The organism is Atlantibacter sp. MEI4A-1023, from assembly GCF_056155425.1.
The window spans coordinates 1843019-1898738 of record NZ_CM149568.1 but is presented as its reverse complement, the minus strand read 5'-3'; the positions used below and the strand labels follow the sequence as shown (position 1 = coordinate 1898738).

The 55720-nt window shown below is 53.2% G+C and carries 59 protein-coding genes, 1 tRNA gene and 1 pseudogene (2 of these 61 cut by a window edge); 33 read left to right on the top strand and 28 right to left on the bottom strand.

What is annotated here, in order from left to right; genetic code table 11:
* Nucleotides 1-16, top strand: partial view of a flagella biosynthesis chaperone FlgN gene (flgN, locus tag ACVV26_RS09220; protein WP_474801126.1) — the 3' portion only. 407 nt of this gene lie to the left of the window's left edge; 16 of the gene's 423 nt are visible here — the last part of the coding sequence; its start codon lies beyond the left edge, outside the window; the stop codon is at nt 14-16.
* A 43-nt stretch (nt 17-59) separates the two neighbouring features.
* On the opposite strand, the gene murJ is transcribed toward flgN, so the two are convergent.
* From murJ to rimJ, 4 genes are all read right to left on the bottom strand, one after another.
* Nucleotides 60-1595 (bottom strand): murein biosynthesis integral membrane protein MurJ, encoded by a 1536-nt coding sequence (murJ, locus tag ACVV26_RS09215; RefSeq protein ID WP_474801124.1) that lies wholly within the window; start codon nt 1593-1595, stop codon nt 60-62.
* Between the two features lie 108 nt (nt 1596-1703).
* Nucleotides 1704-2627: a Gfo/Idh/MocA family protein gene (locus ACVV26_RS09210; protein WP_474801122.1), complete on the bottom strand. Its 924-nt coding sequence runs from the start codon at nt 2625-2627 to the stop codon at nt 1704-1706.
* 1 nt (nt 2628) lies between these two features.
* Entirely contained in the window at nt 2629-3276 is a 648-nt protein-coding gene (locus ACVV26_RS09205; protein ID WP_474801121.1) for a YceH family protein, read from the bottom strand.
* A 9-nt stretch (nt 3277-3285) separates the two neighbouring features.
* Nucleotides 3286-3870 carry a ribosomal protein S5-alanine N-acetyltransferase gene (gene rimJ, locus ACVV26_RS09200; RefSeq protein ID WP_312982681.1) on the bottom strand — a complete coding sequence of 195 codons (585 nt, stop codon included), beginning with the start codon at nt 3868-3870 and terminating at the stop codon, nt 3286-3288.
* Between the two features lie 244 nt (nt 3871-4114).
* Here rimJ and mdtH point away from each other — a divergent pair, with 244 nt between their 5' ends.
* From mdtH to ACVV26_RS09150, 10 genes are all read left to right on the top strand, one after another.
* A complete protein-coding gene (gene mdtH / locus ACVV26_RS09195) occupies nt 4115-5323 on the top strand; it encodes a multidrug efflux MFS transporter MdtH (RefSeq protein WP_474801120.1) in 1209 nt (402 codons plus the stop codon).
* Nucleotides 5324-5384: 61 nt separating this feature from the next.
* The gene (gene grxB / locus ACVV26_RS09190; RefSeq protein ID WP_474801118.1) at nt 5385-6032 is read left to right on the top strand and encodes a glutaredoxin 2; all 648 of its coding nucleotides are present in this window, start codon (nt 5385-5387) and stop codon (nt 6030-6032) included.
* Nucleotides 6033-6140: 108 nt separating this feature from the next.
* Nucleotides 6141-6701, top strand: a complete 561-nt coding sequence (locus ACVV26_RS09185) for a lipoprotein (protein ID WP_474801117.1) — start codon at nt 6141-6143, stop codon at nt 6699-6701.
* A 126-nt stretch (nt 6702-6827) separates the two neighbouring features.
* Nucleotides 6828-7874: a dihydroorotase gene (pyrC, locus tag ACVV26_RS09180; RefSeq protein WP_474801116.1), complete on the top strand. Its 1047-nt coding sequence runs from the start codon at nt 6828-6830 to the stop codon at nt 7872-7874.
* A gap of 81 nt (nt 7875-7955) precedes the next feature.
* Entirely contained in the window at nt 7956-8201 is a 246-nt protein-coding gene (gene dinI, locus ACVV26_RS09175; RefSeq protein ID WP_312982690.1) for a DNA damage-inducible protein I, read from the top strand.
* A 367-nt stretch (nt 8202-8568) separates the two neighbouring features.
* A complete protein-coding gene (gene bssS / locus ACVV26_RS09170; RefSeq protein ID WP_183171914.1) occupies nt 8569-8823 on the top strand; it encodes a biofilm formation regulator BssS in 255 nt (84 codons plus the stop codon).
* Between the two features lie 228 nt (nt 8824-9051).
* On the top strand, nt 9052-10173 hold the full coding sequence (solA, locus tag ACVV26_RS09165; protein WP_474801115.1) for an N-methyl-L-tryptophan oxidase: 1122 nt from the start codon (nt 9052-9054) through the stop codon (nt 10171-10173).
* Nucleotides 10174-10262: 89 nt separating this feature from the next.
* Entirely contained in the window at nt 10263-10376 is a 114-nt protein-coding gene (locus ACVV26_RS09160) for a YceO family protein (RefSeq protein ID WP_474801113.1), read from the top strand.
* A gap of 233 nt (nt 10377-10609) precedes the next feature.
* Nucleotides 10610-11161, top strand: coding sequence for a cytochrome b (locus tag ACVV26_RS09155; protein WP_474801112.1), 552 nt, complete (start codon nt 10610-10612; stop codon nt 11159-11161).
* A 21-nt stretch (nt 11162-11182) separates the two neighbouring features.
* On the top strand, nt 11183-11758 hold the full coding sequence (locus tag ACVV26_RS09150; RefSeq protein ID WP_474801110.1) for a YceI family protein: 576 nt from the start codon (nt 11183-11185) through the stop codon (nt 11756-11758).
* A gap of 36 nt (nt 11759-11794) precedes the next feature.
* Here ACVV26_RS09150 and trhO read toward each other — a convergent pair whose 3' ends face one another.
* The gene (gene trhO / locus ACVV26_RS09145; protein WP_474801109.1) at nt 11795-12844 is read right to left on the bottom strand and encodes an oxygen-dependent tRNA uridine(34) hydroxylase TrhO; all 1050 of its coding nucleotides are present in this window, start codon (nt 12842-12844) and stop codon (nt 11795-11797) included.
* 214 nt (nt 12845-13058) lie between these two features.
* Between trhO and ACVV26_RS09140 the strand changes: the two genes are divergently transcribed.
* Nucleotides 13059-13979 carry a Kdo(2)-lipid IV(A) acyltransferase gene (locus tag ACVV26_RS09140; RefSeq protein ID WP_474801107.1) on the top strand — a complete coding sequence of 307 codons (921 nt, stop codon included), beginning with the start codon at nt 13059-13061 and terminating at the stop codon, nt 13977-13979.
* A gap of 139 nt (nt 13980-14118) precedes the next feature.
* Entirely contained in the window at nt 14119-14493 is a 375-nt protein-coding gene (locus tag ACVV26_RS09135; RefSeq protein ID WP_474801105.1) for a MysB family protein, read from the top strand.
* A gap of 1 nt (nt 14494) precedes the next feature.
* Here the strand turns inward: ACVV26_RS09135 and ACVV26_RS09130 are convergent, their stop codons facing one another.
* From ACVV26_RS09130 to mdoG, 3 genes are all read right to left on the bottom strand, one after another.
* Entirely contained in the window at nt 14495-14722 is a 228-nt protein-coding gene (locus ACVV26_RS09130) for a YceK/YidQ family lipoprotein (protein WP_474801103.1), read from the bottom strand.
* 72 nt (nt 14723-14794) lie between these two features.
* Complete coding sequence (gene mdoH / locus ACVV26_RS09125) at nt 14795-17329, bottom strand: glucans biosynthesis glucosyltransferase MdoH (protein WP_474801102.1); 2535 nt, start codon at nt 17327-17329, stop codon at nt 14795-14797.
* Nucleotides 17322-18857 carry a glucans biosynthesis protein MdoG gene (mdoG, locus tag ACVV26_RS09120; protein ID WP_312982793.1) on the bottom strand — a complete coding sequence of 512 codons (1536 nt, stop codon included), beginning with the start codon at nt 18855-18857 and terminating at the stop codon, nt 17322-17324. Before mdoG ends, mdoH begins: the two co-directional genes overlap by 8 nt.
* Nucleotides 18858-19128: 271 nt before the next feature.
* Between mdoG and mdoC the strand changes: the two genes are divergently transcribed.
* On the top strand, nt 19129-20289 hold the full coding sequence (gene mdoC, locus ACVV26_RS09115; RefSeq protein ID WP_474801100.1) for a glucans biosynthesis protein MdoC: 1161 nt from the start codon (nt 19129-19131) through the stop codon (nt 20287-20289).
* Here mdoC and ACVV26_RS09110 read toward each other — a convergent pair whose 3' ends face one another.
* The 6 genes from ACVV26_RS09110 to csgB form a co-directional block, all read right to left on the bottom strand.
* The gene (locus ACVV26_RS09110; protein ID WP_474801098.1) at nt 20290-21777 is read right to left on the bottom strand and encodes a phospholipase D family protein; all 1488 of its coding nucleotides are present in this window, start codon (nt 21775-21777) and stop codon (nt 20290-20292) included.
* The gene (gene ymdB, locus ACVV26_RS09105) at nt 21710-22252 is read right to left on the bottom strand and encodes an O-acetyl-ADP-ribose deacetylase (protein ID WP_474801096.1); all 543 of its coding nucleotides are present in this window, start codon (nt 22250-22252) and stop codon (nt 21710-21712) included. Before ymdB ends, ACVV26_RS09110 begins: the two co-directional genes overlap by 68 nt.
* 56 nt (nt 22253-22308) lie before the next feature.
* Nucleotides 22309-22620, bottom strand: coding sequence for a YmdA family protein (locus ACVV26_RS09100; RefSeq protein WP_474801095.1), 312 nt, complete (start codon nt 22618-22620; stop codon nt 22309-22311).
* Between the two features lie 180 nt (nt 22621-22800).
* Nucleotides 22801-23130, bottom strand: coding sequence for a curli assembly chaperone CsgC (gene csgC / locus ACVV26_RS09095; RefSeq protein WP_474801094.1), 330 nt, complete (start codon nt 23128-23130; stop codon nt 22801-22803).
* 54 nt (nt 23131-23184) lie between these two features.
* Entirely contained in the window at nt 23185-23619 is a 435-nt protein-coding gene (locus ACVV26_RS09090; protein ID WP_312982713.1) for a hypothetical protein, read from the bottom strand.
* Nucleotides 23620-23716: 97 nt separating this feature from the next.
* The gene (gene csgB, locus ACVV26_RS09085) at nt 23717-24172 is read right to left on the bottom strand and encodes a curli minor subunit CsgB (RefSeq protein ID WP_312982714.1); all 456 of its coding nucleotides are present in this window, start codon (nt 24170-24172) and stop codon (nt 23717-23719) included.
* Nucleotides 24173-24943: 771 nt separating this feature from the next.
* Between csgB and csgD the strand changes: the two genes are divergently transcribed.
* Genes csgD through csgG form a run of 4 tightly spaced genes read left to right on the top strand, consistent with a single transcriptional unit; the run spans nt 24944 to nt 27291 of the window.
* Nucleotides 24944-25594, top strand: coding sequence for a biofilm master transcriptional regulator CsgD (csgD, locus tag ACVV26_RS09080; RefSeq protein WP_312982716.1), 651 nt, complete (start codon nt 24944-24946; stop codon nt 25592-25594).
* Between the two features lie 3 nt (nt 25595-25597).
* A complete protein-coding gene (gene csgE, locus ACVV26_RS09075; RefSeq protein ID WP_312982718.1) occupies nt 25598-25987 on the top strand; it encodes a curli production assembly/transport protein CsgE in 390 nt (129 codons plus the stop codon).
* A 30-nt stretch (nt 25988-26017) separates the two neighbouring features.
* Nucleotides 26018-26434: a curli production assembly/transport protein CsgF gene (gene csgF / locus ACVV26_RS09070; RefSeq protein ID WP_474801092.1), complete on the top strand. Its 417-nt coding sequence runs from the start codon at nt 26018-26020 to the stop codon at nt 26432-26434.
* A 23-nt stretch (nt 26435-26457) separates the two neighbouring features.
* The gene (csgG, locus tag ACVV26_RS09065) at nt 26458-27291 is read left to right on the top strand and encodes a curli production assembly/transport protein CsgG (RefSeq protein WP_125292158.1); all 834 of its coding nucleotides are present in this window, start codon (nt 26458-26460) and stop codon (nt 27289-27291) included.
* Nucleotides 27292-27320: 29 nt separating this feature from the next.
* On the opposite strand, the gene ACVV26_RS09060 is transcribed toward csgG, so the two are convergent.
* From ACVV26_RS09060 to ghrA, 4 genes are all read right to left on the bottom strand, one after another.
* Entirely contained in the window at nt 27321-27809 is a 489-nt protein-coding gene (locus ACVV26_RS09060; RefSeq protein ID WP_474801090.1) for a DUF1097 domain-containing protein, read from the bottom strand.
* 97 nt (nt 27810-27906) lie between these two features.
* The gene (locus tag ACVV26_RS09055; protein ID WP_474801088.1) at nt 27907-28464 is read right to left on the bottom strand and encodes a TorD/DmsD family molecular chaperone; all 558 of its coding nucleotides are present in this window, start codon (nt 28462-28464) and stop codon (nt 27907-27909) included.
* 20 nt (nt 28465-28484) lie between these two features.
* A complete protein-coding gene (locus ACVV26_RS09050; protein ID WP_474801087.1) occupies nt 28485-29222 on the bottom strand; it encodes a phosphatase in 738 nt (245 codons plus the stop codon).
* A gap of 87 nt (nt 29223-29309) precedes the next feature.
* Nucleotides 29310-30251, bottom strand: coding sequence for a glyoxylate/hydroxypyruvate reductase GhrA (gene ghrA / locus ACVV26_RS09045; RefSeq protein WP_474801085.1), 942 nt, complete (start codon nt 30249-30251; stop codon nt 29310-29312).
* A 204-nt stretch (nt 30252-30455) separates the two neighbouring features.
* Here ghrA and ACVV26_RS09040 point away from each other — a divergent pair.
* Nucleotides 30456-30543 (top strand) — tRNA-Ser (locus ACVV26_RS09040).
* A gap of 361 nt (nt 30544-30904) precedes the next feature.
* Here the strand turns inward: ACVV26_RS09040 and ACVV26_RS09035 are convergent.
* Nucleotides 30905-31660, bottom strand: coding sequence for a DeoR/GlpR family DNA-binding transcription regulator (locus ACVV26_RS09035; RefSeq protein WP_474801083.1), 756 nt, complete (start codon nt 31658-31660; stop codon nt 30905-30907).
* Between the two features lie 87 nt (nt 31661-31747).
* Between ACVV26_RS09035 and ACVV26_RS09030 the strand changes: the two genes are divergently transcribed.
* A complete protein-coding gene (locus tag ACVV26_RS09030; protein ID WP_474801081.1) occupies nt 31748-32332 on the top strand; it encodes an NUDIX domain-containing protein in 585 nt (194 codons plus the stop codon).
* Nucleotides 32333-32377: 45 nt separating this feature from the next.
* Here ACVV26_RS09030 and ACVV26_RS09025 read toward each other — a convergent pair whose 3' ends face one another.
* Nucleotides 32378-33250, bottom strand: a complete 873-nt coding sequence (locus ACVV26_RS09025) for a helix-turn-helix domain-containing protein (RefSeq protein WP_474801079.1) — start codon at nt 33248-33250, stop codon at nt 32378-32380.
* A 177-nt stretch (nt 33251-33427) separates the two neighbouring features.
* On the opposite strand from ACVV26_RS09025, the gene celB reads away from it, so the two are divergent.
* From celB to ACVV26_RS09000, 5 genes are read left to right on the top strand one after another with little or no spacing between them, the layout of a single operon-like run.
* Nucleotides 33428-34711 (top strand): PTS cellobiose transporter subunit IIC, encoded by a 1284-nt coding sequence (celB, locus tag ACVV26_RS09020; RefSeq protein WP_312982729.1) that lies wholly within the window; start codon nt 33428-33430, stop codon nt 34709-34711.
* A gap of 14 nt (nt 34712-34725) precedes the next feature.
* On the top strand, nt 34726-35691 hold the full coding sequence (locus ACVV26_RS09015; RefSeq protein ID WP_474801077.1) for a glycosylasparaginase: 966 nt from the start codon (nt 34726-34728) through the stop codon (nt 35689-35691).
* The gene (locus tag ACVV26_RS09010; protein WP_474801075.1) at nt 35684-37159 is read left to right on the top strand and encodes a leucyl aminopeptidase family protein; all 1476 of its coding nucleotides are present in this window, start codon (nt 35684-35686) and stop codon (nt 37157-37159) included. The genes ACVV26_RS09015 and ACVV26_RS09010 overlap by 8 nt, the downstream gene beginning before the upstream one ends.
* Nucleotides 37156-37467 (top strand): PTS sugar transporter subunit IIB, encoded by a 312-nt coding sequence (locus tag ACVV26_RS09005; RefSeq protein ID WP_474801073.1) that lies wholly within the window; start codon nt 37156-37158, stop codon nt 37465-37467. The genes ACVV26_RS09010 and ACVV26_RS09005 overlap by 4 nt, the downstream gene beginning before the upstream one ends.
* 1 nt (nt 37468) lies before the next feature.
* A complete protein-coding gene (locus ACVV26_RS09000) occupies nt 37469-37780 on the top strand; it encodes a PTS lactose/cellobiose transporter subunit IIA (RefSeq protein WP_474801071.1) in 312 nt (103 codons plus the stop codon).
* A gap of 48 nt (nt 37781-37828) precedes the next feature.
* Here ACVV26_RS09000 and bglB read toward each other — a convergent pair whose 3' ends face one another.
* From bglB to ACVV26_RS08960, 8 genes and pseudogenes are all read right to left on the bottom strand, one after another.
* The gene (gene bglB, locus ACVV26_RS08995; RefSeq protein ID WP_474801069.1) at nt 37829-38968 is read right to left on the bottom strand and encodes a beta-galactosidase BglB; all 1140 of its coding nucleotides are present in this window, start codon (nt 38966-38968) and stop codon (nt 37829-37831) included.
* A 4-nt stretch (nt 38969-38972) separates the two neighbouring features.
* Nucleotides 38973-40535, bottom strand: a complete 1563-nt coding sequence (locus ACVV26_RS08990) for an MFS transporter (protein ID WP_474801067.1) — start codon at nt 40533-40535, stop codon at nt 38973-38975.
* 279 nt (nt 40536-40814) lie between these two features.
* Complete coding sequence (gene flhE / locus ACVV26_RS08985) at nt 40815-41207, bottom strand: flagellar protein FlhE (protein ID WP_474801065.1); 393 nt, start codon at nt 41205-41207, stop codon at nt 40815-40817.
* Nucleotides 41207-43285: a flagellar biosynthesis protein FlhA gene (gene flhA, locus ACVV26_RS08980; RefSeq protein WP_474801063.1), complete on the bottom strand. Its 2079-nt coding sequence runs from the start codon at nt 43283-43285 to the stop codon at nt 41207-41209. The genes flhE and flhA overlap by 1 nt, the downstream gene beginning before the upstream one ends.
* Nucleotides 43278-44429, bottom strand: coding sequence for a flagellar biosynthesis protein FlhB (gene flhB / locus ACVV26_RS08975; protein ID WP_474801061.1), 1152 nt, complete (start codon nt 44427-44429; stop codon nt 43278-43280). The genes flhA and flhB overlap by 8 nt, the downstream gene beginning before the upstream one ends.
* 245 nt (nt 44430-44674) lie before the next feature.
* Nucleotides 44675-45109, bottom strand: a complete 435-nt coding sequence (locus tag ACVV26_RS08970; RefSeq protein ID WP_312982744.1) for a hypothetical protein — start codon at nt 45107-45109, stop codon at nt 44675-44677.
* The gene (locus ACVV26_RS08965; RefSeq protein WP_474801059.1) at nt 45106-45459 is read right to left on the bottom strand and encodes a tlde1 domain-containing protein; all 354 of its coding nucleotides are present in this window, start codon (nt 45457-45459) and stop codon (nt 45106-45108) included. The genes ACVV26_RS08970 and ACVV26_RS08965 overlap by 4 nt, the downstream gene beginning before the upstream one ends.
* Nucleotides 45460-45469: 10 nt before the next feature.
* Nucleotides 45470-45960, bottom strand: a pseudogene (locus ACVV26_RS08960) (Hcp family type VI secretion system effector).
* An 808-nt stretch (nt 45961-46768) separates the two neighbouring features.
* Here ACVV26_RS08960 and ACVV26_RS08955 point away from each other — a divergent pair.
* From ACVV26_RS08955 to ACVV26_RS08920, 8 genes are all read left to right on the top strand, one after another.
* Nucleotides 46769-47701, top strand: a complete 933-nt coding sequence (locus ACVV26_RS08955; RefSeq protein WP_376739496.1) for an autoinducer 2 ABC transporter substrate-binding protein — start codon at nt 46769-46771, stop codon at nt 47699-47701.
* Nucleotides 47702-47807: 106 nt separating this feature from the next.
* Nucleotides 47808-49289, top strand: coding sequence for a sugar ABC transporter ATP-binding protein (locus tag ACVV26_RS08950; protein WP_474801057.1), 1482 nt, complete (start codon nt 47808-47810; stop codon nt 49287-49289).
* Entirely contained in the window at nt 49282-50262 is a 981-nt protein-coding gene (locus ACVV26_RS08945; protein ID WP_312982746.1) for an ABC transporter permease, read from the top strand. The genes ACVV26_RS08950 and ACVV26_RS08945 overlap by 8 nt, the downstream gene beginning before the upstream one ends.
* Nucleotides 50259-51224 (top strand): ABC transporter permease, encoded by a 966-nt coding sequence (locus ACVV26_RS08940; protein ID WP_474801055.1) that lies wholly within the window; start codon nt 50259-50261, stop codon nt 51222-51224. The genes ACVV26_RS08945 and ACVV26_RS08940 overlap by 4 nt, the downstream gene beginning before the upstream one ends.
* 474 nt (nt 51225-51698) lie before the next feature.
* Nucleotides 51699-52280 (top strand): fimbrial protein, encoded by a 582-nt coding sequence (locus ACVV26_RS08935; RefSeq protein ID WP_474801053.1) that lies wholly within the window; start codon nt 51699-51701, stop codon nt 52278-52280.
* Nucleotides 52281-52389: 109 nt separating this feature from the next.
* A complete protein-coding gene (locus ACVV26_RS08930) occupies nt 52390-53082 on the top strand; it encodes a fimbrial biogenesis chaperone (RefSeq protein WP_474801051.1) in 693 nt (230 codons plus the stop codon).
* Complete coding sequence (locus ACVV26_RS08925; protein WP_474801049.1) at nt 53079-55619, top strand: fimbria/pilus outer membrane usher protein; 2541 nt, start codon at nt 53079-53081, stop codon at nt 55617-55619. The genes ACVV26_RS08930 and ACVV26_RS08925 overlap by 4 nt, the downstream gene beginning before the upstream one ends.
* On the top strand, nt 55616-55720 hold the start of the coding sequence (locus tag ACVV26_RS08920) for a fimbrial protein (RefSeq protein ID WP_474801047.1). 1083 nt of this gene lie beyond the right edge of the window; the window shows 105 of its 1188 coding nt (coding positions 1-105); the start codon lies at nt 55616-55618; its stop codon lies off the right edge, out of view. Before ACVV26_RS08925 ends, ACVV26_RS08920 begins: the two co-directional genes overlap by 4 nt.

Sequence of the window (55720 nt, the reverse complement as noted above, 5' to 3'; positions counted from 1 at the left end):
GAAGATTTCGATTTAATCTGTTTGCTGGGCCTGACGTTCTGTCAGGCCCGTTGATTCACTCACGCTGTCCTGCGAGCAAAATCCCGCACTCTGAATCCCAGCACCGCCAGGGTCGCGAAGTACGCCACCACCCCGACGATCACCACCGCCAGCAGGCGCAGAATACGGTACGGCATGGTACCGGTATCCCAGGCAGGCATCACCATCATCATGCCGATCAGCGCGCCCGCCATCACCAGCACCGCGATAATCAACCGGGTCAAAAAGCCCGCCCAGCCGGGTTCAGGCTGGAAGATTTTTTGTTTACGCAGTTGCCAGTACAGCAGGCTGGCGTTGAGGCAGGCGGCAAGGCCGATAGACAGCGACAGCCCGGCGTGCTTCAGCGGGCCAATAAACGCCAGGTTCATCACCTGGGTCATGATCAGCGTCACGATAGCGATTTTGACCGGGGTTTTAATGTCCTGGCGCGAGTAAAAACCCGGTGCCAGCACTTTCACCACGATCAGCCCCATCAGGCCCACCGAATAGGCAATCAGTGCCCGTTGGGTCATGTCGGCGTCAAAGGCGGTAAATTTACCATACTGGAACAGCGCGGCGATCAGCGGTTCGGCCAGGATACCCAGCGCCACGGCGCTCGGCAGCGCCAGTAAAAAGCACAGCCGTAATCCCCAGTCCATCAGGCGGTTATATTCATCATGGTTGCCGCTGGCGAAGCTGCGTGACAGCGACGGCAGCAGGATAGTGCCCAGCGCCACGCCCAGCACGCCGGACGGGAATTCCATCAGGCGGTCGGCGTAGTACATCCAGGAAACCGAACCGGACACCAGGAATGAAGCGAAAATGGTGTTAATAATCAGGGAAATCTGGCTCACCGACACACCGAGGATCGCCGGGCCCATCTGCTTCACCACCCGCATCGCGCCCGCATCGCGCAGATTAATGCGCGGCAACACCAGCATGCCGATCTTCTTCAGGTGCGGCAGTTGATACAGCAGTTGCAGCACGCCGCCTACCGTCACCGCCCAGGCTAACGCAAGAACCGGCGGATGAAAGTACGGCGCGGCAAACAGCGCAAAGCCAATCATGCTGATGTTGAGCAGCGTCGGGGCAAATGCCGGAACGGAAAAGCGGTTCCAGGTATTGAGGATCGCCCCGGCCAGCGAGGCCAGCGATATCAGCAGGATATACGGGAAGGTAATGCGCAGCAGTTGTTCAGTCAGTGCGAATTTATCAGCGGTATCCACAAAGCCCGGCGCAGTAACCAGGATCACCCAGTGCGCGCCGATAATCCCCAGCACCGTAACAATCGCCAGCGCCAGAGTCAGCAGGCCCGAGACATACGAGATAAACAGCCGCGTGGCCTCTTCGCCCTGCTTGCTTTTATATTCCGCGAGGATCGGTACAAAGGCCTGGGAAAACGCCCCTTCGGCGAAGATACGGCGCAGCAGATTGGGTAATTTGAAAGCCACAAAAAAGGCGTCGGTCGCCATCCCTGCGCCAAACACCCGTGCCACAATGGCGTCGCGCGCAAAACCCAGCACGCGGGAAAACATGGTCATTGAGCTGACCGCAGCCAGCGATTTTAATAAATTCATTATTCCGTTCCACAAACACTGACGCCTGCAAAGCAGGCGTCAGGTATTCAGCGAGCGCCTAGTCTACCCGAGCGCCGGTGAAATTCTAGCGGCAGATGTAACGGGCGGTTATTCTTCCATCGCCTCGCGCCACAGTTTTTCCACCACCCGCTGGGCCAGCAGCGCCTGTTCCCCTGCGGTTTCGGGAAGGGTCTGATTTGCCACGCAGTCGATAAAATGTTCGGCGCAACCGACGAATCCGCGCTGTTCAAGCGTGCTTTGCCAGCCGGGGATGGGATGCGTCACGACGCCTGCCCCGCGCTCTTCCTGCCAGTCGCGCATATCGGTGACCTGATACAGCCCGCCGTCAGTAACCGCCTGCACCCACTCGCGCTGGCTGCCCGCGCGGCGGTGCATGCTGGTGGTGATCTGCAACTGCTGATGGGCGAAATGGTGCTCGGCATAAAGCATCTCTCCCTGATCGTTAGTTTGCAGCACCCCGCTTTGCAGTTCCGCCGCACTGCCCGCCAGCCACAGTGCGGTATCCACCACGTGGAGGTAGTCATCCAGCAGAGTGAACCGTAAATCATGCGGGCCGACGCTGTCTGCGCGGTGTTTATCCATCCGTAGCGACGCGCACTGGGTAAGGCGAGATTTCAGTTCCCGGTAGCGCGGTGCAAAACGGCGGTTAAAGCCCACCATCAGGGTGCGTTTTTTACGCGCTGCCAGCTCCACCAGCCGTTCGGCATCCGACAGGTTTTCCGCCAGCGGTTTATCCACGCAGACGTGAACGCCCGCGTTCAGCAGTTCATTCACCACCGCGTAGTGGCTGGCGGTGCTGCTGTGAACAAAAACCGCATCGCAACGTGTCGCCAGTTCGGCAATCGACCCAACGTAAGGAATACGGTAAGCGTCGCAAATCGGCTGCGCTTTGGCCTGCGTTGGGGAAAACGCCCCCGCCAGTTGCCAGCGCGCTGCCGCAGAGAGTACCGGCAGCCAGGCTTTTTGCGCGATGCCGCCCAGGCCCACCATGCCAACCCGCAATAACGTCATATTATTCTCCGAGGTGTGCTAACAGGGAATCGAGCCGGGTTTGTAACTCTTGAACCTGTGCTTCAAGCGCCTCGACACGCAGCACAAGATCGTCAGAGGGTGCACTGATGGGTTCTTCATCCTGAGCGGGAATGACCGCATCGCCGCTAAACAGGTGCATATAGCGGCTTTCGCGCTTGCCCGGCTCGCGCGGCAGGCGCGCCACAAACGGGCCGTCCTCACGGGCCGCCAGCCGTTCCAGGGTGTTTTCTACTTCCGCCATATCCGCGAATTCGTGCATCCGCGAGGTGCGCCCGCGCAGTTCCCCCGGCGTTTGCGCGCCGCGCAGCAGCAGCGTGGTAATGAGTGCCACTTCTGCGCTGTTCAGCTTGAGATCGCCGAACTCGGAATTACAGAAGCGCTGTTCGTATTTCATCACCCGATTGCCGAACCCGCTGACGGTGCGCAGGTAGTGGCGCTTCACCAGCAAATCCAGGGTGTTTTGCACCTCAGACTCGCTGAGATTCAGCACCGGCTCGCGGTTAGTTTTCTGATTGCAGGCCGTAACGACACCGTTAACCGACAGCGGATATTGCTCGGGCGTGGTGACCTGTTTTTCCAGCATACAGCCAATCACGCGGGCTTCGGTGGCGCTGAGTGAGTATTTCATTGGGGCTCCTTAACGACCTGCGGTCCATTCTTTGGTAGTCAGTGCGGTTAAAACGTGATCGCGCCAGACGCCGTCGATCAGCAAATACTCTTTGGCATAGCCCTCTTTTTCGAAACCAAGCCGGGCGAGGAGATCCCCGCTGCGCTGGTTATGGGGCATATAGTTCGCCATGATGCGGTGAATATGCTGGGTGCGCTGCATATAGCGGATCGCGGAGGTTAGCGCTTCGAACATCAACCCTTGTCCCTGCCACTTTTCCCCCAGCGAATAGCCCAGATAGCAGGCGTGAAACGACCCGCGCACCACGTTCGAAAAGTTGGCGACGCCGTAAATCTCTTTTTCATCAGGATCGAATAGCGCGAAATAGAAGGCGCTGCCCTGCTTGTGCAGTTCGTTGATCATGCTGAGCCGTGCCTGCCAGCCGGACGGATAGCAATGGCTCTCGTCGCGGATCGGCTCCCAGGGCTTCAGAAATTGCCGGTTCTCGGCATAGTAATCCGCCAGCCGCCAGGCATCCCGCTCGTAAATCAGGCGGACCACCAGGCGGTCGGTTACTAAGCGTATTTTCGGCACATTATTGCGATAGCCAAACATCTGTCGTTACTCCTTGCAGGCATTCTGTCGTCGCCCGTTAGCCACGCCATGTTTTTACTATACCTGTTGCCAGGAGAACAGTGAAAACAGCAACATGCCTTTTTTCAGGCCGTTATGGCGTTTCGATTAACGCCATCAATCAATCTCATAGATTGATAAAAAAATATTGTCGCAACGATGATGGGAAAATGTGACCGGGCACAGCAGAATGGTTTTCTGTGGTTTCGTTTCCCGGGAGGGGGAAATGGCTGGGGTCTCGCAGGCAAGGAGCCTGGGTAAATATTTCCTGCTGCTCGACAATATGCTGGTGGTGTTGGGCTTCTTCGTTGTCTTTCCGCTGATTTCGATTCGCTTTGTTGACCAAATGGGTTGGGCCGCGCTGATGGTCGGGATTGCGCTCGGCTTGCGTCAGCTCACGCAACAGGGTTTGGGGATTTTTGGCGGCGCGATTGCCGACCGTTTTGGCGCCAAACCGATGATCGTCACCGGTATGCTGCTGCGCGCCGCGGGCTTCGCCACCATGGGGATCGCCCATGAACCCTGGCTACTGTGGTTTTCCTGCTTCCTGTCCGGCATCGGCGGCACGCTGTTCGATCCGCCACGCTCGGCATTGGTGGTCAAACTGGTTCGCCCGGACCAGCGCGGGCGTTTTTTCTCATTGCTGATGATGCAGGACAGCGCCGGGGCGGTGATCGGCGCGCTGCTCGGCAGTTGGCTGCTGCAATATGACTTCCGGCTGGTGTGCGCCGTGGGCGCGGTGCTATTTGTGATATGCGCGGGCGTGAATGCCTGGCTGCTGCCCGCCTATAAGCTTTCTACCATTCGCACCCCGATGCGCGAAGGCATGGGCCGGGTGTTGAAGGACAAGCGATTTATCACATACGTGTTGACGCTGGCAGGTTATTACATGCTGGCGGTACAGGTGATGCTAATGCTGCCGATTATGGTTAACAACATTGCCGGGACGCCTGCGGCGGTGAAATGGATGTACGCCATTGAAGCGGCGCTATCGCTGACGCTGCTCTACCCTATCGCCCGCTGGAGCGAAAAGCGCTTCCGCCTTGAACAGCGCTTAATGGCGGGGCTGTTGCTGATGACGTTCAGCCTGGTGCCGATGGGCCTCACCGCCTCCCTGCAACAGCTTTTTACCCTGATCTGCGTGTTTTATATCGGCTCTATTATTGCCGAACCGGCGCGGGAAACGCTCAGCGCCTCACTGGCGGATGCCCGGGCGCGTGGCAGCTATATGGGCTTTAGCCGTCTCGGCCTTGCGATTGGCGGCGCGTTCGGTTACGCAGGCGGCGGTTGGCTGTTCGACATGGGGCATACGCTTGGCCAGCCGGAGTTGCCCTGGGCGATGCTGGGCGCGGTGGGGCTCATCACCTTCTTCGCGCTATGGTGGCAGTTCAGCCTGCGCCGCGTTGACCCATCGATGCTTGAGCCGGGTAGCTGATTTGCCCCCTGCTTTTTTCTCCTCCATACTGAAAGTTACGCTCATCATATGGAGGAGAAACGTGAAGCTATATATTTACGATCACTGCCCATTCTGCGTGAAAGCGCGCATGATTTTCGGGCTTAAGAATATCCCCGTCGAGCTCAACATTCTGATGAATGACGATGTTGATACCCCAACCCGAATGATTGGCCAGAAAATGGCCCCCATCCTGCAAAAAGACGACAGCCGCTATATGGCTGAAAGCATGGATATTGTGCATTACGTCGACCAACTGGACGGCAAGCCGTTGCTGACGGGCGCGCGTAATCCGGCTATCGCCACCTGGTTGCGTAAGATCAACGAGTACGCCAACCGTCTGCTGCTGCCGCGGATGGCGAAAGCGCCGTTTGACGAGTTCTCCACGCCGGAAGCCCGGGCCTATTTTACTGAGAAAAAACAGGCGTCCATTGGGGCGTTTGACGAGCATATGGCCCACTCACCGGGATTGATTAAAAACATCAGCGACGATCTGCGCGCCCTTGATAAGCACATCAAAGCGCCGAACGCGGTTAACGGTGAGCTTTCTGACGACGATATCGATCTGTTCCCGCTGTTGCGTAACCTGACGCTGGTACAGGGTATTACCTGGCCGACCCGCGTGGCGGACTATCGCGACAATATGGCGAAGCAGACCCAGGTCAATCTTCTTACCTCAATGGCGATCTAAGCCTGAGCCGGCGCGCTGCGCCGGCGTTTCAGTTTTTTCCCCTGTTGTTTTCCGCCTCATTGCGCGATGCTGCCGGTGATTAAGGATGGCGTAACGCTGAGGAATCTGATGAAAAAAATCGTTGTCGCACTCGTCGGGCTACTGACGATACTGCTGGTGGGCTGCAACCAGCTAACCCAATACACCGTGACCGAGCAGGAAATTAACCAGGCGCTGGCAAAGCGCAATAACTTCACCAAAGACATTGGCCTGCCCGGTGTCGCCGACGCGCATATTGTGTTGTCGAATCTGTCCAGCCAGATTGGCCGCCAGGAGCCGAATAAAGTCACTCTGACCGGTGACGCGAACCTGGATTTGACCTCGCTGTTTGGCGACCAGAAAGCCACCATGAAACTGACCCTGAAGGCGCTGCCAACCTTTAATAAAGAGCAGGGCGCAATCTATTTACAGGATATGGAAGTGGTGAGCGCTGAGGTGTTACCCCAGAAAATGGAAGGCGTATTAAAAACGCTAACGCCGTATCTTAATCAGTCGTTAAAAAGTTATTTTAACCAGCAGCCCGCTTACGTATTGAGTGAAGACCGCACCAAAGGCGAGGCGATGGCGAAGCAGTATGCCAAAGGCATCGAAGTCAAACCGGGCGAAATAGTTATCCCGTTTATTGACTGATCGACACGGGGGCAACCGCTGCCCCCATAATAAAAAGGATGCAAAGGAAAACGTTTCCGCATATCCTTTGTGCCCGGCATAAATCCAGCCATTGTTGACTGATTTCTCACCAGCCGGAGCACGCTCATGACCGTATCATCCCAGGAATTAATCATCCGCCGCCCAGACGACTGGCACGTCCATTTACGCGATGGCGACATGCTTAACATCGTGGTGCCTTACACCAGCGAAACCTATGGCCGCGCGATTGTGATGCCTAACCTGGCACCGCCTGTGACGACCGTCGATGCCGCCCGTGCCTACCGGCAGCGAATTCTGGATGCCGTACCGGCTGGCCATACGTTCGAACCGTTAATGACCTGCTATCTGACCGACACCCTTGACGCCGACGAGCTGGAACACGGATTTAACGAAGGCGTGTTTACTGCCGCCAAGCTCTATCCGGCCAATGCCACCACCAACTCCAGCCACGGCGTGACCAGTATCGACGCGATTATGCCAGTGCTGGAGCGGATGGAAAAAATCGGTATGCCGCTGCTGGTGCACGGCGAAGTGACCCATGCCGATATCGATATTTTCGACCGGGAAGCGCGTTTTATTGAAACCGTGATGGAACCGCTGCGCCAGCGCCTGACCCACCTGAAAGTGGTATTTGAGCACATCACCACCAAAGACGCGGCCCAGTATGTGCAGGACGGTAACGAGCGGCTGGCCGCCACCATTACCCCGCAGCATTTGATGTTTAACCGCAACCATATGCTGGTAGGCGGTGTGCGCCCTCACCTCTATTGTCTACCGATTTTAAAACGCAGTATTCATCAACAGGCACTGCGCGAACTGGTCGCCAGCGGCTGCGACCGGGTGTTTCTCGGCACCGACTCCGCGCCCCATGCGCGCCATAAAAAAGAAACCAGCTGCGGCTGCGCAGGCTGCTTCAACGCTCCGTCTGCGCTCGGTGCTTATGCCACCGTGTTTGAAGAAATGAACGCGCTGCAACACGTTGAAGCATTCTGCTCACTGAACGGCCCGCGCTTCTACGGCCTGCCGGTCAATGAAACGCAGATCACGCTGGTAAAACAAGACGAAACCATCGCCCAGAGCATCGCCCTGAGCGACGACACCCTGATTCCTTTTCTTGCGGGCGAAACGGTGCGCTGGTCGGTAAAACGCTGACAGAGAAATATTTTCTGCCCCCTGTTGCAACCTGGACAGCTTAACTGTATAAATATCCAGTATAAACAACAGGGGGCGATCATGCGTATTGAAGTCACCATAGCCAAAACAACTGTATTACCACCCGGCGCGATTGATGCGCTGACAAATGAATTGACGCGTCGTATTGAGCACTCTTTTCCAGACACCGGGAACCAGGTTAGCGTGCGTTATGCCGCCGCGAATCATCTTTCGGTACTGGGCGGCGCAAAAGAGGACAAAGACAGGATCAGCGAGATCCTCCAGGAAACTTGGGAAAGCGCTGACGACTGGTTCTCTTCACCCTAGATTCGTGTTGTATCAACATGCTGCTTTGATATCGTTTCTGTCGTGGCATGTTGATGCATTTCGGATAGCGAAAATAAAAAATTATTCTCTCATTGTGCATTTCCGGGCTCGCCGCCCGGTTTTTTTATATCCCCCAAAGCGCAATTATTTTTTCAGTTTTATCTGTAATAATGGCCGCTAAGCGCTTATTTATACGAATAAGTTGCCGTTTTATTGTTCAAACTTTTCCACCGATTTAAAAAATGTGTTGCAGGAAATATATTTTTTAGACGTCGATGCTAATCCACTGATATACTCAAATTGCTTCAATAAAAGACGCATTGAACCTCGAATGACGTTGTCTATAAACACGATTAAGGGGGTTATAATGGTAAAGAATAATGAAGTTATTCAAACGCATCCCCTTGTAGGATGGGATATCAGCACCGTCGATAGCTACGATGCGCTGATGCTACGTCTGCACTATCAATCGCCAAATCGCCCTAATCAAGAAGACACCGAAGTTGGGCAAACCCTTTGGCTCACTACCGACGTAGCACGCCAGTTTATTTCGATTCTCGAAGCTGGCATTGCAAAAATAGAATCCAGTGATTACCAGGAAAACGATTATCGCAAGCATTAACGTGCTTATCTTTTAATCGACAGGCACCTTCGGGTGCCTTAATTTTTTGAATATTCTGATTGCAGCCGCTTATATTAATTTCACTTAAGCATCGTTGCGCAAACAAATCTGCCCTGTGATGTAGTTATATTTCCTGCGATAGGGGTTGTTAACCATTAGGGTAAATCTTGTTTCTTTTCCTTAGGTTCTTTACTCTGCACTCCCTTCACTCAAATGGAGAAAATGTCCATGGAGTACGATCTCATTATTGTTGGCAGTGGTTCCGTGGGTGCCGCTGCCGGGTATTACGCCACCCGTGCGGGCCTGAAGGTGTTAATGACCGATTCAGCCCATCCGCCGCACCAGGAAGGCAGCCATCACGGTGAATCACGTCTGATTCGCCATGCCTATGGCGAAGGCGAAAAATACGTTCCGCTGGTGCTGCGGGCGCAAAAACTGTGGGATGAACTCCAGCAGTTGAGCGGCGAGAAAATTTTCACCCGTAGCGGCGTACTGAACCTCGGCCCTGCACATTCCGACTTCCTGGCAAACGTGGAGCAAAGTGCGCACCAGTTCAGCCTGCCGCTGGAAAAACTTGATGCTGCCGCACTGATGGCTCGCTGGCCGGAAATCACCGTTCCGGCGGATTTTATCGGTCTGTTCGAACCCAACTCCGGCGTGCTGCACAGCGAAACCGCCATTGCTGCCTGGATACGCCTGGCAGAAGAAGCCGGTTGCGCACAGCTCTTTAACTGCCCGGTGCAGGCGATTCACACCGACGCGGACGGGGTCAGTATCGACACGTCTGAAGGCTCGTTCCGCGGGCGTAAAATGCTGTTAAGCGCCGGAACCTGGGTTACGCGTCTGATCCCTGAATTACCCATTACCCCGGTACGCAAAATTTTTGCCTGGTATCAGGCCGATGGCCGCTACAGCACGAATAACCGTTTTCCGGCCTTTACCGGTGAGTTACCTAACGGCGATCAGTTCTATGGTTTTCCGGCAGATAACAACGAGTTGAAAATCGGCAAGCACAACGGCGGGCAAATCATTAGCGCGCCTGAAGAACGAAAACCGTTCGGCGCTGTGCATACCGATGGCGCGGAAGCCTTCCCGTTCTTACGCCACATCCTGCCGGGTATCGGCGGCTGTCTGTATGGCGCAGCTTGTACCTACGATAATTCCCCGGATGAGGATTTTATTATCGATACGCTGCCCGGCGCGCCAAACACCCTGGTCATCACCGGTCTTAGCGGGCACGGATTTAAGTTCGCCTCCGTACTCGGTGAAATCGCCTGCGATTTTGCGCAAAACGTCGCGCCTCAGTTCGATCTTTCCCCTTTCGCTCTGAGCCGTTTTCAAAACGCCTGATAACAAGGGTGGGCTTCCACCCTTGTTAATCCCCTCACGGCGCGGTAAACGGGTATAATGCCAACGACTTTCCTGAAACGGGTTTATTCATGCGTCGGCTTTTTCATTTTCTGGTCAACAACGTGCGTGAGCATCTGGTGCTCTACCTGGTGCTGTGGTCACTGTTGGCGATTTTCGATCTTATCTGGATCTGGTTTTATTGATGCGTTTGCCATCAATAAAACTGACATAGATTGACACAACGCTGACGCAGATTTAATCATCCCCTCCTCTTTTCAACCGTTACCCCACGCCCAGACAGCGCTAAATTACGCCTTAGTTAAGCATTTTTTTATCGTTCAATTTCTTTGATGAACTGCTTCCATTTTTTTGGATTGCTTTTGATTCCCGCTCACGCCATTGTTGCACCAACTTTAAAATTTAACAGGCGCACAACATGCAGTGGCGTAATTCTCCCACCCGATACGGACATCTTTCAGTGCTTTTACACTGGGTCATCGCCCTTACCGTTTACGGTATGTTTGGCCTGGGCCTGTGGATGGTGACGCTGAGCTATTACGATGGCTGGTATCACAACGCGCCAGAACTGCACAAAAGCATTGGCATCCTTTTGATGATGGCGATGGTGATCCGCCTGGCCTGGCGCGTTATCTCGAAGCCGCCGCGCGCCCTGCCCACCTATAGCCGCGTTACCCGTGTCGCCGCTGCGGCAGGCCACGCCCTGCTGTATCTGCTGCTGTTCGCCATTCTGATCAGCGGTTATTTGATTTCCACCGCCGACGGCAAGCCAATCAGCGTGTTTGGCTGGTTCGAGGTGCCTGCGACCCTGAGCGACGCGGGCGTCCAGGCCGATCTCGCCGGTCAGGTCCACCTGTGGCTGGCCTGGGGTGTGGTGATTTTTTCTGTTTTACACGCGCTTGCCGCGCTTAAACATCACTTTATCGATAAAGATGCCACCCTGAAGCGGATGCTCGGGAAAGCGTCATAAACTAAGGACTGAGGAGCGAAAATGAAAAAAAGCCTGCTGGGGTTAACGATGGGTGCCCTGTTATTTACTACCGGTTCCGCTGTGGCTGCGGATTACGTTATCGACAAACAAGGCCAGCACGCCTTTGTTAATTTCCGTATTCAGCATCTGGGTTACAGCTGGCTGTACGGTACGTTCCGTGATTTCGACGGCGCATTCACCTTTGATGAAAAAAACCCGGCGGCGGATAAAGTGAATGTCACCATCAACACCAATAGCCTGGATACTAACCATGCTGAGCGTGACAAACACCTGCGCAGCGCGGATTTTCTTAACGTAGCCAAGTTCCCGCAGGCCACGTTCACCTCGACTGAAGTGAAAAAAGAGGGCGATGGTCTGGATATTACCGGCAACCTGACTCTGAACGGCGTCACCAAACCGGTAACCCTGGACGCGAAATTAATCGGTCAGGGCAGCGATCCGTGGGGCGGCCAGCGCGCAGGTTTTGAAGCCAGCGGCAAAATTCATCTGAAAGATTTTAATATCACCACCGATTTAGGCCCGGCGTCTCAGGATGTTGAGCTGATCATTTCTGTGGAAGGCGTTCAGAAGAAATAACCGGTTCCCTCGCGGCGGTTACCGCGAGGGGAAAGGTCACTCGGGGTCGGGAATGCCCAGTTTGGTGTTTAACCGTCCCCGGGATTTATTAAAGATTTTCGCGCCGTTCTCCCGCCCGGCACGCAGTTGACGCTGCTGTTCTTCCGGCAACGCCAGCTCTTGCTGGCACTTCTCGCTACAGCATCCGTTGAATTTCTCGGCGCAGGCCGGGCACTGAATAAACAGCAAGTGGCAACCGTCGTTTTTGCAGTTGGTGTGGGTGTCGCACGGCGATCCACACTGGTGGCAATGCGCGATTACGTCATTACTGATGCGCTCGCCCATCCGCTCGTCAAACACGAAGTTTTTACCGACAAAACGCACCGGCAGCCCCTGTTCACGGGCGCGGCGGGCGTATTCAATGATCCCGCCTTCAATGTGCCATACCTGCTTAAAGCCGTTATGGCGCATCCAGGCGCTGGCTTTTTCACAGCGAATACCCCCGGTGCAGTACATGACGATTTTTTTGTCTTTGTGCGCTTCCATCAACTCAATGGCTTTCGGCAACTGTTCGCGGAAAGTGTCCGCCGGGATTTCCAGCGCATTTTCGAAATGGCCGACTTCGTATTCGTAGTGGTTGCGCATATCGATAAACACCGCGTCAGGATCGTCGAGCATGGCGTTCACTTCGGCGGCCTTGAGGTATTCGCCAACGTCGCTGGCGTCAAACTGCGGATCGTCGATCCCGTCCGCCACGATGCGATCGCGCACTTTCATCCGCAGCACCCAGAACGATTTCCCGTCATCATCCAGCGCGATATTCAACCGCAGGCCATTCAGCGCCGGATCAAACCCGTACAGCAACTCGCGCAGCGCGTCGAGCTTGCTGGCCGGAACGCTAATCTGGGCGTTAATCCCCTCGTTAGCAAGATACACGCGGCCAAACACGTTCAGTTCGACAAAAGCCTGGTACAGCGCGTCGCGGGTGGCCTGGGGATTAACGATGGTGAAATATTTATAGAATGAGACTGTGGTGCGCGGCTCGGTTTCCGCCAGCATACGCGCCCTGAGTTCCTCATTCGAAATGCGGTTATGCAACACTGGCATGGTGTTCGTTCCTGCAATCGGTAAGGGAAATTTATCGCGCGGCATGATATAGCATTTAACACCAATTTACATCCACACATTCTGCGCTACATTTGCCCTCTTATTCCAACAAACCCAGCGGCATCCCTGGCTAACTCGCTGAGATTTTTGGCCCAGAGAAAAATTAATGCCACAATAGGCCCTATAGTTTCTCGATTTATCATTCAGGAAATTCATGACTCAACTACCCACATTTTCGCGTCGCCTGCTCCATCCCCGTTACTGGCTCAACTGGCTGGGTATCGCTGCGCTCTGGCTGGTCGTGCTGCTGCCCTACCCGGTGATTTATCGTCTCGGCTGCGGTACAGGCCGCCTGGCGATGCGTTTTATGAAGCGCCGGGCGCGTATTGCCTACCGTAACCTTGAGCTGTGCTTCCCGGAAAAATCGGATGCGGAACGTCATCAGATGGTGGTGAAAAACTTTGAATCGGTCGGCATGGGCCTGATGGAAACCGGTATGGCCTGGTTCTGGCCCACCTGGCGTGTTGAACGCTGGTTTGATGTTTCCGGCACCGAACATATCACAGCGGTTCAGTCTCAGGGCAAGGGCGTGCTGCTGATTGGCGTGCACTTCCTGACGCTGGAACTGGGCGCACGCATTTTCGGCATCCATAACCCCGGTATTGGCGTATATCGCCCCAACGACAACCCCCTGCTCGACTGGCTGCAAACCTGGGGACGGATGCGCTCCAATAAGGCGATGATCGACCGCAAAGATCTTAAAGGCATGGTGCGGGCGCTGAAAAACGGCGACATCATCTGGTATGCGCCGGACCACGACTACGGCCCGCGCAGCAGCGTATTTGTCCCGTTCTTCGCCGTGGAACAGGCTGCTACGACCACCGGCACCTGGATGCTGGCGAGAATGTCCCAGGCCTGCGTGGTGCCTTTTGTGCCGCGCCGCAAACCCGATGGCAAGGGTTATGAAATGGTGATCCTTGCACCAGAATGCAACCCGCCCCTTGAGAGCGCTGAAGACACCGCCCGCTGGATGAACGGCGTGGTGGAGCGCTGTATTCTGATGGCCCCGGAGCAGTACATGTGGTTGCACCGACGTTTCAAAACCCGCCCTGAAGGTGTCCCTTCGCGCTACTAAACCCTTGCGGCGGCAGAAAACTGCCGCCGCGTTGTGGCGACCCTCTGATATTTCAGTATTAAAATTTCACATTCATACTGGCAAATTGTCAGATTCGTCTATTCTTTCCTGAAAAGCCCATGCACACAGGGAGATTGCCATGTCTATGTACGCCACACTTGAAGAAGCCATTGACGCCGCTCGCGAAGAGTTCCTGGCGGATAACCCCGGGATCGCTGAAGACGAGGCAAACATACAGCAGCTTAATATCCAGAAATACATCCTGCAGGATGGCGATATTATGTGGCAGGCTGAATTTTTTGCCGATGACACCGAAGATGGCGAGTGTCTGCCGATGCTAACCGGTGAAGCCGCCCAAAGCGTGTTTGACGGTGAGTTTGATGAAATCGAGTTGCGCCAGGAGTGGCTGGAGGAAAATACTCTTCATGAATGGGATGAGGGCGAATTCCAGCTGGAGCCGCCACTGGATACCGAAGAAGGCCAGGCAGCGGCGGATGAATGGGACGAGCGTTAAGTTACTCGTAAGGACCGTGGCTCGCATCGATCGGTAGTAGCAGTGTATCGAATACCAGCGAAAACGGCAGATCGAGCACGGTGACGTAACGCCATGCCGAGTCTCTGACATCCCACTGTACGCCAGGGTAATACTGGTTGCCATGTCCCTGTCCGGGGATGGTTCGGCTAATAATACTGCCGCAGCCGCTTAACAGCATGGCGAGGATGATGATAACAACAGCGCGCATGAAATAATTCCTGTCGTTTTTCGTGATAAAAAAGCCGGCCCTGGTGGCCGGCTTTTTACATTGCAGTACAGTTTAGCGCGTTTTCAGGGCGCTGGGATTGAGCGTTAATCCCTGATAGTCCGAAACCCAGGAAGAATACTTCTCAGGCGCCGCCCATACGCGGTAATGCAGTCGCGCCAGAGTGACCGGGTCGCTCAGCAATACCAGACGGCGGTCGCGGTTAAGTTTATCCGGCGTTTCATTCAGCGCCTGTTCAACATGGCGATCGCGCGCAATTTCCAGCACGTGGCTGGCGCGGTGGCGCGCGGTAGCCATTGCCGTTGCCAGCGCGTTAAACGATGGATGGAACACCGCATGCATAAAGCCATCATCCAGCGTGCGTTCACGGTTCAGGTGCAAATAGCGTTCGGTATCCAGCAACACCTGCGGCGTGTTGTACTCTTCCGGGATCAGGAACAGTTTCCAGCGCTTGGTACGCAGGCCAACGGTCGCGCGGCTGGAAAGCACCGACACGAACGGCGACAGGATCAGCGAGAACACAATCGGCGCCAGCCAGAACAGGAAGCGCAGGTCGAGCCACGCCATCCCTACTGCCCATACCAGGCCCAGCAGCAATTGCGAACCGTGACGCATAAAGGCTTCGCCCCACGGGGTGGAATCGTCGTCACGCTGCGGCGAATTCCAGACCACTTCCCAGCCGAGAAACGCGCTCACCACGAATACCGTGTGGAACAGCATACGAACCGGGGCGAGCAGGACTGAGAACAACACTTCCAGCAGCAGTGACACGGTCACGCGCAGAAATCCGCCGTACTCTTTGGAGCCTTTGCACCAGATCAGCAGTACGCTCAACAGCTTAGGCAGGAACAGCAGCACCATGGTTGACGCAAACAGTGCAATTGCCAGTTCTGGTCGCCACTGCGGCCACACCGGAAACAGCTGGCGCGGTTGTAGGAAGTACTGCGGCTCGGTTAGCGCATGCACCACCTGCAAGGCCGTGGACAACGCGAGGAACATAAACCACAGCGGTGCAGAGAGATAGGACATCACACCGGTCAGGAACACCGCGCGGTGCACCGGGTGCATACCTTTCACCAGGAACAGGCGGAAGTTCATCAGGTTGCCGTGGCACCAGCGACGGTCACGCTTCAGTTCATCCAACAGGTTCGGCGGCAACTCTTCATACGAACCAGGCAGGTCATAAGCGATCCACACGCCCCACCCTGCACGGCGCATCAGCGCGGCTTCCACGAAGTCGTGAGACAGTATCGACCCGGCGAACGACCCTTCACCCGGCAATGGCGCAAGGGCGCAATGTTCAATGAACGGCTTAACGCGAATAATGGCGTTATGGCCCCAGTAGTGCGATTCACCCAACTGCCAGAAATGCAGGCCAGCGGTAAACAATGGGCCGTAAACGCGGGTAGCAAACTGCTGGCAACGGGCGTACAGCGTATCCATACCGGAGGCTTTCGGGGAAGACTGAATGATCCCGGCATTCGGGTTCGCTTCCATCAGGCGCACCAGTCCGGTCAGACAGTCGCCGGTCATTACCGAGTCGGCGTCCAGCACCACCATATAGCTATACTGGCTGCCCCAGCGACGGCAGAAATCGTCGATGTTACCGCTTTTACGCTTCACGCGGCGGCGGCGGCGGCGATAGAAAATCTGCCCCTCGCCCTGCACTTCGGCGATCAACTCCATCCAGGCTTTTTGCTCAGCGACGCAAATATCCGGGTTGTAGCTGTCGCTCAGGATATAGACGTCGAAATGCTGCTGTTGCCCGGTGGCTTTTACCGATTCCCAGGTCGCCCGCAGGCCCGCGAAAACGCGATCCACGTCTTCGTTGCAGATCGGCATAATCAGCGCAGTGCGATGCTTCGGATTGATAGGCTCATCGCCCACCGTCGAGGCGGAAATACTGTATTTATCCCGGCCAATCAACAGTTGCAGGAAGCCCATTAACGCCGTCCAGAACCCCGCCGATACCCAACAGAACAGGATAGCGAACAGGATCAGGATGCCGCTTTGCAGAATATAGGGCAGCAACTGCATGAAAGAGACCCACAAATTCTGGCCAAACATATCGGCAGGATTGATCAGCGCCCAGCCCTGGTAAGGGAGAATGGTTTTCATATACCAGGTGGCGACGACCGTTTGCGACAGGGTTAGCAGCAGCAGGATGTAACGACGGATGGTGCCCACGGTACGCCACTTCTGTTCCGATGCCTGCTGTTCTTTTGTCAGGCGCGAAAGATAGCGCGGCGCGACTTCGCGCCCACGCAGGCGATCCCAGAAACGCCCAACCGGGTTGGTGCGCCAGGGGTCCGGGAACATAGAAGAGCGTTTGGCTTTTGGCATCGCCTGAAGCTGGGTGCGCCCTTCTTCATCTTTGATTAGCTGGCCATCAGCCAGCGAATCGGGCCAGCTCATCTCCAGACGCGTTTTTACAGATTCCAGCGGCGAATCATCGTCCCGGGAAACGGTATAATCCGCTTCACCGAGAGCATGATGGATTTCGCGCAGGTCGGAGGTATTCTCCACCAGCGCCGCTTTCGCCTGGGCGGAAAGCGGCAACGCCTCAATGTAGGGAGTAGACTTATTCATTGGCAGGTAGCTGATAGCTCCAGGTTTCACTCAGCGTCTGATCGCCATTGACCAGCGCGGCACGCATTTCGGTGGTTTTCTTGGCGTCTTTCAGCTTAACGCGCACAATCATCCGCCACCCTTTGGTGACAGGATTATAGCGCACGGCGCTTTCAACGATTTCACCGTTGTCGCCAATGCTGGTTTGCGCGCTAACCGGCGTTTCAGGCGGCAGCTTTTTCATTTCCGGGCCAGAGAAATCCACGACAAAGGCAATAGTGCCGTCCGGCTGGCGGATCAGGTTTGACTGCTTCACGTCGCCGGTGGAGCGGCGGGTCTGGGTAACGTACGCGCTTTCCGGCGCATGGAGCTTGTCTTCATCACGACTGAAAGTGATCGTGTATTTGAAGTTCATCTCTTTACCCGGCTCCGGCAGTTGATCCGGCGTCCAGTAGGCGACGATGTTGTCGTTGGTTTCGTCATTGGTCGGGATCTCGACCAGTTCGACTTTTCCTTTACCCCATTCGCCAACAGGCGTGACCCAGGCGCTCGGGCGCTGATCGTAACGATCGTCGATATCTTCAAAACGCGAGAACTCACGGCCACGTTGCAGCAGACCAAAGCCCTGTGGGTTTTCGGTGCTGAAGGAGCTCACGGCAAGGTGTTTCGGGTTATTCAGCGGACGCCAGATCCATTCGCCGTTGCCGGCTTTAATGGATAAACCGTTAGAGTCATGCAGTTCCGGGCGGTAGTTAGTCGCAGGGGACGGCTGGTTCGGCCCGAACAGGAACATGCTGGTTAACGGCGCAACGCCGAGTTTGCCGACTTTATCGCGCAGGTAAACTTTAGACTGGACGTCTACCACCGTGTCGCGGCCCGGCATAATCACAAACCGGTAAGCGCCGGTAGCGCGTGGCGAGTCAAGCAGCGCATAAATAGTCAGGCGCTTGTCGGTGGGTTTTGGACGCTCGATCCAGAATTCGCGAAAACGCGGAAACTCTTCGCCGGAGGGCAACGCGGTATCAATCGCCAGACCACGCGCGGAGAGACCATACACCTGGCCCTGGCCGATTACGCGGAAGTAGCTGGCGCCCAGCATACTGACGATTTCGTCGTTTTTGTCTTTGCTGTTGATCGGATAAAGCACTTTGAAGCCAGCGAAACCGAGATCTTTCACGGTGTCTTTATCGTGCTGGACGTCGCCGAAGTTGAAATAATCCGGGTTGTATTTGATTTTACGCACCGCCGTTGACGTCACTTCATTGATCGTAACAGGCGTGTCGAAGTACATACCCTGATGATAAAATTCAAGCTTAAACGGGGTCTTTACGTTGTTCCAGTAGGCTTTGTCGTGATTGAACTGGATCTGCTGATAGTCCGCGTATTTCATGTCGCGGAAAACGGACGGCAGATTGCTTTTCGGCGCTTCGAAGCTTTTATCGGCTAATGATTTGGCCTGTTTTGCGACATCGTCAATGGAGAATGCCCAAACCGAGGTGGTATAAAGGGACAACATCACTGCCGCGCCTAACCAGTGCAATTTCAACATCTGTGGTTTAATTTTCATATTAATTAGCACATCCCCCTTTGTGTGCTTAAATCAATCCGATCCATTTTAATGGAAACTCAGGCTTTCCGACAACATAATCCCCTCTTTGTTCATCCCGCTGGCTCAGGGTTTATACAGTTGCGGGCGTAGGGATTCGTTTTGCGAGTTAAACCTGGAGACACTTACCAGGAGTTGGTGTAGGGTTGCCGACGAATTTACCCACATACGCACATTGCGATAAGACGAAAAGTCCGAGAGTTTGCGGAGTTATATGAAGACGACGTCAGTACAGCGAGAATATTTCCTGGATTCTATCCGCGCCTGGTTAATGCTGTTGGGGATCCCGTTTCACATTTCACTCATTTATTCGAGCCATCACTGGCATGTGAACAGCGTTGCGCCGTCGTGGTGGCTGACCCTGTTCAATGATTTTATTCACGCCTTCCGCATGCAAGTGTTCTTCGTGATTTCCGGTTACTTTTCATACATGTTGTTCCTGCGCTACCCGCGTCCCAAATGGTGGAAAGTACGCGTTGAGCGCGTGGGGATCCCCATGTTGACCGCTATCCCTCTGTTGACCCTGCCGCAATTTATTATGTTGCAGTACGTCAAAGGCCAGGCGGACAAATGGCCTACGCTTAGCGGTTATGAAAAATATAATACATTGGCCTGGGAGCTCATTTCCCATTTGTGGTTTTTACTGGTGCTAGTGGTATTAACCAGCATCGGGTTAATTTTGTTTAAGAATATATCCAACGGGATCGCTGAAGGGCGTTTTGGGGGGTTAAAAAATATCACCTTAGGAAAACTCTCAATTATTTTCTTTCTCCTCGGGTTGGTTTACGCGCTAATTCGCCGCACGCTGTTTATTGTCTGGCCCCCTATTTTAAGCGATGGGTTGTTTAATTTTATTGTTATGCAGACGCTGTTTTACGCGCCGTTTTTTATCCTCGGCGCGCTGGCGTTTAAGCACCAAAACATCAAACAGTTATTCATTCAACCGTCACGCGGTTGCACGCTGGGCGCGGCTGCGGCGTTTGTGGCTTACCTGGCAAACCAGCGTTACGGCAGTGGCGATGCCTGGATGTACGAGACGGAGTACGTCATCACCATGGTGCTGGGATTATGCATGGTGAATGTGGTGTTTTCGTTGGGTTACCGCCTGCTTAATTTCCAGTCTGCGCGCGTAACCTATTTCGTTAATGCATCGCTTTTTATCTATCTGGTGCACCATCCGCTGACGCTGTTCTACGGGGCATATATTACGCCGCATATCGCGTCAAATACCCTTGGATTTATCAGTGGATTAGTGTTTGTTATCGGCATCGCGCTGGCGCTATATGAAATCCACCTGCGCATTCCTTTACTGCGCTTCTTGTTTTCCGGCAAGCCGCAAAATAAAGGGTCAGCCGCCATCGCGCCAACCAAATAACTACAGCAACCATTCTACCGGGAGCCAGTAGGCCAGCGTCACCAGCACCCGCTGCCAGAAGCGGGTCTGCGGCTCCCGGGTCAGCACCACTTCTTCTCCGTCACGATGTTCAATCCAGTTTATCCGCCCGGTTTGATCGAGCCGTAAGGTCCAGGCCGCCTGCTGCTGGCTTTGGGTGAACCGCGTATGGATCTGCTGCGCCAGTTTCGGGCTTTCAATCACCAGGCCCATTTCGGTATTCAACATGGCGGAGCGCGGGTCGAAATTAAATGAGCCGATAAAAACGTGCGTACCGTCAACGCTGAAGGTTTTGGCATGCAGGCTTGAGCCGGAGTTGCCTGTCAAACCGCGGTCATGCTGGACACGCTCCTTCTGCGGGCCGGGTTTCAGTTCATAGAGCGCAATCCCATGACGCAGCAGTTTCTTACGCCAGCGCGCATAGCCGGCATGAACCACGGCCACATCGTTGGCCGCCAGCGAGTTGGTGAGAATAGCGATATTGACACCTTTGCGCTTAAGCGTTAACAACTGGGCGACGCCCGCGCGGGTCGGCACAAAGTAGGCCGAGATAATATCAATCTGCTTTGTCGGTTCACCAATGACGTTTAATAAACGCAGCGGCAGCAGGGAATGACGGCGCGCTTTCCCCTCCCCTTTGCGCGGATCGTCACTCAGTAAACGCGTTTTAGCCCAAATCATGGTCAGCGTCCCGGCGTCCAGATGGGTGGCGAACTGGGTAGTGGCAAGTTTATCCAGATAGGATTTTGCGACCGGATCCTGCTGCCACTCCTGCGGCAACTGAACACGCTGTTCGATTTCCTGCTCATTGACGTCGAGCACTTTTTCCAGTGTGGAAACCGACGCGCAGTCCCAGTAGCGTTCAAAATCGTTGCTGACATGCTCGACCACTGGCCCGATGGCCAGCACATCAAGATCGGAAAACAGCGGCTCATCCCCCGCGCCGAAATAGGCGTCGCCGACATTGCGGCCACCAATAATGGTTGCCTCGCCATCGACGGTAAAACTTTTGTTATGCATACGGCGGTTAAGGCGCGCGAAATCAGTAAGATAACCTAACGCACGCAGGGTGCGGAATGAAAAAGGATTAAATAACCGGACTTCAATGTTAGGGTGGGAATTGAGCAGCCGCAGCGCGCTATCCAGCCCGAGGGTATTATTGTCATCCAGCAGCAGCCGTACCCGCACGCCGCGCTTGGCAGCCTCAAGCAACGCGCTAAACAACAGCCGACCAGACATGTCGTCTTCCCAGATGTAGTACTGCACATCCAGCGTCTGCTCCGCCATCTCAGCCAGCAAATAACGGGCGGCGAACGCATCCAGGCTATCAGCCAGTGGATGGACGCCGCTATAGTCGGGATGCGCCTGGGTTTTTGGGGCGATGGCGCGCCCAAGACGCGTGTTATGCGTCTTGTTCGGGTGGGAGTTGCGCAAGTAAGCGCTGGTAAAGTCGGGTGTTTTCTTCGTCATAGCAGACAAAGTATACCTGCTCCGGTAAAGCGTGCCGGGTAAGATAGTCTGAAACCGTGTTGACCGCGATCTCTGCCGCCGCCGGTTTCGGGTATCCATAGATACCTGTACTGATTGCCGGAAACGCCACGCTCTTGTAACCGTTGTCGCACACTAATTGAAGGCTGTTGCGGTAAGCGTCGGATAAAAGCTGCGCTTCATGCGCATCGCCATCGCGCCAGACCGGGCCAACGGTATGCACCACCGCTTTTGCCGGCAATTTCCCCGCAACGGTGATCACCGCATGGCCGGTTGGGCACGTGCCCTGCTGCTGGCGGACCTGCATACAGGCCTCCAGCAGCGCGGGGCCTGCTGCGCGGTGTATAGCGCCATCAACGCCGCCACCCCCCATCAGGGAAGAATTTGCTGCATTCACAATCACATCAGTCGTCATTCGGGTGATATCGCCCTGAACAACCTCTATTCTGGATTTCATTGCCGCCTCCTTAATACCCAGTATTGAGTGTAGAACATCCGCAGACTGGGCCGAAGCTAGCGATAAACGACGCTGAGAACGGCTAATTTTTTGCTGTCATCAAGATAGCGAAGCTGAACCGTTGCCGGTACGTTACTTGCGATGTTGGCTGTATTAATGTCAGCCACTGCAATGGATTGTTTGACGCGTCTGGAGCCGACCGGGCAATCAACCATCACTCTGCGCTGGTTGTGGGAAAAATCGCAGCTATCTTCTACAACAGAGCCGACGAAATGGATAACGCCATCCGCGCCTGAAGCGCTACATGCTGGCGAAAAGATCGAGAAAAGGGACAGGCCACACAGCGATAGTACTGAACGCATCAGCATTTTTGCAGTTCCTCATAAGCGCTTCATCCTGAAGACGTGAAAGGTCCTTGTGTAACTATAATTCAACCATAAATTAACATATCGTTAATATTGTGAGCAGAATTACACAGTTAGCAGCAACGGTCGCTTGAAGAGTCATAACGGCAAAAAACAGTACAGCTTTAATAAGAAAGGGAAGATTTATAAAATTCCCGGTGGCGACCACTGTTGTTTGAGGTTGATCGCTTTGCCATCGCTGACGGTGACAAAAATAGTCAGGTCATCGCCCGGGTCGACATTGATGGCCAGACGCGATACCGAATAGGGTTCATTGCCTTTTATATGCGCTCGAGAGCGTTGACGAGTATTACTATTCCCGGAGGTGCCTTTGCGTACAGCCTCAAGCTGGATCTGGCATTCGCAATCCTGCGTGAGCATGACCTGCGGCACGATGGTCCAGATAGAGCCTTGTTGTTGAGCATCAAAAACGATTTGGTTGGTCAGCGCGGCGAGTAACACCATGGTGTACATAACTTACCTCCAAAAAAAACAGGGCCGAAGCCCTGTTCTTAATGCATCGTACGATTAGTACTGAGCAGCGTTTACGAAGTTGTTGTAACCGCGCTGAGTCACGTCGGCTTTCGCGTAGTTGTCGGTCTGGACAACGTTAGCGTAGTGAGAGTTACCGCGCTGGCTGATAGTGATGTCAGAACGGATAGCGTTCTGGTTCACGTTAACAGCGTTGTAGTTACCTTTCTGGGTAACGTCGGTATCAGAGCCGAAACCGCCAGGTTGTTTAATATCAGCGGTGTTTTTCACACCATCCTGATCCAGCCAAATGTTGCTGTCTTTAGCAGACTGCTGAACATTCGCGAAGTTGTTGTAATGCGTTTGGTTAATATCTACCAGGGAGCCGTCAGCACCAGTCTGAACTGAATTCACAACGTGATGAGCACCGTCCTGATAAATTTTCAACTCAGCGCCAGACTGAGAAGGACGAAAGTCATTACGATCTGCCATCGCGCTTCCAGAGATAACTACTAATGCTGCAACTGCTGCCACTTTGAATAATTTCATGGTGAAACCCCCATCGGATTGATATTAAGTCGTTCTGAATTTAGCGTTGTGTGACGCGAATATTCATAAACGAGTTCTTTTGAACAACGACTGCGGTTTTTTGCGTACCATATTGGGTAACGTTCGCTCTATTATTCGAACCTTTCTGAATAACGATCGCACTATTACCGAACCCATTCTGCTGTATATCTGCATCATTACGGAAACCGTCCTGAGAGACATACGTCAGATTGTAATTTCCTGATTGGTCTACATTTGCTCTGTTACCCGTGCCGTTTTGTACCACCACGGTTTGCAACTTATGGCCATCCTGGCGAGTGTCGACTCTATTATGAGAGCCGTCTTGACCAATAATCGCTGCCTGATTGTATGAAGACTTGCTTAATTCATTCACAGCAAAGTTGTATTCTGCTGCCGCAAGATCATTACTATACGAATAAGCCACAGCGGGCGTACCCAATATAGTCAACATCATCAACAACAATTTGTTTTTCATGTTGTCACCTTGGGCTGGCAGGATAATTAATACAATTATCCTTTCAATCATTTCTAATTTGTAAACACAACTAACAAAATGTTATTGCTGCGTTACGGAGAAGAGTATGTCGAAGGAAACATATTTAATATCTCACCCGCGAGTCGTATTTTTTCTCATTCCGTCACCAAAAAGTATGAGAATTAAATCAGGTAATAAAGGAGGGAAATACTTTCAACGGCAAAATCCATAAAAAGCAAAGAAGAGATTCATGGGGTTGTAACAAACGAAACGGTAAAAAACAGCCGCGAGAGGTTGATCAAAAAAATCTTCGAAGAGTCTGTCACCGCTTACTCATTATCTATACAAACCCCGTAACCGCATTTCCAGCAGGGTGATCCCGCAGATTAGAGGTAATACGTTTTCAACAAAAAATATCATAAACCTTAAATAACAACGACTTAAAAATATTTGTATGATTTTAAAAATGATGCAACTCATTAAAAATGTACAACTTACCTATTAATTTTTTCATATTTGAAATCCTTAAATTAACATTTGTATATTCCATTTTACATTCTGTAACATCTTTAACACTTGATTTAAGATTAGTAATGGCTAGATTGAATTCAGCAGTACAAATAAAAGTTTCTCTTTTTCATCACCCTCTCCGGGGATGACTGATTATTTTTCTATACACAGCAGTGCAGCATCTGTCAGTACTTCTGGTGGGCTGAATATCTATTCAGCCCAGCTGCCAGGTGTCAATATAAAAAACAGTGGGGTTTCATCATGTACAGTGAAGTCCAGAGCATGCATGGCCAAACGTTGTTCTTGATTACTAAGCCATCTTTGCAGGCGACAGCGTTATTACAGCATTTAAAAACATCGCTTGGAATAAACGGTAAACTGCATAATATTCAGCGCTCCGTTGATGATATAGCAGCTAACAGTTTGATTCTCCTTGATATGATGGAAGCTGATAAGAAGCTGATTCAGTACTGGCAGGATAATTTAGGCCGCAAGAACATCAATCTCAAAATCGTGTTACTGAATACACCCGATGAATATCCGTTTCGAGAAATCGAGGGTTGGCCGCATATTCATGGGGTGTTTTACGCCCATGAAGACCAGTCCTGCGTGATCGAAGGGATGCGAGGCGTGCTGCGCGGCGAATGCTATTTCTCGCAAAAGCTTGCCAGTTATTTGATTACGCACTCGGGGAATTATCGGTACAACGGCGGTGAATCCACGTTGCTCACGCACCGTGAAAAAGAGATCCTTAATAAATTACGCGTCGGCGCTTCAAATATTGAAATCGCTCAGGCCTTATTTATTAGTGAAAACACGGTAAAAACCCATCTTTATAATTTATTTAAAAAGATCGCGGTAAAAAACCGTACTCAGGCTGTTTCATGGGCAAACGATAACCTCAGGCGATAAGCCATGAAAAATTTAAGACCTTTGTTGGTGGCCTGCGGTATCTTCTGGGCCACTGCGACTGCACACGCCGTAGAAGTAGAAGTGCCGGGATTATTAACAGACCGTACCGTTTCGTCTATTGGTCATGATTTTTATCGTGAATTTAGCCATAAATGGGAAAGTTCATATCCTGGAAACTTATCAATAAATGAAAGGCCCAGCGCCCGATGGGGAAGCTGGATAACCATTACCCTGGATCAGGAGGTGCTTTTCCAACTTTTCCTGTTCCCCACAAAACGAGACTTTGACCAAAACGTCGATATTGCACTTGCGCAGACACAGGAAGCATTGCAGCGTCGTCAAATAGATAAAGTGTTATTGAGTACCGGTGATTTAACCAGCGATGAATTTTAATTCTCAATAAAACCTATTCAGGAGGCTGACATGCGTCTCGCATACGGCATGATTTCGTTGATGTTAATTGCACCATTATCGTGGGGAGGAAATATGACGTTTCAGTTCCGCAACCCGAATTTTGGCGGCAACCCAAATAACGGCTCGTTTTTATTAAACAGCGCGCAAGCGCAAAACTCTTATAAAGACCCCAGCTATGACGACGATTTAGGCTACGAAGCCCCAACGGCGCTGGATAGCTTCAGTCAGGCTTTGCAATCCCAGGTACTGGGTAACCTGATGTCGAATATCAGCACCGGCACCCCAGGCAGAATGGTGACCAGTGACTATATCGTTGATATTGCGAACCGCGACGGACAGTTACAGCTCAACGTCACCGACCGTAAGACCGGCAGAACCTCTGTTATTGAGGTCTCGGGCTTACAGTACAGTTCCGGCACAGAATAACCCGGTTAAAAAGGATTCTTATCATGCAGCGCTTACTTTTACTTCTGGCAGTGACGTTATTAAGTGGCTGTTTAACCGCTCCACCAAAAGAAGCGGCAAAACCCACTCTGATGCCCCGCGCGCAAAGCTATCGCGATTTGGTCAAGCTCCCCGATCCAAAAGGCAAGCTTTATGTGTCGGTGTATAACATTCAGGATGAAACTGGGCAGTTTAAGCCTTACCCGGCGAGTAACTTCTCAACTGCGGTACCGCAAAGCGCCACGTCAATGCTGGTCACCGCATTGAAGGACTCAAAGTGGTTTGTTCCACTTGAGCGCCAGGGGCTGCAAAACCTGCTTAACGAGCGCAAAATTATCCGCGCCGCGCAGGAAAACGGCACCGTCGCTCCCAATAACCGCCAGCCGCTGGATTCGCTGCGCGCAGCGAACATCATGATCGAAGGTTCGATTATCGGTTATGAAAGCAACGTTAAATCAGGCGGTGTAGGGGCGCGTTACTTTGGGATCGGCGCAGATACGCAGTATCAGCTGGACCAGATTGCCGTGAACTTACGTGTGGTCAACGTCAGTACCGGTGAAGTGCTATCGTCGGTCAACACCAGCAAAACGATACTGTCTTATGAAGTCCAGGCTGGTGTGTTCCGCTTCATTGATTATCAGCGACTGCTGGAAGGCGAAATGGGCTACACCTCGAATGAGCCTGTGATGATGTGTCTGATGTCAGCCATTGAAACCGGTGTTATCTATCTGGTGAATGACGGGATTAACCGCGGGCTGTGGGACCTGCAAAACCCGGCTGACATGAACAACAAAGTATTGGCGAAGTACCGGGATATGGCGACGCCGCCGGAATCCTGATAACGCATCGCGCCCATAAAAAAACCAGCTCAGGCTGGTTTTTTTTCGCCCTGCGCCAGGGCTTTCTTCTCGCTACGGCTGCCAAGCCAGATGCCGCTGGTTTTCATAGCGAAACCAAACAGCAAGCCTAACAGTAAGGAAGGCACAATCACTTTCCAGTCCCCCTGCCCTGCAAAAGTGGCACAGGCACCAATAAAAGTGCCCGGCACAAACGACAGCAGCAGGTGCTTTGCCTGAACGCACATCAAAAACGCGACCACGCCGGTAATCACATAACCGAGAAGAGAAAACTGCGGTGCCATAGCGCTGGTATGAATAATAACCTGCGCCCACAGCACGCCGCTGCACAGTGTGCAGGCCGTCATTAACAGGCCCTTAAAGCCGGTTTTTGGGCAGGCAAAATAAGCGGTGCACCCCAGGAAGCCCGCCCAGCTAATCAGACCGAGCGAAATCGCCACCCAGCCCCAGAGGCCGGAGAGGATACCTGTTGTCAGTGCCAAAGAAATGAGTATGTTCATGGCGGCGTATCTTATCAGAAGCCTAGGTCACTGGTGAGATATGCCGCACATAATTTGCAATTTGAATATTGATGTTACATTTATATTGTGACGAACATCACTGCTCATCACCTTCTTCAGTTAACTCGTCCCACATTGCTAACACGGCTTCGCGAGAAAGCTGGGCAAGCGTGCGCCAGAAAGCCGTGGTTGCGTTGGCTTCAACTTTACCAAAAAAAGTATCGCACCACGGCAGCAGATAGTCGGCAAACAACGCTTTCAGCGCCTCGCTCTCGTCATCTGCCGAATTATCTTCCAGCCAGGAGGCGGCCAGCAGCAACGTACCGATATGATCGGCCGGCGTTTCGCCCAGCCGCATGCCGCGGGTTTGCAAAAAGGCCCGGACATCTGCTTCACTTTTTTCTTGCTGCCACTGCGAACCATAGGGTGATACGCGGCATTCCTCGCCGACAAACAACGCATCGTAGTCTGCGCTCAACGCAGGCAGGTCAACGCTTTTTTGCAATCGTGCCAGCAACGCGTCCTGCTCCAGCGGCCAGTTCTGCGCCAGTTTGCCCTCGTTAATCAGGGTAAAAATCGGTGCCATTACCGGATCGCTGGGGTGGCGGTAATACAGGGAGCCCAGCAGACGGCAAATAATAGAAAACTCGTTCATAAACATTCCATGGATAGGTATTAGAAATCGGCAAATTCAGGGATAGGCGCTCTACCGCGCGACTCAAGGAAATTCAGAAAGCGGCGCGGCGTCACGTTAAGGATGCGGTCTTCCGGGAAATCGACGGCACGGATAATTTTCAGGCTTTCATCGAAATTGCCGAGAGTAAACGCGGTGTGGGAATCAGAGCCCAGCGCCAGCCAGCCGCCAGCATCGCGTACGGCAGCGGCGATTTTCGTACAGTTGGCTTCGCTCCCCTTACGAGAATGTAAAAAGGACGAGTTATTGATTTCCAGCGCCACGTGATATTTCGCAGCGGCCTCGGCAATGGCATCAATATCCACCGGAAATTTCGGGTTACCGGGGTGGCTAATCATATGTACATCGCCGTTGGCCATGGCAGCGATCATCGCTTCGGTATGGGTATCGCGGTCCTGGGGCGGGAACACCGGCTCGTGGAAACCGGCGATGATAAAATCCAGCGCATCCAGCATCGGTCCGGTGCAGTCAATCTCGCCAGCGGTGTTTTTAATATTGGCTTCAATGCCGCGTAAAATCCCAACACCATCCACCACACGTGGCCAAATACGCATATTGATAAAGTGCCAGTGGTGCGGTGCATCCGCCATATCAGGGCCGTGATCGGTAATGGCAAACAGCTTGATGCCGTTTTGCTTTGCCGCGACGATATAGTCATGAAGGTTGCTGTAAGCGTGAGTACTGGCGACGGTATGCATATGCAGGTCAACGGGATACATGGTTTTCTCCTCTTGCGTTTTCACTAAGGATACCAGTTTCAGCGTTGAAGCTCACGAAATGCCCGGCGATAGGCGCCGGGCGGGCTTTCAGTAGCCGCGTTTCAGGTCAACCTGCCCCGCAGGGATCTCGCCGCGATCGAGGCTGGCAATGGTTTTGCTGATGTATGCGATCGCTTCCAGAGGACGAGTCACGGCGGCGACGTGCGGGGTAATAGTTACCCGAGGATGCGCCCAGAGCGGGCTGGACGCTGGCAACGGCTCGCGGCTGAAGACGTCCAGCATCGCCGCTTTGATTTTGCCGCTATTCAGCGCCGCCAGTAAATCGTCTTCCAGCAGGTGCACGCCGCGCGCCAGGTTGATGACATACGCGTTATCCGCCAGTTTATTGAGCAGTTGCTGATTAATAATGCCGACAGTTTCCGGTGTATTCGGCAGCAGGTTAATCAGCACGCGGGTGCCGGACAGAAACGCATCCAGTTCGCCCTGCCCTGCGAAGCTTTCTACGTGCGGATAGTTTTTACGGGTACGGCTCCAGCAACGCACCGGGAAATCCCAGGCGACCAGACTTTCCGCCACTTTGCCCCCCAGCACACCGGCGCCGAGGATACCGATGATGAATTCTTCACGGATATAGTCATCCAGCGGGTTCCAGACACCCTCGCGCTGTTGCGCCTGATAATCATCGAAACGCCGGAACCAGTGCAGCACCTGGCTTATGGCATACTCCTGCATTTGCAGCGCCATGCCGGTATCTTCAAGGCGGTACAGCGGGACACCGGCTGGCAGCATGTCGGGATGTTTTTGAAGCTGGCTGAGGATGGAGTCTACGCCCGCGCCCAGCGCGAAAACGGCTTTCAGGGTCGTGCGACCGCTGAGCATTTCAACGGGCGGGTGCCACACCAGTGCATAATCCGCGGGGGCATTGTCACCGGGTTTCCATTCACGTACCCGGGCTTGCGGGAGCGCCTGGTGTAATTTCTCAAGCCAGAATGCCGTATCGAAGGTGGGGTGATAATAAATGATGTCCATAGTGTCTCCTCTTTTTATACCAGGATCGCGGCAAAGCCTGTCAGATGCAAGTCGCATTGCCCTGAATTTCATCAATTTGCTGTTTTAAGAAGCAGGTTGCTTGAAGTTTGATTAAACACGCGCAATAACGCGAAAAGTTGATTGACGGCTTCGCGGGATTTCCCTACATTAGCGCCCGTCCCAGACAGAACGGGATGACAATATGGTGAGGTGTCCGAGTGGCTGAAGGAGCACGCCTGGAAAGTGTGTATACGGCAACGTATCGGGGGTTCGAATCCCCCCCTCACCGCCATATTCCTGAAAAAGGCCCGTACAAAGTACGGGCCTTTTTCTTTTTAAGCTCCGTGTCGGTGGGATGAGAAGCCCCAACTGGGGTTCGACTACTGGCGCAGCATTGGTACAGAATGGCCGTAGGCCATGACGCCCACACAAAAACGCCGGGAGCGTTTTTGAACAACGCTTGCGTTGGCCCCGGAGGGGCGAGGCCCAGGGATGGGCCGAGTAACGGCGAGCGAAGCGAGTCAATCCCCCCGACGGTCAGCCCACCGCCCCTTCAACCCCAAACTGCCCTTTCCTGCTTAAAATCGCTAACAACACCCATGCCGGACAGAATCATTACCAAACAATAGTATGTTGTAACTAATACCCCAACCCTACCCGAACACCACCTCAATCCCCCGCTCCACAAACGGCTTCACCAGTTCATCTTCCGTCTCTTTCACCACCACTAGCGTATTCACTAGCGATATATCACCAATCTCCCACGACGAAGCGGTATTCATTTTTTCCGGAGACGCCATCACAATCGTTTCGGCCGCCCGCGCCGAGAGCGCGCGTTTAATACACGACTCTTCAAAATCGCCGGTCGTCAACCCCGCCTCGACATGCACGCCGGTTACGCCTAAAAAGCACACATCAGCATGAACGTTGGCTAGTCCTTCCAGCGTGGCGGCCCCGACAGTCACAATCGAGTGCTTATAAAGCCGTCCACCTATCAGCACCACGTCAATATGGGGATGATCGCAAAGCCCCAGCGCAATACCGGGGCTGTGTGTGACCACGGTGATGTTTAGATCCAGCGGCAGGCACTTCACCAGTTCACTTGTGGTGGTACCGCCGTCAATCAGCACCACCTGCCCCGGCATAATCAACTCCGCTGCCTTACGAGCGAGACGTTGTTTACTGTCCAGGGATAAATTTTTGCGTTCCGCAAACGTGGCAATAGCCGCTGAAGCCGGTAATGCCCCGCCGTGCACGCGCTGCAATAGCCCTTCCGTGGATAACTCTCGTAAATCCCGGCGGATAGTATCTTCTGATACGGCAAAGGTTTCGCTTAACTGCTTAGAAAGCACCTGTCCCTGAGCCGCCAGCAATTCGAGAATCTTCTTTTTACGTTGAGGAGTAAGCATAAATCGCCTTCACGAGATTGCACGAATACAATTGACTATGCACGAATGTGCGCGTTATTGTGCAACCTTACTGAGGGAGGTGGCAAAATGCAATCTGAACATTCACGAGTTCGTCTTATCGACAGTAAAACGCTATCCCATGACTGGTATCTGCTAAAGAAATACACCTTCGATTTTTTACGCCGTGACGGCAGCTGGCAACGGCAATACCGCGAAGCGTACGATCGGGGCAACGGTGCAACGGTGTTGCTGTATAACCGCGAAAAACGCAGCGTGATCCTGGTGCGTCAGTTCCGACTCCCGGTATTTCTCAACAATCATGATGGTTTTTTGCTGGAGGCCGCTGCCGGTCTGCTGGACAATCTTGACCCGGAAACGCGCATCAAGGCCGAAGCGGAAGAAGAAACCGGCTATCGGCTTGAAAACGTCCATAAAGTATTTGAGGCGTTTATGAGCCCCGGGTCAGTCACCGAGAAACTGCACTTTTTTATCGCCGAATATCACGCCGATCAGTTCACCGGCGCAGGAGGCGGTATTGAAGAAGAAGGTGAAGACGTCGAAACCGTTGAGCTGGGTTTTGATGACGCGCTAAGAGCGATTAAAGAGGGAAAAATCGTCGATGCCAAAACCATTATGCTGCTCCAGTACCTGGCGCTCGAAGGGGTGATGTGATCCGCAACACCCTTATTATCAGGTGCGTTGCGATCTCATCACCGCTCAACGGTACTGTTGCCAAAACTGGGTTGGCGTAAGGTCGCCCAGTTTTTTTTGCGGCCAGTGCTGGTTGTACTGCCTGCACAGCTGTTGCAGATACTCGTCGAGGCTTTGCCGATCGCTGGCCGGGATTAATTCCGCTAAGCGGCATTCCAGATGGAGGGTGATATCGGTAGTTTCATCGGCACTGACGCTCAGAGTTAACCCTTTTTCTGCGCACCATTCCTGGAGCGGGTATCCGTTTACCGCACCCATGCCGAACAATTTTTTATTTTCAGTCTCAACAGATTGTATATCACCCGGTGTAGCGCCCATCACTTCTTCAAGCCAGTGCGTCACCAGCTGCGGGGATGCACCTGCGTAAGCGCGGGCCGCCAGCCATCCGCTCACCGCCTCTTCTGCCCACAATACGTGAAACTCACCGCCATCCTGCGCCAACAGGCTGATACGACGATAAAAAATCCGTAGGTGCCCCGGCAAAAGACCGCCCTTGACCGCTTTTTTACCGCGCATAACGCGCGCGCCCAGCACATTCATATGAGCGATATCCGCCCGCCGCAGATAGCGATCCAGCCCCGCGCGGGAGACGGGCTGTTGCATTCCAGCATTCACTATTGTGACCAGCTCATCCAGCGGGACGGTAAAGGTTTGTCTCAGCCAGTTGATCACGGCGCTTTGTTCTGGTCTCAGGGCTTTGTGTATTGATTTCGGCGTGGTTGCCCGGTCCGTGGCATCGGTGCGCTTGCGCCAGCGGCGTACGGTAGAAACTGAAATACCCAGTTCCTGCGCAAGTTCCCGGTCGCTTTTAGCGGATTCCTGAATATAACGACGCACACGGGGAGTCGTGGTCGCGTTGGCATGAAGTTTAATTTCCACACTGATTTTCCTGCTCAGGAAATAAATTATCGGTATTTAATCATATGAGACTAGTTATGGGTAGCGGAAATGTTGTGAAGTGACGCAAATTTATGCCAAACGGTTTCGCTGATAATCGCCGCATTCGGCAGAGGTAAAAGCACGTGTTCATCATAAAAAATAATCACGGAGTACACCATGAGTAATGTCCTGGGATTTCTCGAAGCCAGATTGATGCCCCTGGCGGCAAAGGCGGCACAACAACGCCATTTGTGCGCCATACGCGCCGCCTACGTGTCATTTATGCCCTTTATCATCGTCGGATCGGTGCTGCTGATCGTTTCGTCGTTCCCAAATCAGCAGTATCAGCAGTTTATGACGCAAACCTTCGGTGCCACGTGGAGCAACATTGTTGAGATCCCCTTTAACGCCGTGTTTTCCACCATGTCGCTGTTTATCAGCTTCCTGGTCGCCTATCGCCTGGCAGAACACTATGAAGAGGACCGCGTATCCAGCGGCATCCTGGCGCTGGTGGCGTTTCTGATCCTGACGCCTTTTATCAAAGTCGAAGCGCTGGGCAATATCACCGTGGTGCCCACTGAGTGGATTGGCAGCAAAGGCCTGTTTGTCGCCATGATTGGTTCGCTGCTGTGGACCGAACTGTTCTGCTTTTTGAAGCGTAAAAATTGGGTGATCAAAATGCCCGAAGGCGTGCCGCCTGCGGTTCAGGAGTCTTTTGCGGCGCTGATCCCCGCGCTGACGGTGATCGTGCTGGTGCTGATTATCCGTATCGCTTTCGAACATACCTCGTTCAACACCATTCACCAGTTTATTTATCAGGTGGTTGCCACGCCGGTCCGCCATTTTGGCACGTCCTACATCGGCGCGCTGCTGACTGTGCTGTCGATTACTCTGCTGTGGTCGGTGGGCATTAACTCTGGCTCGATGGTAAACGGCATTATTCGCCCACTGTGGATGGAGAACCAGACCGATAACATCGCGGCCATTCAGGCAGGCGTCACCCCACCGCACATTATTACTGAACAGTTCTTCGACATGATCTGGATGGGCGGCGCGGGCGCCACGCTGTCGTTAGTCATCGCCATGCTGATTTTCGCGCGCAGTAAAAGTATGCGCGAAGTGGCGCGGCTGGGCGCGGGGGCGTCGGTGTTTAACATCAATGAGCCGATCCTGTTTGGCCTGCCGATCATCATGAACCCGATCATGCTGATCCCCTTCAACCTGGTGCCGCTGGTGCTGGTCACCGTGCAATACGTGGCGATGAAAATTGAGATGGTCGCGGTGACCACCGGCGTGTTTATTCCGTGGACGCTGCCGCCGGTGATCAGCGGGTTTATCGTCACCGGGCATATCAGCGGCAGCGTGATGCAAATTCTGAATCTTTTGATTGGCGCGATGCTTTATCTGCCTTTCCTGAGGATCGTTGATAAGCAGTACTGCGCGTCTGAAGCGCAGAAATAACACAGGAGACGGATATGTGGGGAATGATCGCAACGTGGCGTATGGCGCTGGAAGGTATTGTCCAGGCCAGCGATGCGCTGAAAAAAGGCGCGACGTCCGCCAGAGCGGTGGTCGATGCCGTTGCAGAGGTGGAGGATTTTCCCTTCTACAAATCGGTGGGCTACGGCGGTTTGCCGAACGAGCAGGGCGAAGTGGAACTGGATGCGGCGTTTATGGACGGCGATACCCTGGCCTTTGGCGCAGTGGGCAACCTGATCGACATTGCCAACCCGGTACGCGTCGCCCATGCCCTGAGCCGTCAGCGCTTTAACAGCCTGCTGGTGGGAGCGGGTGCCCGTGAATGGGCGTTGAGCGAAGGGTTTGCCGCCAAAACCATGCTGACCGAACGCGCCACCCAGCACTACCGCAAGCGCTGCCGGGAAACTATCGACCGGGGATTAAGCCCCTATGACGGTCACGACACGGTTGGCATGATCGGCCTGGATACCCAGGGTTCGATGAGCGTCGCCACCTCCACCAGCGGCCTGTTTATGAAACGCCGGGGACGCCTGGGCGATTCACCGGTGATCGGCTCCGGTTTCTACTGCGACAGCCAGATCGGCGCAGCAACCGCCACCGGCGTGGGCGAAGACCTAATGAAAGGCTGCGTCAGTTACGAGATTGTCCGGCGTATGGAAGGCGGCATGTCGCCCCAGCGGGCGGCAGATTCGGTGGTGCTGGAGCTGGAAGACAAGTTGATGGCGCGTTTTGGAAGAGTGGGTGACCTGTCGGTGGTGTGCATGAACCGGGACGGCGAATTTGGTGCAGCCACCAATATTAAAACCTTTTCTTTTGTCGTCGCGAATGAACACCTTCCACCAACGGTTTATCTTGCCGACAGGCGTGATGGGCAAACGTGCTATACCGAGGCGGATGAACAGTGGATGAGCGATTATGCGGCGCGCATCCGCGCGCCCATCGGAGACCCTCACTATGATTAATTCCCTTCTGACCCACGGGCCGCTGGCGGCACGTGATGACATGCATCTGGTCACGTGGCCGGACAGTTCTTTATTACAAAACGGCGAGATCGGCGCAGCGCTAAAAGAGGCGCTACGCCAGCAGGCAGCGCACAGCCTGGCAGATTGCGCCTTCGGCTGCGCGCCGTTTGGCCGGGTGACGGTCGTGCCTGAAAGCGACTGGCTGGATGGGCTGACGCAAAAACTGGCGGCAGCGCTACGCGGTCTTTGCCGCAAAACCACCTGCCCGCATCTGGTGCTGGATACCAGCCGCTGGGACATGGATGACAAAAAGCATCGCGCCATCGTGATTTCTTTGCTGCACAGCCTGTTTAATCTGGATTATCAGGTAAGCGATCTGGGATATAAAAAACCCGCCGATCGCGCCGTGCGCCTGAGCCAGTTGACGCTCTGGTGTTTACCCCATCAGCAAAACGCGCTGAGCGCCCTACTCACCCAGACCGCCGCCTGCGCCAAAGGGATGATTGCCGCCCGGCGTCTTGCGGACCTGCCTTCCGAACGATGCACCCCTGCCTTTATGGTCAGCGATATTGTTCGCCAGGCCGAAGATTACCCGCAACTGCGCTGTGAAGTGTTGGATGAGAACCAAATCCAGCAGCACGGCCTGGGCCTGCTGCACGCGGTGGGCAAAGGAGCCAGTAACCCGCCCCGGCTGTTGGTTATTCATTATGACGGCTGCGACGAGGGGCCGTTTGGCGTATACGTTGGCAAAGGCATCACCTTCGATACCGGCGGCTTATGGCTCAAGAGCGGCGAAGGCATGTACACCATGAAATATGACATGTGCGGCGCCGCCAATGTCTTTGGTCTGTTGGTAGCCGCGGCGGAACTTAAACTGCCGGTACGCCTGGTGGGCGTGCTGGCGCTGGCGGAAAACATGCCGGGGTCGGATGCGATGCGCCCCGGCGAGATTGCCACCAGCTATTCAGGCTTAAGCGTTGAAATTAACAACACCGATGCCGAAGGCCGCCTGGTACTGGCGGATGCTATCGCCTGGGCCGCCGCGCTGCGTAAAGAGCAGCAGTCCCCGCACTACATTATTGATATGGCCACACTTACCGGCGCGGTGGTGAAAGCGCTGGGTTATGACATCACCGGCCTGTGGAGCAACGATGCGGCGCTGACCCGCACCCTGTCGACGGCGGCGGAGCACAGCGGCGACAGCCTGTGGCCGATGCCGCTGGATGCCCGCTTTGCCCCGCAGGTGGAAAGCCGCATCGCTGATATTTGCAACACGCCGACCAACAATGCCGCCATTAGCACCTCCGCCGCCTGGTTCCTCAATCGTTTTTGCCCGGCAGAAATTCCCTGGGCGCATCTGGATATCAGCGGAACGGCGCTGTGGCGGGAACAGGGTTACAGCGTGGCGTCGGGCCGCCCTGTACCCCTTTTAATTCAGCATTTGCTCGAAACGGGAGAAGTAAAATGAAAAAGATCCTTCTGGTTTGTGACCTGGGGATGTCGACCAGCATGATGGTAAAGAAAATGCAGGACGAAGCACAGAAGCGCGGGCTGGCGGTCGAGATCTGCGCTAAATCGGTACGCGACTATAAAACCTGCGCCGCCGAATTTGACGTGGCGCTGCTGGGCCCGCAAATCCGCTATAAGCTGCCGGAGTGCGAAAAAATCGCCCAGCAGCACGGCAAGAAAATCGCCTGCATCGACATGATGGCGTACGGCACCATGAAAGGTGACAAAGTGCTCGATCAGGCGCTGGCGCTAATGGATGAGGCATAACATGGATCTTGAAAACGAGGTGATAGAACTGATTGCCAACTCCGGCTATGCGCGTAGTCTGGTTTTCCAGGCGATCCGCTGTGCCCGCGAGCAACAGGACTTTGCCCAGGCACAAGACTTAATGCACCAGGCCCAGGAAGCGCTGTCATCGGCGCATCATGTGCAAACCCGGCTGATTGAAATGGATGAAGGCAGCGGGAAGATCCCGGTGCATCTGGTAATGGTGCATGCCCAGGATCATTTAATGAATGCCATCATGCTGATGGAACTGGGCCAGGAAATTATCGCCTTACACCAAAAAGTGGCGGCTTAAGCGTATCGCGCGCCGGGCCTGATGCTGTCAGGCCCGGCTGTTATTGCCTTAGTAATAAGTCCGTAAATATTCCGTCAGGCAGAGTATCGCCATCGCCTGGCCATACGGCATCGAGGTCTGCGGGATATTGCGATAAAACGCCAGATCGTGCCCCATGCCGGTACCAAACGACACCTGTTGAAGCTCACCGTCGCGGGAGATATGCCTGACGATCCCGGCAATCGCGTTTTCCGCCACCTCGGCATAGCGCTTCGGCAGATAGCGCTGCCGAATCCCCTTGAGGATCCCGTAGGCAAAACCCGCCGTAGCGGAGGCTTCAGGATACGAATGCGGATCGTCCAGCAGGGTATGCCACAGGCCACTTTCATCCTGGCACTTCGCCAGCGCTGCCACCTGGTTTTCCAGCACCTGCACCAGATAACGGCGCACCGCGTTATTATCTGGCAGATCGACCAATTCGAGAAAATCGGGGATCACAATGGTCAGCCAGCTATTGCCGCGCGCCCAGCGCGCATGGGCAAAATTATGCCGCCCCTGGTAATTCCAGCCGTGAAACCACAGCCCGGTTTCGCGATCCATCAGGTTCTGCACATGCAGCAGGAACTGATAAGTGGCCTCTTCGACGTATTCGGGCCGGTTGAGTAATTTGCCGATTTTAACCAGCGGCAGGACGGTCATCATCAGGGTGTCATCCCACATCTGCTGATGATTCTCCTCGGCGAGGGTGATGTGCTGCATGCCGCCATAATCGGTACGCGGCATCTGGTACATCGCCCACTCGGCCCAGGTTTCCAGCCAGGGGAGAAATTCCGGGTTGCGCGTTTCCTCGTAGCGGTAAGCCAGCGTCAAAAACGGGGCCATGGTATTCACGTTTTTGGTGGTTGCTCCTTCGGCGAAGCGGTCGGCAAACCAGGCGTCGATAATCTGGCACATCCCCGCTTCACCTGTCTGGCGGTAATACTGCCAGATACCATATAGCCCGATGCCATGCGTCCACTCCCACCCGGCCCAGCCTTTGGTATCAATAACCCGCCCGTCATCCAGCCTCAGCAAAAACTGGCCGGTATCATCGTGAATATGAATCAGGTTATCGGTCACTTTATGGATCAGGGCTTTCAACTCCTCGCGGGAAATGATGCGCTCGGGCTGGCGCAGCAGCGAGCTGTGTTTTACAGGATAAATAATCATTCGCTTAACCTTGTTGGGAAGTAAGAGTTCGCGCAGCGGCGGACTTGTTACGGTTCAGATAGCCGATGTCGTTATTGCCCCACAGCGCCTCATACGGCATACCCGCCAGCATTTCGACGGTTGCACGCGCCTGTGGGGTAATGGCTTCCGGAACCGGGCGATTGGCAAGGCGCATTTTCGCGGTTTCTTCACGCAGTACGCTGTGGGTGTGCAGATTGAGTTTGAAGCGCAGGGAAATCAGGAAACCGCAGGCCAGCACAATCACCGTGCCGACGCTTAAAATCAGCAGGATAGTCTGGCTAACAGCGGACGGCTGGGTCGTCTGGCCGGAGACAAAGCCGGACATCTGCATCACGATCCCCACCAGCATTACCGCCCCCGCCTGCGATGCCTTGCGGGTCAGGGTCATAATCCCGGCGAAAATCCCTTCGCGCCGCTGCCCGGTGATCACTTCATCCACGTCGGCGATATAGGTGTAGGTATTCCACGGCACATAGTTGATGCCGCCACGCCCCAGCCCGGCGACGCCGGATACCAGCAACAGCAGCGCAAACACATCGCTTAACCCCGCATACCACAGCACGCCGTAGGAAATGGCGCTCAGGCCGAACAGTACTACTACCACCCGGTAAGACGGTGCCGGGCCAAACTTGATACACAGCGGGATCATGGCGATCACCGCGATAAATTGCATGATCGCCATCGCGCCCATCAGGCTGGAGGCCAGCGATGCGCTCTGCATCAATACAAACACCACGTAATACGTAAACACGGCGTTGAACACGTCCTGGGCGATGTACCCTCCCAGATACATCCCCAGATGCTGGCGGAAAATTTTAATCCGCAGCGTTGAGGTTAATTCGATATTCAGCCGCTTCATGCTTTGCAGGAACGTCAGGCTTTTCTTTTCCTGCTCCGCGCGCAACGCCGCTTCGGTCCACTCCAGCTGCGGCCGTTCCCAGGTAAAGCACCACACCAGAGTCAGTACCATGGCGCACAGGGTGGCAAATACCACGCTGGCGTAGAAAAAGGAGATGGCGTTGTCCTTACCGAAGATTGTTAACAGAATGCCCGGCAGGAAGGCGGCGAGGATTGCCGAGAGTTGGGCCATCGAGATGCGCGCGCCGGAAAACTTGGTTTTCTGTTTGAAGTCGTCGGTCATTTCCGGCACCAGCGTTTCATACGGCACCAGGATCATGGTGTAAACCACGTCGAAGATCAGGTACGTCACCAGGTAATACCCGTAGCCCATGCCGCCCACCCACATAAAGGTGTAGCTAAACACCAGCGGGATACCCAGCAGGATAAAGAACTTACGTCGTCCAAAGCGTTTGCCGAGCCAGGTCGAGCCGAAGTTATCGGTTAAAAAGCCCATTAACGGGCTGACCACCGCATCCAGCACCCTTGCCATTGCGAAGATAAACGTCGCCTCAACCGGCGTCAGGCCACAGAAGGTGGTATAGAAGTACAGCAGCCAGGCGGCGGTGAGCGCGGTGGTCCCTGCTCCCAGGAAATCGCCTGAGCCATAAGCCAGATAATTTGCCAGTCCAATTTTACGTTTTGTCATTGCCGTCAACCCGTTACAAGGAATAAGGGAGATTGCAAGTCACGGCCCGGTGAGGGGTCTGCATGAAATCTTTCATGCCTAAAGTAAAATCAGCGTCAGTGGGAAACCTTTGTGTTTTCGCCACGGTTTTACAAAAGGTGGCAATAACGTGAAGAACGCTCGTTTACATCACGTTTTTGTGAAACAACGGTTCGTTTTTATCGGACAAGTGTATTGAAATGGACAGAGAAAAATAAAACCCGCCTGGGCGGGTCTTACATTGTTTGGGGAAGAATGCCCCTAACGATAGTTGACGATCACCTGGTTGGATCGCACTCGCAGTACCGGGAACAGTTTACCGCCACCGGGGACTTCCCAGATAAAGCGCAAGGGTTCGCTGGCGGCGATGTTTGCGAAACCCTGGGTTGTCCCGCTCTGCCCTTCAATCGGCACACAGTGGTTTGCACTGCACAACCGCACCTGCAATCCAGCAGGCGTTGGGCCAGTAAGTTCATAGCGCCAGGCGACCAGCGTCATTAAACCGGATACCGGCTGCGAAGGAGCCAGCGGCGGTGATGAGACTGCCTGGCCGCGCCAGCCCAGCGTGGCCCCTACCGCGCTGCTCTGCCATGCGCCTTCTGCCGCAAGGGAAAGCAGCGGCGCGAGCAACAATAATCCCGCCAGTACGCGCATTATTTACCTCCGATAATCGCCGTCATGCGGATGTTACGGTTCTCCGACAATTCCATATTAGAGAGCACCACCAGCTGCGACAGCGTGCGGCGCAAAAAGCGCGACAGCAGCGGGCGCAGTGCATGGTTTACCAGCAGCACCGGCGGCGCGCCCAGCATCTCCTGGCGCTGCAACGCTTCCTGCGCCTGCTCAAGCAGGCGATCCGCCAGCCCCGGCTCCAGTCCGCCGCCGCCCTGTAGGGCCTGCAACAGCAAACGCTCCAGCGCGGTATCCAGGCCAATCACCTGCACTTCCCCGCTACCGGGGAACCACTGCTGAGTGATGGCGCGGCCCAGCGCTACGCGCACCACGGTGGTCAATTCATGGGGATCGTTCTGCAACGGCGCATGTTCCGCCAGGGTTTCGATAATGGTGCGCATATCGCGGATCGGCACTTTTTCGGCCAGCAGGCTTTGCAGCACTTTATGCAGCGTAGTGAGGGTGATCACGCCTGGCACCAGATCTTCGGTCAGCTTCGGCATATCCTGTGTTACGCGGTCAAGCAGTTGCTGCGCTTCCTGACGGCCAAACAGTTCCGGCGCATACTGGCCGATAAGATGATTAAGATGGGTCGCCACCACGGTACTGGCTTCCACCACGGTAAAGCCCTGGATCTGCGCCTGTTCTTTCAGGGCGCTTTCAATCCAGATTGCCGCCAGACCGAAGGCCGGATCGATGGTTTGCTCGCCTGGCAAGGTGCCTGCGGCGGTGCCAGGGTTAATCGCCAGCCAGCGTCCCGGATAGGCGTCGCCGCTGCCGATTTCCACGCCCTTCATCAGAATGCGATAGCGCGCCGGGGGCAGATCCATATTGTCGCGGATGTGCACTACCGGCGGCAGGAAGCCCATATCCTGGGCGAATTTCTTACGAATACTGCGGATGCGGCCCAGCAGTTCGCCGTCCTGCTGGAAATCCACCATCGGAATCAAGCGGTAGCCCACTTCCATTCCCAGCGGATCTTCCAGTTGAACGTCGCTCCAGGTGGCTTCCACCGCTTGCGGATTTTCTGGTTGTTTAACCTGCTGCGGCGCGGGAGCTTCGGCGGTTTCACGACCGCGCATCCACCAGGCCAGGGCCAGCAGCGCCACGGTAAACAGCAGGAACACCAGGTTCGGCATCCCCGGCACCAGCCCCAGCAGCCCCAGAACGGCGGCGCTGAGCAACATCACGCGCGGGTTGCTGAACAGCTGGCCGACCATCTGCTCACCGACGTCCTGATCGGTGCTGACGCGGGTCACGATCACGCCTGCGGCGGTTGAAATCACCAGCGCCGGGATCTGCGCGACCAGACCGTCGCCGATAGTCAGCAGCGTGTAGCTTTCCGCCGCCTGTGCCATCGGCATGCCGTGCTGAATGACGCCAACCAGCAGGCCACCGACAATGTTAATCACCATAATCAGCAGCCCCGCCACGGCATCGCCGCGCACGAACTTACTTGCACCGTCCATCGAGCCGTAGAAATCCGCTTCCTGGGTCACTTCGGAACGGCGTTTTTTGGCTTCTTCTTCCCCGATAATGCCGGCGTTCAAGTCGGCGTCGATCGCCATCTGTTTACCGGGCATCCCGTCCAGTACGAAACGCGCCCCCACTTCCGCGATACGCCCGGCACCCTTGGTGATAACCATAAAGTTAATGATCACCAGGATGATAAACACTACGATACCCACCGCGAAGTTTCCGCCCACCAGGAAGTGGCCGAAGGCTTCGACCACTTTACCCGCCGCCGCGCCGCCGGTATGGCCTTCCATCAGGATGATACGGGTGGAAGCAATGTTCAGCGCCAGGCGCAGCAAGGTGGTGAACAGCAGAATGGTCGGGAAAGCGGCAAATTCCAGGGTGCGCTGGGTGAACATCGCCACCAGCAGCACCATGATCGACAGTGCGATGTTGAAGGTAAACAGCAGGTCGAGGACGAATGCCGGTAACGGCAATACCATCATCGACAGGATCAGCATGATCAGAACCGGCCCGGCCAGAATCTGCCATTGGGTTGTTTTCAAATTGCTGGGCAGGCGCAGCATCGCCACCAGATTAGCCATCGGTGTCCTTCTCGTTCATAAAGTCCAGCGCCTCAGGCACCGGTAAGTTTTGCGGTTTTTTGGGGATCAGTCCGCCAGCCATGCGCCAGCGTTTGAGCTGCCATACCCAGGCCAGCACTTCCGCCACGGCGGCGTACAGTTGACCGGGGATCTGCTGGCCGATTTCGGCGTGACGCCACAGCGCACGCGCCAGCGGCGGGGCTTCCAGCATCGGAATACGGTGTTCGTTGCCAATTTCGCGGATGCGTAACGCCACCAGGCCTGCGCCCTTCGCCAGCACCTTCGGCGCGCTCATTTTGTTTTCGTCGTATTTCAGCGCCACGGCGTAGTGCGTGGGGTTGGTCACGATCACATCTGCTTTGGGCACGTCCGACATCATGCGGCGGCGCGCGGCAGCGCGCTGCTGCTGGCGGATGCGCCCTTTCACGTGCGGGTCGCCTTCCTGGTCTTTAAATTCGTCGCGGATATCCTGGCGGGTCATGCGCAGTTTTTTGATATGGCTATAGATTTGCCAGAACACGTCAAACCCAACCATTGGGATCAGGCCCAGCACGATCAGCAGGCCGCACAGCGCCACCAGATTGAGGGAATTACTCAGAGCAGCGACGGGCGCTTCGCTGACCAGCCGCAGCATTTCGGGCCAGTTATGCATCAGATACCAGGCCGTGACGCTGCCTACCAGCGTCGCCTTTAACACCGCCTTGACCAGTTCCGCCAGCGCCTGAGAGGAAAACAGCCGTTTGATCCCGGCGATGGGGTTGAGTTTGCCGGGGTTAAACGCCAGGGATTTGGCGCTAAATAACACGCCGCCCAACATCATGGGCGCGGCGATCGCCACTAGCACCAGGCCGACCAGCAGGGGTAACAGCGCCAGCAGCGCCTGTTGGATCAGACTGCTGATTTGGCTCACAATAAGTCCGGGATCGTTGATAATACTGTGATCGAAATGCAGGCCAGCCGTGAGCATCGCCGCCAGTTTGCGGGCGACAGGCTCCCCGCCGATCCACAGAATGCTGATCCCCACCAGCAGCATCAGCAGCGAGGTCAGTTCACGGGAACGGGGGATTTGCCCCTCTTCACGCGCCTTATCAAGTCGGTGGGGTGTGGGGGCTTCTGTTTTTTCCTGGTCGCTATCTTCAGCCACAATGGAGATTCCGTAATGTCATGCGTCCATTATGCGCAACGACACCCGGATTCAATCGCCGGAAAAGCGGAAGGAAACGCGAGGAATTCAGGATTTAAATTAAGTCATGCTTGTATTGCATGCCCTGCGCCCGATGCAGAAAAAGTACTTCTTAGATCTGCGAGATTTACACTTTTAATATAATCAGCCAGAGCAAGAGCGTGTGGAGGGATTACCCAGCCATAACATTGGCCGGGTAACGTATCTCACTGGGTCTTTCTGATTTTATCTGCGTTCAGTTCTTCCCAGGACGCCTCAAGGATCCAGAGACACTGAGCGCCATCGTTCGTCGTCAGAAGTGCATGGCGTGTACGCTGATAAAATACCTCAACCTCTGCCGGTGTTTTCTCGGTCGGTGGCGAACAAACGATATCGGACCCAATCATATGCGGCCACTTACCAGCATCAATTCTGCGAAGGGTTTGTAGTGCGGCGGTCGGGTTATTCGACAGTGCCGTAGCCAGCGCATCCTCAAGCTCCTGTGCCTGCTTAACATCGGCAATTTTTGCCAGCGCCGGGGTCCGCTCTAACCAGCCCGCATCACCTGCTGCCACTTTTTGCAACGCTATGGGCCAGTCTATCTCGGCAGCAAATAGCGGAAGCGCCAACCCCGCCAGCAGTAGTACGGTCAGTCGCATCATCGGACAACCTCCAGATTCCCCCCATCTCGTAAGATTTTCCGACGTGTCGATAACGAAAGAATAATACAGCCCTCAGAAGCAAACCCCGCCGGACCATGAACACGCTCGCCATGTATACGGAAATCTGAGCGACCAAACGATTCCCCGGAGATTTGCTCCAGAATTATTGTCACCGGTCCCTTTGAAGTTGAGTGTCCGGCAATTTTATAGGTCCCACGTGGCAATGGACCAAGTCCCTTAACATGCTGGCGGTCGGGGTTGTTTTTATTGGTAAGTGCGCCGGAGTAGCCTGTCTCTACTAGCTTGCAGTCGTCATACATTTCGCCGGTCGACTGATGATAAGTCCACATATTGTTCTCCTTACGCAGTTAGGCGTTCGTTCCAACTATCTGAATGAATTATGTTGCCGTCTACATAACGCCAGGTGATTTTTCATACAGTAGCTCAACCAGTTCCATATGATTATGCTTCTCATAGTTGGGGTCTTTAATGTCCATCATCATCGGGCAGACACTGACAATTTTCACGCCTTCCATGAGGGTGGAAAAATATTCCTCTTCCAGACCGGCATCGTTAATACGGTAATATTTTACCTCTGCTGATTTAAGTTTCTGACCTGTGGTCACAGCCTTATAAATATAAGGACTGGAAGCATCGACCTCCTTGTCAAATGAGAAGGGGAAATGAACGCGAAGGCTGGTTGCCTTGCCGTTGTGCTTATCAGTAGGTTGCATTACGCCATGATTGAGTCCGTTTATCTGAATGCTCCCTTCCCGCCCCAGGATGTCGACAGAGCCTTTGATCTCTGCTCCGCCTTCATCTTTAAGCCATAAATACACAGGAATTGCCATTGTTTAAAAATCCATTTAAAACAGTAATTAAAACAGCCTGTTACATTCACCAGTAATGCTGTAGGCACACAGCAACGGCTAATTAACATACCGTTCGCTTTTAACGGCAACAGCGAATTGTTCTTAATTTGATAAGAATAAAAAAAGGGAAAATAAGGCAGTGTCTTACTGGGCAATTTTCTACTAAAGCAATTTATCCCGGATTTTGCCGAATCAGTGACTGATCGCCTCCATTGCATGATTTTACTTTCAGTCTACCTTTGCTCAGTACTTCAGTCCTGCCCACTCGACATAACAGTCCTGTCCATATGCATTTGGCGGAAAAATTGTACACGCATCACGTTTATTTAACTTTTTTACGGGTATTGTTTGTGAAAGCGATTCCACAACCCTCAGATTTAACAGGTTTACAGCCGATCTAAAGCACATTATCTGCAACACGTTGCAATAATTACCCTCCCAAATGTGATCACCTTCTCAAAACAATTTTGCAACAGTTTTATCCATAACTATGACAGTAAAACACATAACTTTTTCAGGCGGTAACTCCTACATTCGTTAAGTCGCCTAAGAAGTGTCTTAAGGGAATGCATGAGTCACAGGGAAACTCTCATCCGGCATTTTATTTCCACTACACGCCTTGATTTTGTGAAGGGCTCACTTCGGCTTTGAAATCACATAACAGCGACTCACCCCTGTAACACAACGTGTTTACACCATTAACCCTATAACTTATGTCACCATTCAGAGGTGTTCGATGAGTAAGATGAATTTAAAACAATTATTATCCGCCAGCGTGCTTGGCTTAATGGTTTGTGCCACCTCCGCTATGGCGAAAGAGGTGGAAGTCGTCAATATTTCCAAAATCGCCGGGATGCCCTGGTTTAACCGTATGGGCGAAGGCGTGACCAACGCCGGAAAAGATTTGGGCATTAACGCCTATCAGGTCGGCCCTTCCAGTACCGATGCCCCGCAGCAGGTCAAAATTATCGAAGACCTGATTGCCAAAAAAGTCTCTGCTATCACCATCGTCCCTAACGATGCCAACGTGCTGGAGCCGGTGTTCAAGAAAGCGCGCGACCAGGGCATTGTGGTGCTGACCAACGAATCCCCGGGGCAACCGTCCGCTAACTGGGACGTGGAAATCATCGATAACGAAAAATTCGCGGCTGATAACGTAGAAGAAATGGCGAAAGCCATGGGCGGTAAAGGCGGCTATGTGATTTACGTCGGCGGCCTGACCGTGCCTCAGCACAACCTGTGGGCCGATCTGTTCGTTAAATACCAGAAAGAGCATTACCCGGAGATGCACGAAGTCACCACGCGTATGCCGGTGGCGGAAAACATTGACGATGCCCGTCGTACTACCCTCGATTTAATGAAAGCGCACTCTGATTTGAAAGGCGTGATCTCCTTCGGTTCCCAGGGCCCGATCGGTGCCGGTCGCGCGGTGAAAGAGAAACGCGCGCGCGGCAAAGTGTTCGTGTTCGGCATGATGATCCCGTCCCAGGCGGCTTCGCTTATCAAGAGCGGCGACATCACCATGGGCGTGACTTACGACCCGGCCACCGCGGGTTATGCGCTGACGGCGGTTGCCGATAAGGTCATCAAAGGCGAAGAGATCAAACAGGGTCTCGATATCCCGAAACTGGGTAAAGCCGATGTCGACACCGACAAACGCATTATCAAGTTCCACAATGTGCTGCGCGTTACCAAAGACAATATCGACAGCCTGTATTAATCAGGCCTTTACTCCGGCGCGCTGCTCGCAGACGCGCCGGAGCTGACTGTTTACTTGCTCGCCGGCCGCTTCCACGCCCGGCGATAATTGTCTCTATGAGGTGGTCATGAAGCCTTTTATTTCGCTGGCCAACATCAGCAAAACGTTTTACGGCGTTAAGGCGCTGGATAACGTCGCGCTGACGCTGTTGCCGGGGGAAGTGCATTGCCTGGCCGGACAAAACGGCTGTGGTAAATCGACCCTGATTAAAATCATTTCCGGCGTGTATCAACCCGACCCCGGCGCGCAGATTGAAATCGACGGCGCGCCGGTTTCCCGTCTCTCCCCTGTCGATTCGGTAAAAGCCGGTATCCAGGTGATTTATCAGGATCTGTCGCTGTTCCCCAATCTGACGGTGGCCGAAAACATCGCCATTCATCAGTACCATAAAAAATCCTGGGTGAACCAACGCGAGATCCGCGAGATTGCCGAAAGAACGCTGCAAAGCATCGGCGCGACGTTGGATCTGGACGCTACCGTTGAATCGCTGCCTATCGCCCAACGCCAGATTGTCGCTATCTGTCGCGCGCTGGCGCAGGATGCCAGGCTGATCATTATGGATGAGCCCACCGCATCGCTGACCATGCAGGAAGTGAAAGGCCTGCTTAAGGTGGTCAACGACCTGAAGCAGCGCCAGATTTGCGTGGTATTCGTCAGCCACCGGCTGGTGGAAGTGATGGCGATTTCTGACCGTATCACAGTGCTGAAAGACGGCAAGCTGATCGGTACCTATCCGGCAGCCGAAGTCGACAATAAAAAACTCGCGTTTCTGATGACCGGGTTAGCGTTCTCATATCAGTGCCTGACGCCCCGTGAGCAGCTCGGCGAGGTCGCGCTGGAGGTTAAGCACTTAAGCCGCGAAGACGAGTTTTACGACGTGTCGCTGCGGGTGCATAAAGGCGAAATCGTGGCCATTACCGGGCTATTGGGCGCGGGACGTACCGAACTTTGTATGAGCCTGTTTGGCCTGACGCGCCCGGACCGCGGCGAAATCCTGATCGACGGCCAGCCGGTTAACTTCAAAAGCAACCGCGACGCCATTGATGCGGGCATTGGTTATGTCTCTGAAGACCGCATGGGTACGGGTCTGGTGATGGCGCAATCCATTAATGACAACATTATCTCTACCGTGCTGTCGCGGCTGAAAACCGCATGGCGGCTGCTGGACCGGCGTAAATCCGATGCGGTGGTGGAAGACCTGGTCAAACAGCTCACCATCAAAATCGGCAGCGTTCACCATCCGGTGAATACCCTTTCAGGCGGCAACGCCCAGCGCGTCGCCATCGCCAAGTGGCTGGCGATCAAGCCCAAAGTGCTGATCCTCGACTCGCCTACCGTCGGGGTCGATATCGCCAACAAGGCAGGGATTTACCAGATTATTAACGCGCTGGCCCAGAACGGTATTGCGGTTCTGATGGTTACCGATGAAATCGACGAGGCGTTTTTTAACAGTCACCGCATCCTGGTGATGCGTAAAGGGGAAATGACGGCGGAGTTTTGGCCATCAAAAACCACGGAAGCCGAGTTAGCAGAGGTCGTCAATGGTTAATAAATTCGGCATAAAAAAGCATGAACTTTTTTTGGGGATCACTATCCTCATCATCGGCGGCTACCTGTCGTTCGCCAGCCCCGATTTTATGACACTGGGTAACATCTACGATTTAATCAACAACTACGCCATGCTGACGATTCTGGCATGCGGTCTGTTTATTGTGTTGATTTCCGGCGGGATTGATATCTCGTTTCCCGCCATGACCATCATCTCGCAGTATGTGATGGTGACGCTGATCCAGAACACCACCGGCAACTTCGCCCTCGCCTTCGCGCTCAGCGGCGGCATTGGCCTGCTGCTGGGGGTGGTAAACGCCATTCTGGTCAACCGGCTTAGCGTCCCGTCGATCATCATTACCATTTCCACGCTGAATATTTTCTATGGCCTGCTGCTGTATCTCACCAAAGGCGTCTGGCTGTACAGCTATCCGGAATGGTTTGAACAGGGGGTGATGCTGTTTAAATTCACCGCTGCCGACGGCTACGATTATGGCCTGAGCCTGCAAATCCTGACGCTGATTGTGGTGGTGGCGCTTACCGGCATCATCATGAATAAAACCAGCATTGGGCGCATGATTTACGCCATGGGCGGCAACCGCGAAGCAGCATCGCGGATGGGTTTTGGCATCTTTAAACTGCAACTGTTCGTGTATGGCTATATGGGGCTGATGTCCGGCGTCGCGGGGGTGGTGCAATCCGCCACCGTGCTGACCGTGGCACCCGACTCGCTGTTGGGTTATGAACTGACGGTACTGGCCGCCGTGGTGCTGGGCGGCACCAGCATTATCGGCGGGCGTGGGACGCTGCTTGGCACGCTGCTGGGGGTGATCCTGCTGGCGGTATTGCAAAACGGCCTCAATTTGCTCGGTATCTCTTCTTACTGGCATACGGTTGTCACCGGTCTGGTGATTGTGATCAGTATCAGCACCACCGCGTGGGGCCAGCGTAAAACCCAGGGAGTCGCGCTATGAGCAATCGCAAAATTAAAGATAATGTTGAAATTTACCTGAGCGTGCTGATTGGCGTGACCGTGCTGGCGTTCAGCTTCTTGATCCCGAATGTGTTCTGGTCGGCAGCTAACTTCCAGTCCATCGCCTCGCAAATGCCCATCCTCGGCGTGCTGGCGCTGGCGATGGCGGTCACCATGCTGACCGGCGGGATTAACCTGTCGATTATCGCCACCATGAACGCCTGTGCGCTGATCATGGCATGGGTGGCGACCCACTACCCGCCAGGCGCATTTGCCGTAGTGCTGGTGCTGGTATCCGGTTTTGCCACCGCGCTGGTGATTGGTTTTATCAACGGCATGTTGATTGCAGTGGTGCGTGTTTCGCCCATCCTGGCGACGCTGGGGATTATGACGTTGTTAAACGGTATCAATATCGTCATTTCTCGCGGCTCGTCGATTACCCACTTCCCGGACTATATTCTGTCGATCAACAGCTCCAGCGTACTGGGCATCCCCACGCCGCTGCTGGTGTTTATTGCCGTGGTCATTGTGATGTGGATTATCCTTGAGAAATCCGCTTTCGGAAGGACCATCTACCTGATTGGCTCCAACGAGCAGGCCAGCCACTATTCCGGGATTAACACCCGTAAGACGCTAATCTGGGTGTATATCCTGTCCTCGGTCCTGTGCGTGATTGCCGGGCTGCTGATGATGTCAAAACTGAACTCGGCGAAAGCCTCATACGGTGAGTCTTACCTGCTGGTCTCGATTCTAGCGGCAGTGCTGGGCGGGATTAATCCTGACGGCGGATTCGGCAAGGTGTTTGGGATGGTGATGGCGCTCATCCTGCTACAAATGCTGGAGAGCGGGCTGAATATCCTCGGGGTGAGCAGTTATATCACCATGGCCCTGTGGGGCGGGCTGCTGCTGGCGTTTATCTTTTTGAAAGGGGTGAATTTTTCTCTGCCTTTTATAAGATCGTAACAACTTCCTTTAATAAATTTAAATGGCAAAGGTGTAATAACCTTTGCCATATTCTTAAAATTTCCCTCCAGTATGTTTTCATTAATTACTCCTCTAATGAAAGATTTTGAAACAAACAACATTACATACAGAAATTTATTATATTTAAAGATCCTGAACCATAAGTTTTTCATTCTTATTTTAACAAATACGCTAATAATTTCCGTCATAAACACAACCAAATTTAATCACAGCCACACAAATTTTTAACAATCACTCAAGCAATTATATTTCCCGATTTAATACTAGTTGAACAACTAATAAATAACGAGGATATCATTTTGTTATGATTAAAATACCCAGCAGCTTAATATTGGCAATTATTTTTCTACAGATATACAATCCCAGCGCGATGTAATCTAAAAACACCCGCATACATGGAGCTATAACCCTTTACCTAAGGCTAAAATTGTTAAGACAATTTAAGGTGAAACTATGGAATGTTTTAAAAGTAAGTTTGCCGCAGTAATAATGCTTAGCGCGTGTGCTGCAAATGGATATGCAGGGGGTCTGAAATCAGACTTGAATATGGGAAAAATACATTTCACCGGAGAAGTCATCGAAGCCGCATGTGAAATAGATGGAGGATCAGATATCAACGTGCCACTTGGCCAGGTTCCTACTGCTCAATTTCAGCAAGTAGGCGATCATTCAAAACTGACCGAATTTACTATCGACCTCGTCAATTGCCCAACCAATGATACGGGTATACAAGCTGATCTTACCTTCAGTGGTGTGACAACATTAACTGGCAGTAAGACCTTGCTGGATGTCAGTAAGATTACTACCGATGGCACAACAGCTGCCACGGGAATAGGCATTGCATTAAGCCTAAAAGATCATGACGATACATTAATTTCATTTGATGGAGAGGAAGATCAGGTTCCCTTAGAACTCATGCCATTAAAGGAAGATACCGTTCAGGTATATCTAAACGCGCGTTATGTGTCCTTTTCTTCGACGGTTACTGCCGGGCCTGCGGATGCCGATCTGAGTCTTAATATCGTTTATAAATAACTCTCTATCCCGTTGTGTATTAAAGGACAGTGTTATTTTATTTTTTAGGAAGACCAAACGTCATTCACCTGCAATCCTATCACTAGCACCCGTTATTACAGGTTATAATATGAATAAAAGTGCGTTAACAGTTCTCTGTATCTCTTCTGTATTTATTCAGCACGGGTATGCCGGTGGCATTAACATTGGCCGCACACGTATTATCTATTCCGCGGACAAAAAAGAAGTCGCACTACCGATTAAAAATAATCAACTGGATTTGCCATGGCTGATCCAGTCATGGACCGACACGGGAGATGGTAAGACGCGAGGGCCATTTATTATCACCCCGCCACTGTTTCGTCTTGACCCGCAAAAAGAGCAAAGCTTGCGTATCACATGGAACGGTACACCACTCCCTGAGGATAAAGAATCACTATTTTATATGAATGTGCGCACTATTCCAGGGACAGATAAAGACAGCAACCAAACCAACGTCCTGAGATTAACCTATAAGACCCGGTTGAAATTGTTCTGGCGTCCGCATGGGCTTGACGGTTCTTCGGATGAAGCTTGTAAAAACCTGCGGTTCATTCGTAGTGGTACATCATTATCGGTAAGTAATGAGAGTGCTTATCACACGGTATTAGACAACCTTTCTGTGGGCACAACCCGTATTAAGGAAGCTGAAATAATTGCACCTCAATCGACAGCAACATTTACACTGCCAGGCAAAACGTCTGACCACATTGTCACCTGGAGATGCATTACGGATTACGGAAGCACTTCCAATAAGTTCACTGCCACGCTTCCAATGCGATGAAAGGTTATTCTGTTTATCCAAACATCAACTCGATTACCCTGGTACGTTGCCTGTGCAGTGTGCTAATAGGGTTATCGGGTCACGTTTTCTCCAGAGAGTTTTATTTTAATGCGACGGCGCTTGAAGGCGAAAACCTTACGCAGCAGAACGTTGACCTATCTATCTTCTCTAAAAATAATGCACAATTACCTGGGGTTTATAAATCGACGGTGGTGCTTAACCAAAAAAAAATTGACGAAGTGCCCATTGCCTATTTTAACGGCAGTGATGGAAGACTCATTCCTCAGTTAACCAAGTCGATGCTACGGACGTGGGGTATAAAAGTTGATACAAATGCTGGAATAGCCGCCTTGTCTGATAATCAACCACTCACTAAACCTCTCGGCCATTTTTTCCCATCTGCTAGCGCTATCTTTGACTTTAATAACATGACGCTGAGTCTCAGCATTCCTCAGGTCAATATCGACGCGGATGCCAGAGACAGTATTGACCCTTCCCGTTGGGATGACGGCGTATCTGTGATGTTTGCCAATTACAGTTATTCTGGATTACAGCGTCAAGAACCTTCTCATCAGACGTCTCAAAGCCAATATCTTAATCTTGATAGCGGCATAAACCTGGGCGGATGGCGGATGCGTAGTTATTCAACCTGGAACCAGTCCGGTGACGATCGGTCATGGCAGGCAATTAATACCTGGATCCAGCACGACATAAATACCCTTAAAGCCCAATTTATCGCCGGAGAAAATAGCACCCGTGGCCAGGTGTTCGACAGTATTCAATACAGCGGCATCAATATCGCATCTGATAATCAGATGCTTCCTTACAGTCAGCGCGGGTTCGCCCCAGTAATTCGGGGTATTGCTAACTCGAATGCTGAAATCTCAGTACGACAAAATGGCTATCTTATTTATCAGTCAACCGTTGCGCCAGGTGCATTCGAAATACACGACATTATGTCCACCACTAACAACGGTGATTTAGAAGTCACGATTAAAGAAGCGGATGGCACCGAACGCCACTTTACTCAACCTTATTCAAGTGTGGCCATCATGCAACGGCCTGGACGGTTTAATTATGAGCTCACCGCGGGTCGTTTTCGCTCCGACAGTAGCCAGCACGATAATGAACCCCTTTTCATTCAGATAAGTTCAGTATATGGCCTGAATAATCTTGTGACGATGTACGGTGGGGTGACCGGTTCGGAAAATTATCTCTCCTCCAACGTCGGTGCCGGTATTGCACTCGGTAGTTTTGGTTCGCTTTCCGCCGATGTCACATCAGCACGAGCAACTCTTGACAATGGAAAACAGAGCACAGGTCAATCATGGCGTCTTGTTTATTCAGGTTCAATTGAAACGACAGATACGTCATATTCTCTGGCGAGCTATCGCTACTCTACTCGCGGATACTATAGTTTTGCGGATGCAAACCGGAAATATGACAGCGATGATGATATCGATTGGTCCTTCCAGTACAACAAACGCAACAGAATTCAGGCTAATCTCAGCCAAACTGTATTAGGCAGTAGCCTGTACCTTAATGGTTATCAGCAGGATTATTGGGATAGCGAAAATAAAGAGTACGGGCTTGCAGTAGGGCTAAGCAGCGTTGTCTCAGGCATTAGCTATCATCTGGACTATAGCTACAGCAAAACCAGCAGTGACCAAAATGACAGGGTTATTTCCTTTGGAATGAGCATACCGCTAAGCAAGTGGTTGCCGGGTGGTTCCGTCATTTTTTCCACTAGCGCAAGCAAAGACGGTTATACCAGCCAGAATGTGGATCTTACGGGTTCAATGCTTGACGATCACCGTTTAAGTTATTCGCTACGTAAAGGGTTCACTAACCATGATGGTGAGGACAATAGCAGTATTTATGGCAGTTATCGTTCGCAATACGCCAATATGAATGCAGGTTATTATTATGCCTCAGATCACTCCCAACAGTTTAGTTATGGAATTAGCGGTGCGATTGTTGCTCACCCTCAAGGCATTACGCTTGCGCAACCGCTAGGCGATGAATTTGCAATCGTCAATGCCAATGGTGCCTCTGGCGTGCGCTTTATGAATCAGCGCGGTGTGCAAACTGACTTGTTTGGTAACGCGATTATTCCTTCCCTTGAGGCATACCAGGAAAATATTATCAATGTTGATACAACGACATTGCCAGAGGATGTGGATACCAATGACACAGCATTAACCGTGGTCCCCAGTCGTAATGCGGCCGTCTCTGCTCATATTGATGCTCACGTTGGTTACCGTGCGTTAATAACACTAACACGACCTCAAGGCCAAACCGTACCGTTTGGTGCAATGGCGACTGTTGATCTCCAACCGCAAAGTGGAATTGTTGATGACACGGGCATGTTATATCTCGCAGGCATAGCCGATAACACACCGATTACCGTGCAATGGGGTAATTCAGCGAATCAGCAATGCCACGCCCTCATTACTTTTTCTGCACAAAAACAAGCGCGTAGTATGAATGGCATCCGTAATACGACTGCGCTTTGTCTATCGGAAACCCAGCAATGATAATTAAACTTTCTAAATGCAAATTAGTGAACTATACATTCTTAAAAGTTGCACTATTAGTTTTTGCACAGATGCTTTCATTTTCGTCCCTTTCCGCAGTG

Excerpts from the sequence above, each read along its gene's own strand:
- ACVV26_RS09005 (WP_474801073.1), top strand. The coding sequence starts at position 37,156 with ATGAAAAAGATCCTTCTGGTTTGTGACCTGGGGATGTCGACCAGCATG.
- ACVV26_RS09015 (WP_474801077.1), top strand. The coding sequence starts at position 34,726 with ATGTGGGGAATGATCGCAACGTGGCGTATGGCGCTGGAAGGTATTGTC.
- mdoH (WP_474801102.1), bottom strand. The coding sequence starts at position 17,329 with ATGAATAAGTCTACTCCCTACATTGAGGCGTTGCCGCTTTCCGCCCAG.
- ACVV26_RS08990 (WP_474801067.1), bottom strand. The coding sequence starts at position 40,535 with ATGACAAAACGTAAAATTGGACTGGCAAATTATCTGGCTTATGGCTCA.
- csgF (WP_474801092.1), top strand. The coding sequence starts at position 26,018 with ATGCGTCTCGCATACGGCATGATTTCGTTGATGTTAATTGCACCATTA.
- ACVV26_RS08925 (WP_474801049.1), top strand. The coding sequence starts at position 53,079 with ATGAAAGGTTATTCTGTTTATCCAAACATCAACTCGATTACCCTGGTA.
- csgE (WP_312982718.1), top strand. The coding sequence starts at position 25,598 with ATGAAAAATTTAAGACCTTTGTTGGTGGCCTGCGGTATCTTCTGGGCC.
- solA (WP_474801115.1), top strand. The coding sequence starts at position 9,052 with ATGGAGTACGATCTCATTATTGTTGGCAGTGGTTCCGTGGGTGCCGCT.
- ACVV26_RS09130 (WP_474801103.1), bottom strand. The coding sequence starts at position 14,722 with ATGCGCGCTGTTGTTATCATCATCCTCGCCATGCTGTTAAGCGGCTGC.
- ACVV26_RS08970 (WP_312982744.1), bottom strand. The coding sequence starts at position 45,109 with ATGATGCGACTGACCGTACTACTGCTGGCGGGGTTGGCGCTTCCGCTA.
- ACVV26_RS09000 (WP_474801071.1), top strand. The coding sequence starts at position 37,469 with ATGGATCTTGAAAACGAGGTGATAGAACTGATTGCCAACTCCGGCTAT.
- mdoC (WP_474801100.1), top strand. The coding sequence starts at position 19,129 with ATGAAGACGACGTCAGTACAGCGAGAATATTTCCTGGATTCTATCCGC.
- ghrA (WP_474801085.1), bottom strand. The coding sequence starts at position 30,251 with ATGGACATCATTTATTATCACCCCACCTTCGATACGGCATTCTGGCTT.
- celB (WP_312982729.1), top strand. The coding sequence starts at position 33,428 with ATGAGTAATGTCCTGGGATTTCTCGAAGCCAGATTGATGCCCCTGGCG.
- ACVV26_RS09185 (WP_474801117.1), top strand. The coding sequence starts at position 6,141 with ATGAAAAAAATCGTTGTCGCACTCGTCGGGCTACTGACGATACTGCTG.
- ACVV26_RS08930 (WP_474801051.1), top strand. The coding sequence starts at position 52,390 with ATGAATAAAAGTGCGTTAACAGTTCTCTGTATCTCTTCTGTATTTATT.
- ACVV26_RS09090 (WP_312982713.1), bottom strand. The coding sequence starts at position 23,619 with ATGGCAGATCGTAATGACTTTCGTCCTTCTCAGTCTGGCGCTGAGTTG.
- ACVV26_RS08955 (WP_376739496.1), top strand. The coding sequence starts at position 46,769 with ATGGTTTGTGCCACCTCCGCTATGGCGAAAGAGGTGGAAGTCGTCAAT.
- trhO (WP_474801109.1), bottom strand. The coding sequence starts at position 12,844 with ATGCCAGTGTTGCATAACCGCATTTCGAATGAGGAACTCAGGGCGCGT.
- ACVV26_RS09035 (WP_474801083.1), bottom strand. The coding sequence starts at position 31,660 with ATGCTTACTCCTCAACGTAAAAAGAAGATTCTCGAATTGCTGGCGGCT.
- bglB (WP_474801069.1), bottom strand. The coding sequence starts at position 38,968 with ATGATTATTTATCCTGTAAAACACAGCTCGCTGCTGCGCCAGCCCGAG.
- ACVV26_RS08940 (WP_474801055.1), top strand. The coding sequence starts at position 50,259 with ATGAGCAATCGCAAAATTAAAGATAATGTTGAAATTTACCTGAGCGTG.
- ACVV26_RS09030 (WP_474801081.1), top strand. The coding sequence starts at position 31,748 with ATGCAATCTGAACATTCACGAGTTCGTCTTATCGACAGTAAAACGCTA.
- csgC (WP_474801094.1), bottom strand. The coding sequence starts at position 23,130 with ATGTACACCATGGTGTTACTCGCCGCGCTGACCAACCAAATCGTTTTT.
- mdtH (WP_474801120.1), top strand. The coding sequence starts at position 4,115 with ATGGCTGGGGTCTCGCAGGCAAGGAGCCTGGGTAAATATTTCCTGCTG.
- ACVV26_RS09050 (WP_474801087.1), bottom strand. The coding sequence starts at position 29,222 with ATGTATCCCGTTGACCTGCATATGCATACCGTCGCCAGTACTCACGCT.
- ymdB (WP_474801096.1), bottom strand. The coding sequence starts at position 22,252 with ATGAAATCCAGAATAGAGGTTGTTCAGGGCGATATCACCCGAATGACG.
- ACVV26_RS09150 (WP_474801110.1), top strand. The coding sequence starts at position 11,183 with ATGAAAAAAAGCCTGCTGGGGTTAACGATGGGTGCCCTGTTATTTACT.
- ACVV26_RS09135 (WP_474801105.1), top strand. The coding sequence starts at position 14,119 with ATGTCTATGTACGCCACACTTGAAGAAGCCATTGACGCCGCTCGCGAA.
- pyrC (WP_474801116.1), top strand. The coding sequence starts at position 6,828 with ATGACCGTATCATCCCAGGAATTAATCATCCGCCGCCCAGACGACTGG.
- ACVV26_RS08965 (WP_474801059.1), bottom strand. The coding sequence starts at position 45,459 with ATGTGGACTTATCATCAGTCGACCGGCGAAATGTATGACGACTGCAAG.
- ACVV26_RS09100 (WP_474801095.1), bottom strand. The coding sequence starts at position 22,620 with ATGCTGATGCGTTCAGTACTATCGCTGTGTGGCCTGTCCCTTTTCTCG.
- mdoG (WP_312982793.1), bottom strand. The coding sequence starts at position 18,857 with ATGTTGAAATTGCACTGGTTAGGCGCGGCAGTGATGTTGTCCCTTTAT.
- ACVV26_RS09140 (WP_474801107.1), top strand. The coding sequence starts at position 13,059 with ATGACTCAACTACCCACATTTTCGCGTCGCCTGCTCCATCCCCGTTAC.
- flhE (WP_474801065.1), bottom strand. The coding sequence starts at position 41,207 with ATGCGCGTACTGGCGGGATTATTGTTGCTCGCGCCGCTGCTTTCCCTT.
- csgB (WP_312982714.1), bottom strand. The coding sequence starts at position 24,172 with ATGAAAAACAAATTGTTGTTGATGATGTTGACTATATTGGGTACGCCC.
- flhA (WP_474801063.1), bottom strand. The coding sequence starts at position 43,285 with ATGGCTAATCTGGTGGCGATGCTGCGCCTGCCCAGCAATTTGAAAACA.
- dinI (WP_312982690.1), top strand. The coding sequence starts at position 7,956 with ATGCGTATTGAAGTCACCATAGCCAAAACAACTGTATTACCACCCGGC.
- ACVV26_RS09210 (WP_474801122.1), bottom strand. The coding sequence starts at position 2,627 with ATGACGTTATTGCGGGTTGGCATGGTGGGCCTGGGCGGCATCGCGCAA.
- ACVV26_RS08935 (WP_474801053.1), top strand. The coding sequence starts at position 51,699 with ATGGAATGTTTTAAAAGTAAGTTTGCCGCAGTAATAATGCTTAGCGCG.
- ACVV26_RS09110 (WP_474801098.1), bottom strand. The coding sequence starts at position 21,777 with ATGACGAAGAAAACACCCGACTTTACCAGCGCTTACTTGCGCAACTCC.
- rimJ (WP_312982681.1), bottom strand. The coding sequence starts at position 3,870 with ATGTTTGGCTATCGCAATAATGTGCCGAAAATACGCTTAGTAACCGAC.
- ACVV26_RS08945 (WP_312982746.1), top strand. The coding sequence starts at position 49,282 with ATGGTTAATAAATTCGGCATAAAAAAGCATGAACTTTTTTTGGGGATC.
- csgG (WP_125292158.1), top strand. The coding sequence starts at position 26,458 with ATGCAGCGCTTACTTTTACTTCTGGCAGTGACGTTATTAAGTGGCTGT.
- csgD (WP_312982716.1), top strand. The coding sequence starts at position 24,944 with ATGTACAGTGAAGTCCAGAGCATGCATGGCCAAACGTTGTTCTTGATT.
- murJ (WP_474801124.1), bottom strand. The coding sequence starts at position 1,595 with ATGAATTTATTAAAATCGCTGGCTGCGGTCAGCTCAATGACCATGTTT.
- ACVV26_RS09155 (WP_474801112.1), top strand. The coding sequence starts at position 10,610 with ATGCAGTGGCGTAATTCTCCCACCCGATACGGACATCTTTCAGTGCTT.
- ACVV26_RS09160 (WP_474801113.1), top strand. The coding sequence starts at position 10,263 with ATGCGTCGGCTTTTTCATTTTCTGGTCAACAACGTGCGTGAGCATCTG.
- ACVV26_RS09205 (WP_474801121.1), bottom strand. The coding sequence starts at position 3,276 with ATGAAATACTCACTCAGCGCCACCGAAGCCCGCGTGATTGGCTGTATG.
- ACVV26_RS09055 (WP_474801088.1), bottom strand. The coding sequence starts at position 28,464 with ATGAACGAGTTTTCTATTATTTGCCGTCTGCTGGGCTCCCTGTATTAC.
- ACVV26_RS08950 (WP_474801057.1), top strand. The coding sequence starts at position 47,808 with ATGAAGCCTTTTATTTCGCTGGCCAACATCAGCAAAACGTTTTACGGC.
- ACVV26_RS09060 (WP_474801090.1), bottom strand. The coding sequence starts at position 27,809 with ATGAACATACTCATTTCTTTGGCACTGACAACAGGTATCCTCTCCGGC.
- ACVV26_RS09010 (WP_474801075.1), top strand. The coding sequence starts at position 35,684 with ATGATTAATTCCCTTCTGACCCACGGGCCGCTGGCGGCACGTGATGAC.
- bssS (WP_183171914.1), top strand. The coding sequence starts at position 8,569 with ATGGTAAAGAATAATGAAGTTATTCAAACGCATCCCCTTGTAGGATGG.